Genomic DNA, 51,302 nt, shown 5'->3' on the forward strand with positions numbered 1-51,302 from the left:
CGGAACAGTAGGTGGATTCGCCTGCCGCAAGAGCGCGCGCGTCAGCGTCTCCAGATCGACAGGTGTCGACTCCAGCGAGCTAGCCATCTCAGGCATCTCGCTATACGGAACAGTAGGTGGATTCGCCTGCCGCAAGAGCGCGCGCGTCAGCGTCTCCAGATCGACAGGTGTCGACTCCAGCGAGCTAGCCATCTCAGGCACCTCGCCATCCGGAACAGTGGATGGATTCACCTGCCGCAAAAGCGCGCGCGTCAGCGTCTCCACATCAACAGGCTCTGAAGTAAGCTGATTGCCCAACAGCTCAGACGTTTTCGCTCCTGTCGGCAGAATTCGGCCCGATTCGCTCAACCGCTCCAAAATAACGTTTGGCAGTGCAGCCAGGCGGACAGTGGCATCCGATTCAGACTCCGACAGCTCGTCAGACGGCTCTTCGACGGTAACAGTGTCCTCTTCATCGGACCCGGATGGCGTCATGGCACCACCCATCAGTCCACCGAGGCCAGTCGTAACAGACAGCCCACCGGCAAGCGGCTCGCTTTGCCCCTGGATGAGCGCAAAAAACTGAGCCACCAACGCCTCATCGTCGATGGCCGCGACCTCGATCGGATCATCGCCATGCTGGACCATGAGCAATTTGATCTGATCCGCCAGTGATTGGACGAATTCACCGCTCTCGGCTGACTCCAGAATCCCGCTCTCGTCCAAGCCACCCAGAATTTGCGGCAACAGGCCCGACAGCTCGCTTGCTGTGGCATGTGTTGACATCATCAGGAGCACTCCTCGTCAGACGTCGAAAAACCGGCGTTTCGATCAGAATCAAAGGCCTTGCGCGTTGCCCACATGTCGAGTTCGTGCTGTTGTCGACGGCCATCGACGACAGAATCGAACCGGCGGCGGCGCTCGATGAGCTTTTCGAGCGAGCGACTGGCCTGATGGCGCTCCATCCAGGCCGAGCGCGCTTGATCGACCTGACTCTGGGCCGCCGATACACGCAGATCCTGCTGTTGCAAGGCGTCGCGTAATTGGTGGTGCATCAGCGAGAGTTGTTTCATCAGATTCACATCGTTGGGAACCGGCGCATTGAGATAACCGGCCTGATACTCGACGAGCTGGGTGCGTTGCTGCTCAACCCGGTTGAGTTCGGCCAGACGTCCGGCAAGTGCCACAGCGGCCTCATTTTCCTGGGCCTCGCGAATCTTCAACAGACGCTGGAAACGCTTGACACTCATCTATGCACCTCCTGGGCCAAACAAACTCACTGGCCCGTTGGCAAGCCGAGCAGCTCGAACAATTGACGACGCGAGTCCTCGAAACTGGCTTTTTCCCGCCGATCCTGACCCAGATAGGCTTCCAGGCGTGGATTCATGGCCACAGCCTCGTCGAGCTGTGCGTCTGATCCCTTACGATAGGCACCCACGGCGATCAGATCGCGATTGCGCGCATAGGTCGACATCAGATTGCGAAAACGGTAGGCCGCCTTCTGATGCTCGGGCGTGACCACGGCGCTCATGACACGCGAGACCGAGGCGCCCACGTCGATGGCCGGATAGCGCCCGGTCTCAGCGATCTCGCGCGAGAGCACGACGTGGCCGTCGAGGATGGCGCGCGCCGAGTCGACGATGGGATCGTTCTGATCGTCACCCTCGGCGAGTACCGTATAGAAGGCCGTGATCGAGCCGCCACCCTTATCGCCGTTACCCGCGCGCTCGACGAGCTGCGGCAGACGCGCGAACACCGAAGCCGAATAGCCCTTGGTCGCCGGCGGTTCACCAATGGCCATGGCGATTTCGCGCGCGCCCTGGGCAAAGCGCGTCAGCGAATCCATCAGGAGCAGCACGTTCAGCCCCCGGTCGCGGAAAGATTCAGCGATGGTGGTCGAGACCCAGGCTCCATGCTGGCGCAGCAGGGGCGACTGATCGGCAGGCACTGCGACCACCACGGTGCGACGGCGCGATTCCTCATCGAGGATGTCATAGATGAATTCGTTGACCTCGCGTCCGCGCTCACCGATGAGCCCCACCACGATGACATCAGCCGCCGTGTGGCGAGTCATCATGCCTAGCAGCACGCTCTTACCCACGCCGCTGCCGGCGAACAGCCCGATACGCTGACCACGCCCGACCGACAGCAGTCCGTTTAGCGCACGGATGCCGACATCGAGCGGTTGGGTGACAGGCACGCGACCGAGCGGATTGATCGGGCGCCCCTCGATCGGCGCCATCTCAGCGGTGCGGATGGGGCCGCCACCATCGAGCGGCTTGCCGAGCGCATCGACGACGCGCCCGAGCAGCGCCGGGCCAACCGGGATGCGTCGGGTCTGTTCCAATGGCTCGATGCGCGCACCCGGCGCCAGACCTTCGAGCTTGCCCTCAGGCATGAGGAAGGTCCGCTCGCCCTGGAAACCGACCACTTCGGCCCCCAGACGGGTGCCGTGGGCGGTATGGATTGCTGCTCGCCCGCCGACCGGCAGCCGGATGCCCTCGGCTTCGAGCGTCATGCCGACCATGCGCGACAGCCGGCCCTCGGGTTGGGGGGTGGGCACGTCCTCGATGCGCTGGCGCGAACGTGCCAAGCGTTCGCGCAGGCCATGGACGAGCTGTTGCGAGCCTTGTTGTTTCAGATCCTCGATGACGTCGCTCATGTCGGTCGCACCTCGGGTTCTGATTCAGGCTCAGGATTAAGTTCCGGTTCCGGTTCCGGTTCCGGTTCCGGTTCCGGTTCAGGTTCAGGTTCAGGTTCAGGTTCGAAGGCTGGCTCTTGCTCAACTTCGGCGACAGCCTCTTGTTCGGCTTCGGCTTCGGCTTCGGCGGTAGGCTGTGGTTCGGGTTCAGACTCAGGTTCAGACTCAGGCTCAGCTTCTAGCTCTGGCTCTGGCTCTGGCTCTGGCTCTGGCTCTGGCTCTGGATCGAATATAGGTTCAGGCTCCGGGGCGGTGACGGGTTCCTGTTCAGCGTCCGGCGACGACGGCGCGCCCGGCTCTGGCGGCTCCAGTTCACCCCAAATCGCCTCGATCCCCTGACGCAGCCGCGTCTCCAGGCTGGCATCGATACGGCTTGGACCGCTGACCAGGATGCAACCACCAGGCTCGACCTCGGGGTCAGGGATCCAGGTCAGGTTCTCGTTATGGGACTCAGCATAGGCCATGAGCAGTCCCTGGTCGCGTGGGTTGACCTGGATGCGGATCGGGTGCTTGCGCGATGGCAACTGCTGGAGCGCCTCGTGCAAGACACCCTGAATGCGTTCCGGGTCCGTCGTCAGCTCAGCCATGACCACACGCCGCGCGAGCGCCGACACCAGCGCCAGCAACTCAGGCTCCAGGGCATCGGCCGAATCAGCCAGCGGATCGGCCAAAGCACGCGCGATCCCTTCGAGCGCGGCGACCGTCTCGCGCAACCTCTGCTCCTCGGTCTCGCGCCATTCGCGCTCGCTCGCCTCACGCTCAACCTGCGCGGTCTCTGCTTCCTGATCGGCCTTCTCGCGCCCCTCGCGATAGCCGGTCTCATAGCCTTCTCGATAGCCGGCCTCGGTGCCCTCGCGCCGCGCCGCTTCTTCCAGCGCGGCGATTTCCTCGGCAGTGGGCGGCGGCGGTCCTTCTGGCTCGGCGATGTCCTCGGCGGATGGATCGAAGTCGACGTCGGGCGGCAACCAACGCTGGATGCCGGCCGCGAGACGTGAATCCGACGCCGAGATGAAGCGACTCACAGCATCGCCTCCCCACCCTTGCTGCCGAGCGCGATCTCACCACTGTCGGCCAGGCGTCGGGCCACAGCCAGGATTTCTTTCTGCGCGGTCTCGACATCGCTCACGCGCACCGGACCCTTGGTCTCCAGATCATCGCGCAGCATCTCGGCGGCACGTTTGGACATATTCTTGAAGATCTTGTCGCGAAGCTCCTCCTCGGCGCCCTTGAGCGCGAGCACCAGCGACTCGGTCGTGACCTCGCGCAGCAGGGTCTGGATACCACGATCGTCGACGTCGACCAGATTGGCGAAGACGAACATCAGCTCCTGGATGCGCTCGCTCAAATCCTCGTCGACCTGGCCGACCCCTTCCATGATCGCCGACTCGCGCGAGCCTTCCATGAAGTTGAGGATGTTGGCCGCCGTCTGCACACCGCCGATCATCGAGGACTTGGCGGTGTTCTTGCCCGAGAGCTGGCTCTCCAGGATCTCGTCGAGTTCCTGGAGCGCGGCCGGCTGCACGCCATCGAGCGTGGCGATGCGCAGAATGAGGTCGGACTGCATGCGCTCGGGCAGGTGCGAGAGCGTCTCGGCCGACTGATCGGGATCGAGGTGCGAGAGCACGATGGCGACGATCTGCGGATGCTCATGACGGATCATCTCGGCGATGGCGCGCGGGTCGAGCCACTTGAGCGCCTCCAGCCCCTTGGAGTTGCGCCCGATCAGGATGCGGTCAATGAGGCCGGCGGCCTTATCGTCACCGAGCGCCGTGCGCAGCACACTGCGCACATAGTCGTCGGCGCCGATCCCGAGTGCGGTCTGATCCTGGATCAGCTCGGAGAACTCTTTGAGCACAGCGTCGATATCGGTGCGCGTGACCCGTTCCAGCGAGGCCATGGCGCCGCCGATCTTCTGGACCTCCTTGGGCCCCATGTGACGCAGCAGCTCGGCGGCACATTCCTCGCCGAGACTCATCATGAAGATGGCCACGCGCTCGGAGCCTGTTTTTTTATCCGTTGCCATCTTCAGCCAACCATTGCTTCATCACCTGTACCACCCGCTTGGGATCCTCGCGCACCATCTCGCGTACCGCTTCCAGGTCGAGCTGCTGACGATCCTGTCCCTTCGGGCCCATGAGTGCCGCGAGACCCGAGGGCTCGTGTGTCAGCGACACGATGTCGTCGCCTTCCTCGCCCTCGCCTTCGATGCCATCCGTCAGGGCGCGAGTCTCCTCGTCCTCCTCCGGAGCCTCCGGCTCAGGCGGCTTGGGCAGGAGCTGGCTGATCGTCGGCTTGACGACGGTCAGCATCACGATCAGCGCCAGCAGCAGTCCACCGACGATCTTGGCCAGCTCCAGGAACCAGGGCTGGGTCCAGATGGGTTCCTCATCCTCGTCGGTCTGCGGCATGAAGGAGGCCGAGCGCACTTGCAGCGAATCGCCCCGCGCTTCGTTGAAACCGATGGCCTCGCGCACCAGCTCGCGCAGTGTCTCCATTTCAGCGTCCGAGCGCGGGGCGCGGACCGGCTCGCCGGCCTCGTTGACCTGATCGACATAGTCGACCACCACGGCGGCTGTGAGCCGGCGCACGCCACCGGGCGTCTCCTGAATATGTGAGATCGTCCGATCGACCTCATAGTTGCGTGTCGTCTGCTGACTGCGGCTGCTCGGCACCGTAGCATTGGCCGGCGCCTGCTGCTGACCGACCACACCGCCGGCTGGCGGCTGATTGGTCAAGGCGCCGGGAATACCGCCAGCAAGCGGGTCGGCGCCGATCCGCTCCTCCTCGTTCAATTGCTCGGAGCGGATCGCGGTCCGATCCGGATCATAGGACTCCTGGGTACGCTCGACACGCGAGAAATCCAGATCGGCCGACACCTGGACCCGCACCCGGTCGCGTCCGACGATGGGTATCAGCAGCGACTGGACGCGATCGACATAGCGCGACTCGACCCGATGGGTGTATTCGAGATGATCCAGACTGAGCCGGCTGCTCTTGTCCTCGCCATCCGAGGTCAGGAGCCGCCCGCTCTGGTCGACCACGGTGACGCGATCGGGTGTGAGTTCAGGCACGCTGGACGACACGAGATGCACGATGGCGCCGACCTGGGTGTCGGTCAAGCCCCGATTGCCCTTCAGATGCACCACGACCGAGGCGCTCGGCGGAATGCGCTCGCGCACGAACACCGAGCGCTCGGCCCGGGCGATATGCACGCGCGCCTTATCGACCGGCTCCAGGGCAGCGATGGAACGTCCCAGTTCGCCTTCGAGCGCACGTTGGAAACGCGCGCCCTCGATCAAGCGGCTGGTGCCGAACCCCGAATCCTGCTGCAAGAGTTCGAAGCCGATATCAGCCGACTTGGGCAGACCCTGACCAGCCAGTTGCAGTCGGGTCTCGGCCAGGCGTTGCTGTGGAATCTCGATCTGACCGGTCGAATTGTCTACCCGGTAGGGCACGCCCAGCTGGTCGAGTGCCGTCATCACCTCGCTGGCTTCAGCACTGTCGATCTGGCTGAAGAGCGGCGCATAGGTCGGCTTGAGGGTCCAGAACAGGATGGCCGCGACCGCCACCAATCCGCCGGCCAGGGTGCCGATGAGGGCGATCTGACGCCCGGCCGACATGTCTCTGAAGCTCTGAAGTCCGAGCGCCAGGCGCCCGCCCAGCGTATTCGGATCGGGACTCGGATTTGAATTCGGATCCAGGCTCGGATTCGGATTTTCGGCGATGGCAGTGTCCATGGCGGCGATGTCAGGTCAACTCTGGGGCGCGCCGGCCTAAACCTGCATGCTCATGACTTCTTGATAGGCCGACAGCAACCGGTTGCGCACCTGGTTGGTCGCCTCGAAGGCGATGCTCGACTTGTTCATGGCCACCATCACCTGGGGCAGGCTGACATTGTTGTCTCCCAGCTCGAAGCGTGTCTGCATGGATGACGACTCCTGCTGGATCTCGTTGACGTCGCGAACGGCATCGCGCAATTTGGAGGCGAAATCATCATCCGTCCCCTGGACGTCATTGACCTCGGCGACCGGCGCTGAACTCTCGACGCGACCCGACTGGGCGAGCGCACGCATCTGCGCCAGCACATTCTGGACCTGCATCTCGCCGCTCATGACTCTGGAATCTCCTGGTTCGTGCCTCGTGGATTCGAGGCCCGTCTCCGCGCATTCCCGAGCCAAGCGCTCGGTGGGGGACGGCCATCATAGGATGCACTTGATCCAGCAAATTCAATGCCGCTTTTCAGTCGGTCACAAGGGACCAGAAGCGACGTCTTTTTGACGCATGAGCAGAATGGAGAGCGTTGAGGGGTGTCTCACAGATCCGAGGATTCGTCGCGCGCGTCACGCTCCAGTCCAAACTTGCGCATCCGCTCGACGAGCGTCGTGCGGCGCATTCCGAGTCGGCGCGCGGCACGGGCGACGACGAAATCGTTCTGTTCGAGCGCGACCTGGATCATACGCCGCTCCAGATCATTGAGATACTCGCGCATTTCGGTGCCCTCGGGCGGGAGCAGGTCTTCGCCGAGTCCAGGCAGCCCGCCGATCGACGGTGATCCCGACTCGCCGAGCGCTGGCGGCACGATATCCAGCCCATCGGGCCGAAAACGACTCGGCAACTGCGCCAGATCGACGAGCTGATCGGGATACATGATCGAGAGCTGTTCGAGCAGATTGGCCAGCTCGCGCACATTACCCGGCCAGGGCTGCTGGCTCAGATGCGCCAGTACGCTTGGCGCAAGCTGGGCCGGCTCACCGCCCTGCTCGCGTAGATGGGATTCGAGCGTAGCGATCAGGAGTGGAATGTCGCTTTGACGTTCGCGCAGTGAAGGCAGCTCGATCGGAAAGACATTGAGCCGAAAGAACAGATCCTGGCGGAAGAGTCCGGCCTCGACCGCTTCTTCGAGATTGCGATGCGTGGCCGAAATGATGCGTGCGTTGGCCTGGATGGGTTTATTGGAGCCGACACGCTCGAAGGTACGCTCCTGAAGCACGCGCAGCAGCTTGACCTGCATCGGCAGCGGCATGTCGCCGATCTCGTCGAGAAAGAGCACACCGTCGCCGGCCAGCTCAAAGCGCCCGGCGCGTGCGGTGAAGGCGCCGGTGAAGGCGCCCTTCTCGTGTCCAAACAGTTCGCTTTCGAGCAATTCGCCTGGAATGGCCCCGCAGTTGACGGCGACGAATGGCTTGTCGGCCCGATTTGAGGCCGCATGGATGGCACGCGCGACCACCTCCTTGCCGGACCCCGTCTCACCAAGGATGAGCACGGTCGCATCGGTTCGCGCGACCTGCGCGATCAGGCGCTTGACTGTCAGCATCTGCTGATGGCGCCCGACCAGATCGACCCCGGACGGTGGCTCAGGGTTGGATTCGAGCTGAAGCCGTTGCAGGATCTGGATCACCAGTCCGGGCGTCAGCGGCGGAGCGACGACATAGGCCCGCCCATCGGCCTGAACCGCGCCGCCGTCGGCGGGCTGACAAATGAGCGGCGGCCAACCGGCGGAGCGCCGAGCAAGCACCTGCTCAAGCGCCGTGGCCGTGTCACAGACCCAAATCGCCGTTAAATCCGTGCTCACGACCGGATCGAGGCTCGTCAGTTCACACACATCACAGCCCAGGAATTCCAGGACATGCCGCGTGGCAAGACGGGCGGACTCATCGCCATACAGACCGATTCTCATCACCGAGCGCTTTCCCCTCTCTACCCTCAAGCTAGCCGCCGCACGGACGGTCGATTTGGGCGCCAGTCATCACGAACATCGTGAACCGAGTGGTCGCGATCCTAACCGCTTCGAAGACAGCGGAAAAGTCATTCAGCACCGGATGGCACACTCTTGCTAAGATGACGGGATCGACAGTTGGCCCTGGTTGAGACCATGCTCACGAGTATCCAGAACTATTATGAAAATCTGGTCCTGGAGTCCATCCAGGATAAGCTCTCCGGTCGAGATGAAGAACACGACGCTGATTTCGTGGCCGACCTCGCCTGTCTGGCGCTCAATGCGCTGCCGGCGCGCTATGTACGCCACGCCGTGGATCTGTGGTCGCATCTCGGGGATGCCGACCGCCTGGCCATGCGCCAGGAGGTCGATGACGCGGTCGAAGCCGCCCTGGCTGTCATGCGCCGCCGACGCGAGGTGCGTCCCGTCGAAAGCGACGACTACGAGCCGACCAAGACACGCCTGCCCTGGACCTAGCGACCCACGTCCGCCTCAGCCGAAGCGCGCCAAAGCCGCTTCGGCGAGCGCCGCCAGCTGCATAAACCCCTGGTAGGCACGGACATCGAGTGCGCAGTCGACCGCCCGGCGATCGGCATAGACCAGACCGACCGGTTGACCCCGGACCCATACCGAGCGTGCCATGAAGCTCTCCACCCCCGTCAAGGTCTTGACATCCACCGGTACCTGATCGATCCACTCAGCGCGATTCGCCGCATTCAACCACAGCGCGCCGGGCGTCTCGATCAGTCGCGCGAAGAGTCCGCCCGCCTCCAGCGCCAGACTGAACCGATTAAAGCTCGGCTCAAAGTCCGTGCCCACGAGCTGCTCGGCGGTCAGTCTCCCTTGCAGCGGATCGAAGGCGACATAGAGCACGCGATTCAGGCCCAAGCCGCGATGCAGACCGCGCAGCCATGCCAGGATGAGCCGCTCGCGGTCGTCGATCACGCCTGGAACCAGCGACGCACTGGCGCGGGCCAGGTCATCGGCGCGCGGCGCCAGACAGAACGCTGTATCACAGGGGCGCGCCAACATCCGCGCCTCCTCCCGCCCAGTCACCAGCGGCAAGGCATCGAGTGGCTTGCAACCATAGAGCCAGGCGCGCTCGTTGAAACGATCCAGGACACGATCGACGCGATCACAGAGCATCCCAACATCGAGTTCCAGGAGCTCAGCCACCAGACGCAGGTCGGACCACTGTCCGGGGCGACCCCAGCCCGAATAGGCATGACGGGCGATCTGAGTCGCCAACATCACGCACAGCGGGCGCAGATGGCGTGCATTGCGTCCGCGCATCGATTCACGCGCCATCTCCGGCAGGCTCCACTTGAGCGCCAGTCTATACCCCAAGGCCTCCAGGCTTTCGCTGAGCGTCACATATTCGGCCTCGTGCGGCAGCACCTGCACGCGCGCCATCATTTCCAGATACCGGTTGATGCGGGCATCACCATGCGCCAGCAGGTACAGCTCACCGAGATTATTGAGCAAGGCCGCCAGCGCGATCTCGGTCGGCACCCGATCCCGGTCGAGTTCGGCCCAATCCTGGGCCAGCAATGCGGCGAGCAACGCACGTCCACAGCTTCGCTGGTAATGGTCGAGCCGCTGGGCGTCGAGCACTGTCTCGGCCAGCGGAGCCGTGCGCTCGAGTTCGGCCAGCGTCCGGGTGCCCAGCATCTGGATGGCGTCCTCCAGCGAGGCGATCTCGCGGCTGAAGTGACGATGCTCGACCTGGTTGGCTTGCTGCAGAACGCGCAGCGCCAGCCCCGGATCGCTCATCACGACCAGCGCGATCCGACCCAGTGGCGTCGCCTCGTCAGCCAGAACCTGGGCGAGTTCGCGGCGTGTTTGCGAGCGCACCGGCAGCTCTTCGAGCCTGGCCTGCGCGATCACGCTGTCCAACCACACCGATTCCATGCCGCCTCAGCCCCCGCATTCGATCATGGACGCCCAGCGCATTGGTTGGCGCCGCTCGACGAATGCTATATTAGCGGGCACGCTAAAGGCTCGTCATGCGCTAAATTCCAGAATCCGCAACTGCTCGGGTAGCCGATCCACGTGAACTTCATTCTGGGTTCGATCATCGTCGTTGCCTCCGTCCTGGGTGGATTCGCCGCTGGTGGCGGGCATGTCATGGCGCTCTGGCAGCCCTTCGAGCTGGTCATCATCCTGGGCGCGGCCGGCGGCGGCTTCGTCATCGCCAACCCGATGAGCGTGGTTCTCAAATCGCTCAAATCGATACCGGCCCTCTTCAGCGGCCCGAAGTACAAGAAGACCCATTACATGGACGCGCTCGGCTTCATGTACGAGCTCTTCAACAAGGCGCGCAAGGAAGGACTCATGGGCATCGAGTCCGACATCGAGGAGCCTGAAAGCAGCGCGCTGTTTCAGAAATATCCGCTGATCCTCAACAACCATCACGCCATCGAGTTCATTTCCGATTACATGCGGCTCGTGGTCAGCGGCAACATGAATCCCTTCGAGCTCGAAAACCTCATGGATGTCGAGATCGAGACGCACCATCACGCCGCCGAGGAAGCCTCGCATGCCGTGCAGCAGGTCGCTGACGGTCTGCCGGCCTTCGGCATCGTCGCGGCCGTGCTTGGCATTGTGCACACCATGGCGGCGCTCGGCGGTCCCATGGAAGAGGTCGGCGGACTGGTCGCCGCGGCTCTGGTCGGAACCTTCAGCGGCATCCTGTTCTCCTATGGGTTCGTCGGCCCCATCGCCAGCTACCTGGAACGCCTGGCGGCCGATGAGACGCGCTATCTATCCTGTCTCAAGGCGTGCATCCTGGCCAATGTGCAGGGGTACAGTCCACAGGTCGCCGTCGAGTTCGGCCGCAAGACCATGCCGCCGGAACTGCGGCCCAACTTCCAGGAGTTCGAGCAGCATCTGCGAGGAACCAAATAGCGCGGGAGTCGCACGCGATGCCCATTAACGAATCCAAGCAGCCGATCATCGTCAAGAAGATCATCAAAAAGGGTGGTCATCACGGCGGAGCCTGGAAGATCGCCTTCGCCGATTTCGCCACGGCCATGATGGCCTTCTTCATGCTGCTCTGGATTCTCGGCGCGACCACCGAGGACCAGAAAGCGGCGATCTCGGACTATTTCAACAACCCCTCGGTCTTCATGGGCATCGCCACCTCGCCCTCGCAGACGCAAGGCGAAGGCACCGGCTCCAAACCCTCGCTCGTCGAGTTCGAGGGCGCGCTCGACATGGGGCCGCCGACTCCTACGGTGCAGGAATCCATGCTCGATCCCGAGCAGATCGAGGCACTGGCCCATGAGCAGGATGCGGCGCGTCTGGCTACGCTCAAAGAGATCCTGGAACGCAAGCTGGAGTTGAGCGATACGCTGGCCCCCTACAAGGATCAGCTCCTGATCGACATCGTGCCCGAGGGACTGCGCATCCAGATCGTCGACAAAGAGCACAGATCCATGTTCGACCTCGGCAGCGCCAAGCTCAAGGGCTATACCTCCGACATCCTGCGCGAGCTGGGCGCCCTGATCAATCAGGTTCCTAACCGCGTCAGTCTGACCGGACACACGGATGCACGCCCGCTCGGTGGTCTGTCCTACAGCAACTGGGAGCTGTCCACCGAACGGGCGAATGCGGCCCGCCGCGCGCTTATCGACGGCGGAATGGATCCGGACAAGGTCGGGCGCGTGGTCGGTTTCGCCTCGACCATCCCCTTTGACAAGGACAACCCAAACAACCCCATCAACCGCCGTATCAGCCTCATCGTCATGACCCGCGAAACCGACGCCGCCATTCATGAGGAGAACGCGCTGCTCGAATCCAAGGGCGAGCCGGCACCCTCGACTCAGTCAATGCCTGCGACGTCACCCGCGCCGTCAATCAATTGACGCCTCTCCCGAACCGCGCAGGACTCTAGGTTCGCGCTGCGGCAGGTGCTCGCGCGCGACACCTGGATTCAGCGCCGCGCTTCATCGTTTTGGCCCGAGTCCTGCTTGGACCTCGTCAAGGGCGCCCAGTGATCGTCTGGCGCGCATCCAACGCTCAAGCGAGGTCCATCATGTTCGAGTCGATCGCCCACGTCGTCGTCATGGCTCTGGAGCACCTGGACTCGACCCTGGTCACGGGTCTGTTCGTGTTTCTCATGTTCATGCTCTTCTCACTGGCGCTGGCCGCCACGCTCACCAAGCGCGCCGCCGCCTTCCAACAGAGCGCTCCGACACTCCTGACCACGTTCGGCATCCTCGGCACCTTTCTCGGCATCGCCATCGGCCTGCTCGACTTCGACTCCAGCCACATCGAGTACAGCATCCCGCTGCTGCTCGACGGTTTGAAGCTTGCCTTCATCACCAGCATCATCGGCATCCTGCTGGCGACCACACTCCGGCTGACGCAGGTGCTCGGGCGCGATGGACGCCGGGCGACCGGTGCACGCACGACCGAGGCGGTGATGGATGCCAGCGATCCGGCCGCGCTCTTCAGGCTCCAGGTCCAGATCGCCGATGCCCAGCTCACCGCGACCCGTCAGCTCGGCGAGCAGCTTGCGCAGATGGACGGGCGTCTGATCCAGACCCTGGAACATCAGCATGCGGCACAACTGGCGGCGTTCAGCGACTTCGCCGGCCAACTGAGCGAGCTTGGTTCGCGCCAGCTGATGGCGGCGCTCGAATCCGTGATCCGCGACTTCAACGACAAGCTCAGCGCGCAGTTCGGCGAGAACTTCCGCCATCTCGACGCCTCGGTCGGCAAGTTGCTGGCGTGGCAGGAGCAGTATCGCGAGCACATGGACGTGCTGGGGGCACAGCTCGAACTGGCCGTTGCCGGCGTCGAGCGCTCGCAGACCAGTCTCCAGACGCTGACCCAGCAGGCCAGCCAGATCACCACCCATGTCGAGGATCAGCAATCGACCATGCAGGCGCTGCGGCGCGAGACGCTCGAACTCGAATCCGCGCTCGGCGGCATCGCTGATCTGCGCGAACGCGCCAAGGAAGCCTTCCCAGCCATCGATCAGCGGATACGCACCATGCTCGAAACCATCGAGGGCGCCGTGCTCTCCGGTCTGGAGGCGCAGCAACGCATCGGTCGCATCGGCACCGCAACGTCGCCGGCACCCGCCGCCCGCTTTGGCGCCAATTCTCTGGATCTGGCGAGGGCCTCAGCATGAAAACCATCACCCTACCCTGGTCGAGCACCTCAGAGACCGAGATCCCGCCCGAGGACGAGAGCCACTGGCTGACAGTCTCCGACCTCATGGCCACGCTGATGATGATCTTTCTGTTCCTGGCCGTGCTGCACATGGTTCAGGTCGAGCGGCTGCATCAGGTCGAAACCGAGGTGCGGGTCACCGCTGCTGAATCGCGTCAAGCGATTTATCTGGCGCTCGAACGCGAGTTTCGCGATGATCTGCCGCGCTGGAACGCCGAACTGGTTGAGCGCACGCTGACGTTGCGTTTTCGCGAGCCGGATGTGCTCTTCGACCGCAATTCGGCACGGATCAAACCCGATTTCGAGGCGATCCTAAACGATTTCCTGCCGCGCTATGTCGCCCAGCTCAAGCCGTTCCGCGACGTCATCCGCGAAATCCGGCTCGAAGGCCATACATCGAGCGAATGGAACACGGGCACCGCACCGCTGGACGCCTACTTTCTCAATATGGAGCTGAGCCAGCAGCGCACGCAGGCCGTGCTGCGCTTCGCCTACGGACTCGATCAGCTCAAGGGTGAGGACTGGTTCCGGGGGCGCGTCGCGGCGGTTGGTCTGTCTTCGTCGCGACCGGTCAACGATGCCCAGGGGCACGAAGACCCCGCCGCCTCGCGTCGGGTCGAGTTCAGCGTCCTGACCGACTTTGAGGCACGGTTGCTGGAGCCGATCCGGCTCGAGGCCAAGACCGATCGTTAATCGCCACTCAACCCACGGGATCACCCGATGCCAGAACTGCCGGAAGTCGAGACCACGCTGCGCGGTATCCAGCCGCATTTGGCAGGCCGTCAGATCACAGGACTCGTCGTGCGCGAGCCGCGTTTACGCCAGCCGATCCCGCCCGAGATGCCCGAGCGGGTCGTCGGCCAGCCGATCCGCTCGCTGCGTCGGCGCGCCAAATATCTGCTGATTGAACTCGAACACGGCAGCCTGTTCATCCATCTCGGTATGTCGGGCAGTCTGCGTCTCGTCACGGCCGAGAGTGCGCCCAGACCGCACGATCATCTCGATCTGTTGCTCTCGGATGGCGGGATGCTGCGCTTTCACGACCCGCGCCGCTTCGGAACCTTTCTCTGGATTCCGCAGTCACCCGAGATCGCGCTCGTTGAGCATCCGCTGCTGTGCAAGCTGGGACCTGAGCCGCTAGGTGACGACTTCGACGGCGAACATCTCTACCGTCTGAGCCGCTCGCGTCGGCTCGCCGTCAAGTCATTCATCATGGATCAGGCGGTCGTGGTTGGCGTCGGCAACATCTATGCGAGTGAAGCACTGTTTCAAGCCTTCATCCATCCGGCGCGTCCCTGCAACGTGCTTGAGCGGTGGCATTACACTGGACTTGCCTCCGCGATCAAACTGTTGCTCGGGGCGGCCATCGAGCAGGGCGGTACCACGCTCCGCGACTTCGTCAACGAATCAGGCCAACCGGGCTATTTCGCTCAGTGGCTCAATGTCTATGGCCGCGCAGGTGAGCCGTGCCGGCTCTGCGGCAAGCCCATCGAGCAACAGCAGATCGGACAGCGGTCGAGTTTCTATTGTCCGCGTTGTCAGACTTGAGTCCGTGACTCCGGATCAGCGCCATTCATCGATACCAACTCGCGCGTTGACCGCCAGACAGGATTCGACACCTAACCGCAATCAACTGCGATATTCGGCGTTGATGCGGACATAGTCGTAGGAGAAGTCGCAGGTGAGCACCTCGGTCTCGACCGCACCGCGTCCGAGCGTGACCCGGATCAAAATCTCGGACTCAGCCATGACGGCGGCGCCAGCCTGCTCGGTGTAATCCGCCGCGCGACCGCCCGCGTCGACGATCCGCACCTCACCGAGCCAGATATCGACATCCTCGATGACCAGACCCTCGACGCCGGCCCGACCCACGGCGGCCAGAATGCGCCCCCAGTTGGGATCTGAAGCGAAAAGCGCGGTCTTGACCAGCGGCGAATGGGCAATGGTGTAGGCTACACGGCGCGCTTCGTTGTGATCGCGCGCTTGCTCGACACGCACCCTCACCAGCTTGGTCGCCCCCTCGCCGTCGCGCACGATGGCGGTCGCCAGTTCGACGCAGACCGACTCGACGGCGGCTTGCAGGGCGCTATAGTCAGCACTGTGCGTATCAACGATAGGCGCATTGCCGAGCACCCCGGTTGCAGCCAGCACACAGGCATCATTGGTCGAGGTGTCGCCGTCGATGGTGATGGCATTGAACGAGCGATCGGATGCCGACTTGAGGCAGCTGTGCAGCACCTCGGGCGCGACAGCCGCATCGGTGGCGATGAAGGCGAGCATGGTCGCCATGTCGGGACAGATCATGCCCGCGCCCTTGGCGATACCTGTGATGGTCGCTGTCCGTCCATCGATCTCGAAGGTGCGCGCGCAAAGTTTGGGCACGGTGTCCGTGGTCATGATGGCGCGCGCCGCGACCGGCCAGGCATCGGCATCGAGACGTTCGAGCAGGGCCGGCAGGGCTGCTGCCAGTCGATCGACGGGCAGCGGCTCACCGATCACGCCGGTCGAGAAGGGCAATACCTCCTCGGGCCGACAGCCTGCCGCCTCAGCGAGCGCGGCACAGCAGGTGCGTGCGTCATCCAGTCCGCGCGCGCCCGTACCGGCGTTGGCGTTACCTGAGTTGACGAGCAGATAACGCGGCGCAGTCTGGCTCAGATGATGGCGTGCGAGCGTCACAGGCGCCGCGCAAAAGGCGTTGCGGGTGAAGACGGCGGCACAACTGGAGCCGGGCGTCAGCTCCAGAGCCAGCAGATCATCGCGCCCCTGATAGCGGATGCCAGCCCCAATGGTCGCCAGGCGCACACCGGGGACGGACAGAAAAGACAGCTCGGTCTGGCTCATGTGACGTCATCGCCTCTCTAGTCGACCTTGCCGCAGCACTGCTTGTATTTTTTGCCCGATCCACAGGGACAGGGTTCATTGCGCCCGACCTTGCGCCCGTCGCGCACATAGGGGTTATGCGCCTCCTCGCCCTGACTCCGACCCCGACCACCCGCCGATTCGGGCAAACCGTCGGCACCCGCCGCACCATCCCCGAAGCCTTCGAAGGCATCATGCTTGAACTCAAAATCCCTAGGTGCCGGTTCAGGCGCGCGCTGCCCTGTGAACTCGAGTCCTTCTCCAGACTGAATTTCCAGCTTGGCCAGCGTGGTGACCACGTCCTGCTTGATGCCGTCGAGCATGGCCGAGAACATCTGGAAGGCTTCGCGCTTGTATTCCTGCTTGGGGTTCTTCTGGGCATAGCCGCGCAGATGGATGCCCTGGCGCAGATAGTCCATCGCCGCCAGATGGTCCTTCCAGTGACTGTCGAGCACCTGCAGCATGATCGCCTTCTCGACCTGGCGCATGTTGGCCGCGCCGATCAGACTCTCGCGCTCCTGGTAGCGCTGAGCGAGCGTCTCCTGGATGCGACGGCGCAGCGTCTCTTCATGCAGGTCGTGATCCTGGTCGAGCCAGTTCTGGATCGGCCAGTCGCCACCGAAGTGCGCGGCGAGCGCCTCGGAGAGTCCAGCAACGTGCCACTGTTCTTCCAGGCTCTCGGGCGGGATATAGGTGTCGATCAGCCCCTTGAGCGCATCGGCGCGCATCGCCTCGATGGTCTCGAAGATATCGAGCGCATCCATGAGATCACGGCGCTGACGATAGATGACCTTACGCTGATCGTTAGCGACATCGTCGTATTCGAGCAGTTGCTTGCGGATGTCGAAGTTGCGACCCTCGACCTTGCGCTGGGCGTTCTCGATCGCCTTGGTCACCCAGGGATGCTCGATGGCCTCGCCCTTTTGCATTCCGAGACGCTGCATCATCTTGCCGACGCGATCGGAGGCGAAGATACGCATCAGGTTGTCTTCGAGCGACAGATAGAAGCGCGAGGAACCTGGGTCGCCCTGACGACCCGAACGGCCGCGCAACTGGTTGTCGATGCGCCGCGATTCGTGACGCTCAGTGCCGACCACATGCAGACCGCCGGCGTTGATGACCTGCTCGTGACGCGCCTTCCAGGCCGCACGCAACGCCTCGCGATCGGCGTTGGGTTCAGCGTCCTCCAGTTCGGCCTCCAGATTGCCGCCGAGCACGATGTCGGTGCCGCGACCGGCCATGTTGGTGGCGATGGTCACGGCGCCCGGGCGTCCGGCCTGGGCGATGATGCCGGCCTCGCGCTCGTGCTGCTTGGCGTTGAGCACCTCGTGGGCGATCCCGGCCTTCTTGAGCAGGCCGGAGACCAGCTCGGAGGTCTCGATCGAGGCGGTGCCGACCAGCACCGGCTGACCGCGCTGCACGCAGTCCTGCACATCGGCGATGATGGCGGCGTATTTTTCGTCCGGGGTCAGATAGACCAGATCACCGCGATCGTCGCGGACCATCGGCTGATTGGTCGGGATGACAACCACTTCCAGACCATAGATCTGTTGGAACTCATAGGCTTCGGTATCCGCCGTGCCGGTCATGCCCGAGAGCTTGGGGTAGAGCCGGAACAGGTTCTGGAAGGTGATCGAGGCCATGGTCTGGTTTTCGGGCTGGATCGGCATGCCTTCTTTGGCTTCGACGGCCTGATGCAGACCTTCCGACCAGCGCCGGCCCGGCATGGTACGCCCGGTGAACTCGTCGACGATGATGACCTGACCGTCGCGCACGATGTACTCGACGTTCTTCTGGAACAGCGTGTGGGCGCGCAGCGCGGCATAGACATGATGCATGAGCACGATGTTGCCCGGATCATAGAGCCCGTCGCCCTCCTCCAGCAGCCCGCTCTCGACGAGCATCTGCTCGACCTTCTCGTGCCCCTCTTCGCTCAGATAGACCTGGCGAGTCTTTTCATCGACCGAAAAGTCGCCCGGCCCGAAGTCCGGCTGGCCTTCTTCGTTGGTGATGGGCGCCTGGCGTGTGAGCCTGGGGATGAGGGTGTCGATCTGCTTGTAGAGATCCGTGCTGCCCTCGGACGGACCCGAGATGATGAGCGGCGTGCGCGCCTCGTCGATCAGGATGGAGTCGACCTCGTCGACGATGGCGTAGAACGGATCGCGCTGGGCGCGCTGCTCTGGCGTGAACGCCATGTTGTCGCGCAGATAGTCGAAACCGTATTCGTTGTTGGTGCCGTAGGTGATGTCGGCGGCATAGGTCTCGCGCCTGGTGCACGGGCGCAGATGACGATAGCCTTGGTCGGCATTTGGTTCGAAGTCGGGGTCGAACCGATAGGAGGACATGTCCGGTCCCAACCCGCCCGAAGAGTTGATGACTCCGACCGACAGCCCCAGGAAGTGATAGAGCCTCCCCATCCAGGCCGCGTCGCGTCGCGCCAGATAGTCGTTGACCGTGACCACATGCACGCCCTTTCCGGGCAGCGCATTGAGATAAGCGGCGAGCGTGGCGACCAGGGTCTTGCCTTCACCGGTGCGCATCTCGGCGATCTTGCCGCTGTTCAGGACCATGCCGCCGACGAGCTGCACGTCGAAGTGGCGCATCCCGAGCACGCGCTTACCGGCCTCGCGCACCACGCCGAAGGCTTCGGGCAGCAGGTCGTCGAGCACCGCCCCCCCGGCCAGGCGCTCGCGGAACTCAGCGGTCTTGGCGGCGAGCGCCTGATCCGAGAGTTGGGCGAACTCGGGTTCCAGCGCGTTGATACGCGCCACGGTCTTCATCAATGATTTGACCAGCCGATCGTTGCGGCTGCCAAAGATCTTCTTGAATGGATTGAACATCGGTAAAGAGTCTTAGAGCCTGTCGCGGAAATCGGCGGATGATAACGGATTTTGCTGCAAACCGCGTCTGTGAATGCGCCCAAAGCGAACGGTCGGGCGCTTGACCGAGGATCAGACCACCTAGCGCTTCAGGTCGGCACTCGCGAGCCGCTGAGTCGGACGCGCACGCAGATAGGGCATGGGATTGACCGCCTGCCCATTTCGCAGCACCTCAAAATGGACGTGCGGACCCGTGGCGGTTCCGGTCGAACCAACGGCCGCGATCTTCTGACCCTGCCGGACCAGATCACCCTCCCGGACCAGATTGGCGCTGTTGTGGGCGTAGCGCGTCACCAGTCCATCGCGATGACGGATGTCGACCAGGTTGCCATAGCCGTTGCGTCGCCCACTGAAGACGACGAGACCATCGGCGACGGCTTGGACGGGGGCACCGCGCGGACTGGAGAAATCGACGCCCGAATGGAATTGGCGCTTATTGCGAACCGGATGGACACGGAAACCATAACCAGAGGTGATATACCCGGAACGCACCGGCCAGCCGCTGATCTGGGCGCTGGCCGACCGAGGCCTTTGGTCCAGGATCTGGTCGGTGAGTCGATCGAGTTTGCGCTCGCGATCCTGGACGAGAACCACCAGCGTCGACAACTCATCGGCCAGTTCCTTGATGGTGTAATCGCGGGCCATGGCCGTCTCAGGTCCGCCGCGTGGTGGCGCATTCACGAAATCGAACTCATCGGGATCGAGGCCGGAGATCTGGACCAGACGTTCACCGAGTGCATTGATCCGCATGAGTTCGGCACGCATTTCACCCAAACGGGCCGCAATGGCGCCAATTTCGCCAGAATCCGTTTCCGATGGGTTGACGGGCATGGATTCCATGGCGATGCTAGCGTTATCGGGCGTATTGGCCCGATCGCCGATCCAGAATCCGAATCCGGCCCCGGCGAGTGCAAAGCAGGAAACGGCTGAGAGCATAACGAAAGCTTGGCCGCGATGAGTCTTCTTGCGAGCGATGTGGGGCATGATTGATCTCTTCTACTGGTCAGGCGCGACGACCGGCCGTGGCCGATGTCGGGCATGGCCCCGAGTTCAGCCTAATCCGAAATGGTGGCGGATCAGTCTCGGGAAGCGTTGGAGAGGATTGAGTAAAAAGAGGATATTGAGATGGGACTGCGTTTTCGACACATCCGTGAGCATCTGAGCCATCACGGAGTCGCGCGTGAACAGCTCGATCTCGAACAGAGTGAACAGGCGCTCGTCGCCGAGATCCGGGCACGGCTGCCAGGAAGACTCGATCGTCATTGCCTGGACCTGAAGCTTGCCGATGGTCGATTGACGCTGTTTCTCGATTCCACGGCATGGCTGACACGCGCGCGTTTTCTATCCGGGGAGATTTTGACATCTTTGAAATCTTACCACGTCGAAGCGGTTGGATTTCAGATCAGACTGCCTGAGCACATAGCGGCCAATCAGGATGAGAAAAGCCGGCGTCCTCGGCTTTCGGAAACAGCGGCGAAACATTTGCTCGAGGCGGCGGAGCATCAGCGTGATCCGCGCCTGAGCGAGGCGTTCAGGCGACTTGCGCGACATGGCGCACGCGCCGCGCCCGAAGGGCAGGAGGATTAGAGCGCAGGAACCGGCTGGGCATAACAGATGGGCGCGACCGAGGAGTCCTCGAACACGACCTCTTCCCACGCGGTCTCGTCGGCGACGAGCGCGCGCACCAGCAGATTGTTGAGCGCATGTCCCGACTTGTGGCCCTCGAAGGCACCGATCAGGGTATGGCCCAGCAGATAGAGATCGCCGATGGCATCAAGGATCTTGTGCCGGACGAACTCGTCCTCATAGCGCAGCCCCTCCTCGTTCAGGATGCGGTACTCATCCACCACCACGGCGTTGTCCAGACTGCCGCCGAGCGCGAGATTCTGTTGACGCAGCGCCTCGATATCGCGCAGAAAACCGAACGTCCGCGCCCGACTCAGCTCACGCACGAAGGAGGCGGTCGAAAAATCGATGACTGCCTGATTCGAGCGCGATTGAAACGCCGGATGATCAAACTCGATGGAGAATGTCACCTTGAAACCGTCATAGGGGGTGAAACGCGCGAACTTGTCACCATCACGCACTTCGATCGGGCGCTTGATGCGGATGAACCGCTTGGCCTTGGGCTGCTCCTCCATGCCGGCGGATTGCAGCAGAAAGACAAAGGGCGCCGCACTGCCATCCATGATCGGCACCTCAGCGGCGGCCAGATCCACATAGGCGTTGTCGATCCCCAGACCGGCGAAGGCCGAGAGCAGGTGCTCGACGGTCGAGACCCGCACATCGCCATTGACCAGGGTTGTCGACAACCGCGTATCGCCAACATTGAATGGCGTCGCCTTGAGTGTGACAGGCTGATCCAAGTCGGTGCGACGAAAGACGATTCCCGTATCAGGCGCCGCCGGGCGCAGGGTCAGTTCGACCTTTTCGCCCGTGTGCAGGCCGACTCCGATCGCCCGGATGGCGTTTTTCAATGTGCGCTGCTTGAGCATCGATTCGGGGTCTCCCATCGCAATCCACAGCGGCTCTTTGGGGGTATTCAGCCCGCTGTTTGACTCGGATGCCGAGTTCACGTCTCGGATCCTGCTAGATACCGTCGCGCGTCCATCGAAGCAGGCGCGACGGCATCTATGTTAGGGTTTTCCCGAAATTTTTTCAAGCACAATAATGAAACACGCTAAAGCGCTTTGTTTTTACTCGCTTTATCAGTACAGGGAAACTCCGGATCAATCCGCCTGACGACGTAAGAATGCTGGAATGTCCAGATAATCCAGATCCTTCTCATCGCTCTGATCAGAAGCAGCTGGACTGCCGCCCTTGCGATAGGTGGGCGGACGACGCTCCTTCTCGCGATAGTCAGGCGTGGTCTCATCAGGGTCGCCCGTCACCAGACGCATGGCCGGTTCGCCGGCGGCACGCTTGACCTTCACACGTCGGTCGCCGAGTCCGGTGGCCACCACGGTCACGCGCAGTTCGTCCTCCAGCTGCGGATCGACGACCGTGCCCACGACCACGGTGGCATCGTCGTCGGCGAAATCACGCACGGTGTCACCCACTTCGTGGAATTCCCCGATGGTCAGGGTCGAACCGGCGGTGATGTTGACCAGGATGCCCTTGGCGCCGGCCAGATCGATGTCTTCCAGCAGCGGACTCTTGATGGCGGCCTCGGCGGCCTCGCGCGCACGATTCTCGCCACGTGCCGAACCCGTGCCCATCATGGCCACGCCCATGTTGGACATGACGGTCTTGACGTCGGCGAAGTCGACGTTGATCAGACCACGACAGGTGATGAGCTCGGCGATGCCCTGCGTGGCATTGAAGAGCACGTCGTTGGCGGCCTTGAAAGCGTCGAGCAGGCTCATGTCCTTACCGAGCACAGCCAGCAGTTTTTCGTTGGGGATGGTGATGAGCGAATCGACGTGCTGAGCCAGCTCCGAGATTCCTTCCTCGGCGATGCGTCGACGCCGGGTACCCTCAAAGGGAAAGGGCTTGGTGACCACGGCCACGGTGAGGATGCCCAGTTCCTTGGCGACCTGGGCCACGATGGGCGCCGCGCCGGTTCCCGTGCCGCCGCCCATGCCGGCGGTGATGAACACCATGTCGGCGCCTTCGAGCGCTTCCTGAATGCGGTCGCGGTCTTCGAGTGCTGCGTGCCGGCCCACGTCGGGGTCTGCACCGGCGCCGAGTCCCTTGGTGATAGCGGCGCCCAGCTGCAGAATGGTTTTAACGTTGGAGTTACGCAGCGCCTGCGCATCGGTGTTGGCGCAGATGAAGTCTACGCCCTCGATGGTCGAGGCCACCATGTGATTGACCGCATTGCTGCCACCACCACCGACACCGATGACCTTAATGACGGCATTCTGACTGTGGGTATCCATCAGTTCAAACATTGATCTACTCCCCGGCGCACGGCATGCGCCACCATAAACTTTGAATTCTGGCCCTGGACGCAAGTCCCAAGACCACCCCCGACTCGGTCGACGCGCTCGACACGCCCCGACCGACCCTCAAACGTACTCAGTTCTGATGGCGCTCAATATCAAGCCCCATCGATCAAATCAGAAATTCCCTTGAAACCAGTTGCGCAGGCGCGTCAAAAACCCCTTCAGCCCGGAACTCTCCGCAAGTTCCGGGCGACGCGCAAAGCGATGCTGACGTGCATACATCAACAGCCCCACCCCGGTGGAATGGATCGGATTGTCGACGACCTCCGACAGGCCGAGGATGCGATTGGGCACCCCCAGACGCACCGGCATGTGAAACACTTCCTCGGCCAGTTCGAGCAGGCCCCGCATTTTGGCGCTGCCGCCAGTCAGCACCACGCCGCCAGCGATCACATCCTCGAAGCCACTGCGACGCAGCTCGTTTTGCAGGAGGGTCAGCAGCTCTTCGTAGCGCGGCTCAACGACCTCGGCCAGGGTCTGGCGTGAGAGCCGCCGCGGCGGACGATCGCCGATGCTCGGCACCTCGATACTATCCCCATTGGTTTCAAGCTGCGTCAACGCATAGGCATGCTGGATCTTGATCTGCTCAGCGTGCTGGGTCGGCGTGCGCAGTGCGATGGCAATGTCGTTGGTGACCTGATTGCCCGCGATCGGAATAACCGCCGTGTGACGGATCGCACCATCGGTGAAGACCGCCAGATCCGTGGTTCCGCCGCCGATGTCGACCAAGCACACACCCAGTTCCTTCTCGTCCTCGCCGAGCACCGCATAGCTCGAACTGAGTTGCGCCAGCACCAGATCGTCGACCTCCAGACCGCAGCGACGGATGCACTTGACGATGTTCTGCGCCGCGCTCGAAGCGCCCGTGACCATGTGCACCCGCGCCTCCAGACGCACGCCGCACATCCCGATCGGCTCGCGAATCCCTTCCTGGTCGTCGATGATGAACTCCTGCGGCAGGATATGCAGAATTTTCTGATCGGTTGGAATGGCCACCGCACGCGCCGCTTCGATGACGCGATCGACGTCATTCTGATTGACTTCATGCTCCTTGATCGCGGTAATGCCGTGCGAGTTGAGACTGCGTATGTGGCTGCCGGCGATTCCAACATGGACGGAGTGGATTTCGCAATCGGCCATCAGCTCAGCCGCCTCGACCGCGCGCTGGATCGACTGCACGGTGGACTCGATGTCGACCACCACCCCCTTTTTGAGTCCGCGCGAGGGATGGGTGCCGATGCCGATGATTTCGATCTGATCGTCGTCCTTGAGTTCGCCAACCAGACAGGCGATCTTCGAGGTTCCGATATCCAGACCCACCAGCAGACTCTTGTCGTTACGTCGCGACATCCAGATTTACCCTCGATTACCCACGCGCGCCACGCGATCGGGATGCGCCCGTACGCGCGTGTCCGCATTTGGCGCCCATTTCACTGAAAACCCATTGCTATAGCGTAGATCGACCGTCAATGGCCGCCCCGCCGACTCCAACTGGGACGCACTCTTGAGATAGCGTGCCAGCCGTTCTTCCACCGAGATCGTCCCCAAACGCAGCTCGGCGCCAGACACCAACTCAATACGCCAATCGCCGCGAGGATCGACCGACAGCCGCTGAATCCCATGACCGATGCGTTCGAGCGCATCGCGCCATTTCAGATAGCGTGCCGTGACTTCGGGCGCGCGCTTGTCATCGCCCTCAAGCATGGGCAGATTGGATGGAATGGTACCGCCCTGCGGACGGAACACGACCCCATCCGCCGTCACCAACCCATCCAGGCCCCAGCGCGCGATGGGCCGGTATTCCTGAACCTGTACCCGCAAGGTATCCGGCCAGACCCGGCGCAGGCTTGCCTGCCCGACCCAGGGCAGATCCTCGGCGGCGCGTTTGAGATCGACCAGATCCGCCGTTAGGATACCGCCGTGCAGCCGCTCGGTCAGCCGATCCTGCAGGTGCTGGGAGGAGTGATGATGCATCTCACCCTCGACCTGGATGACCCGGATCGGCAACAGCGTCGGCTCCCAGCGCTGCAGCAGCCAGCCGGCCCCGCCGAGCGCCATAAAGATCAGTATCCCGAGCAGCGCGCGCAGGCGCACCCCCATCCGCGCCGGACGCGCGGTCACACGCGTTTCGGGCGTATTCACCGCCTTGTTCACTGTTCCAGACTCGTCTCGAGAATGCGCCAGACCAGATCATCGAAATCGATGCCGGCCGCGCGCGCGGCCATGGGCACCAGGCTGTGATCGGTCATGCCGGGAACCGTGTTGATTTCCAGCAGGAAGGGCTGACCGGCGGCATCGAGCATCATGTCGACCCGGCCCCAACCGCTGGCGCCGAGCACATCGAAGGCGCGCAGCGCCAGTGTGCGCAAACGCGCTTCAAGGTCGACATCGAGTCCACTCGGACAATGATAGCGGGTACTGTCGGCACTGTATTTAGCCTCATAGTCGTAAAAGACGTGCGGCGTCTCCAGCCGGATCATCGGCAAGGCTTCACGTCCGAGGATGGCACAGGTCAGCTCGGTGCCCTGAATCCAACGCTCGGCGAGCACCAGCGAATCGAATTCGGCGGCGGCGCGCCAGGCCTGCTCCAGGGCCTCGACCGACTCGACGCGCGACATGCCGATGCTCGAACCCTCGTGAACCGGCTTGATCATGAGCGGAAAGCCCAGCTCGGCCGCGGCCGCCAGATCGGTCTCGTCACGCAGTAACACGAAGTCGGCCGTCGGCAGGCCGCAGCCGGACCAGGCCAGTTTGCAGCGATACTTGTCCATGCCGAGTGCTGAGCCGAGCACCCCCGAGCCGGTATAGGGCAGGCCGAGTGTATCCAGCGCGCCCTGGATCTGACCATCCTCACCGCCGCGACCGTGCAGGATGATGAAGGCCCGGTCGAATCCGCCGTCACGCAGCCGCTCCAGGACGGTTGCATCCGGGTCGAGCGGTTCGACGTCCACGCCGAGCCGTACCAGCGCCTCATGTACCGCGTGCCCGCTTCTGAGCGAAATCTCGCGCTCAGCAGCGCGACCGCCCATCAACAGCGCCACCTTGCCAAACCGGTCGGCTGACCGGGTCGTCTCGATCATCATGGTCTCTCTCCGGCGATGCGCCGTACCTCGGGCACCAGTCGGATGCCCGTGCGACGCTCGACCGTCTCACAGATATGGTTGATCAGGCGCGTGATGTCGGTCGCCGTCGCCCCGCCCCGATTGATAATGAAATTGGCGTGTTTGTCCGAGACCTCGGCCCCGCCGATCCGTGCACCCTTGAGTCCGAGCGCATCGATCAAACGCGCGGCATGGTCTCCCGGCGGGTTGCGAAACACCGAGCCGCAGCTCGGCTGTCCGACCGGCTGGGTCGCGGCACGCTGGTCGAGCAACGCGCGGATGCGCGCCAGACTCGCGGCACCATCGCCTGGCGCCAGTTCCAGTTCAGCCGCCAGGAACCACTCACCCGCCGGCCCCTGGACCTCACGATAGCCTGGCACATAGTCGGTCGCCACGCGCTCGCGGACCTGTCCCTGTCGATCGAGTGTCCAGACACGCCGCACGAAATTCCAGGTCTCACCGCCCCAGGCCCCGGCATTCATGGCCAGAGCGCCGCCCAGGGTGCCGGGAATCCCGGCCAGAAACTCGATTCCCGTCAGGTCATGGTGCGCAGCGAAGCGAGCCAGCTTGGCGCTGGAGACGCCGGCCTCGGCGTAGAGGCAGGTCTCGCCGCGCCGCTCCAGGGCATTCAGGGTGCCCTGGGTCAGGATGACGGTCCCCGGAAACCCCGTATCGTCGACGAGCAGATTACTGCCCAGCCCGAGCCAGAGCAGCGGCTCGTCGGGGTCGAGCTGACGCATGAGCGCGATCAGGTCCTCGGCATCGGCCGGGCGATAGAGCCGGCGCGCCGGACCGCCGACACGCCAGCTCGTGTGACGCGACAGTGGCTCTTCGTAGCGCCATTCACCGCGCAGCGATTCGCCACAGCCCATCGCCAACTGACTTATGTAGGATCGTCCATCCATCTGCCCAGCCCCCATTGATCTCAGAGTCCCTGTTTGATCAGGCCCGGCAGACGTGCCGCCAGACCACCGATATCGCCCGCGCCCGACACGAGCAGGATGTCGCCGTCGTGGAGGATGTTGGCCAGCAGTCCTGGAACCACCTCCAGTCCTTGGGCGAAAATCGGGTCGAGCTCGCCACGAGTGCGGATGGCCCGGCTCAGAGCCCGTCCATCGGCCCCTGGGATCGGCATCTCGCCGGCTGGATAGACATCGCACAGCACCAGCGCATCCAGTGTCGACAGCACCTCGACGAAGTCCTCGAACTGTTCCTGGGTGCGGCTGTAGCGATGGGGTTGGAACACCAGCACCAGACGCCGTTCCGGCCAGCCCTCGCGCGCGGCGGTCAGGGTCGCGTCCAGTTCGCGCGGATGATGGCCGTAGTCATCGACGACCAAAAACGACCGCCCCAGTGGATCGCTGACCTCGTGCGCCACGAAGCGCCGACCAACGCCCTGGAAACTGTCCAGGGCGCGCACGATCGCCTGCTCGTCGACACCCAGTTCGAGCGCCACGCTGATCGCCGCCAGGGCATTGAGCACATTGTGCCGCCCCGGAAGATTGAGCGTGACCGCTAGCGGCTGTTCAAGATCGGCACTATGAACCAGAAAGGCCGTCTGCATCCCCGACTGACGGATGTCGGTGGCGCGCAGATCCGCCTCGGGGCGCGTGCCATAGGTACGCACCGAGCGTGGAACCTGAGGTGCGAGCGCGCGGACCTCGTCGTCGTCGATACAGAGCACCGCCAGCCCGTAGAAAGGCAGATGTTGCAGGAACTCCATGAAGGTCTGGCGCAGCCGGTCGAAGTCGTTGCCGTAGGTGCGCATGTGATCGGCGTCGATGTTGGTGACGATCGACACCATCGGCTGGAGATACAGAAAGGACGCATCGCTCTCGTCGGCTTCGGCCACCAGATATTTGCTGGTTCCGAGACGCGCATTGGCTCCGGCGCTGTTGAGCCGTCCGCCGATGACGAAGGTCGGGTCCAGTCCGCCCTCGGCCAGGATGCTGGCCACCAGACTGGTGGTCGTGGTCTTGCCGTGGGTGCCGGCGACCGCGACGCCATAGTGAAAGCGCATCAGCTCGGCGAGCATCTCGGCGCGGCGCACGATCGGAATTCGCCGCTCGCGCGCCTGCTGGATCTCGGGGTTGGACTCATCGATCGCGGTCGAGACCACCACGGCATCGGCTTCGCTCACCTGCTCGGCACGATGACCGATGAAGATCTCGATCCCGAGATCGCGCAGACGGTGCGTCACCTCACTGTCGCGCAGATCGGAACCGGCGACGTCATAGCCCAGATTAGCCATGAGTTCAGCGATACCGCTCATGCCGGACCCGCCGATCCCGATGAAATGCAGACGGCGCACCCGCCCCATGTGGGCCGCTGTGTGCTGAAGATGGGGACTCATGAGCGCGCCTCCGGGGCGGAGAGTTCCAGACAAGCATTGGCAATGTGGGCCGTGGCCTCGGGCTGGGCGCGTCGGCGCGCGGCCTCGGCCAGCGCCAGAAGCCTGGCGCGATCGCTGAACAGCGTGCTCAAGTGCTCGGCCAGACCCGCCGCCGTCAGATCGCGCTGGATGATCAAGCGTGCCGCACCGGCCTCGGACAGATAACGGGCGTTGCCGACCTGATGATCGTCGACCGCAAACGGATAAGGCACCAGGATCGAACCAATACCGGCTCCCGCCAATTCAGAGACGGTCAGGGCGCCGGAGCGGCAGACCACCAGATCGGCCCAGGCATAGGCCGCGGCCATGTCGCTTACAAAGGCCACGACCTCGGCCTCGACCCCAGCCTCGCCATAAGCCGCGCGCGCCAGATCCAGGGTGCGCTCACCGGCCTGATGGCGCACCAGTGGGCGTTGCTCCGGCGGCAACAGGGCCAGCGCCTGGGGGACGGTTTCGTTGAGCGCCTGAGCACCCAGCGATCCGCCTAGCACCAGCAAACGCGCCGGGCCTGAGCGACCAGCCAGCCGTTCGGCGGGCGCGGGCAGATCCAGGATGGACTGGCGCACCGGATTGCCGGTCACGACCGCACCGCGCGCGGGCGGAAAGCTTCCCGGAAAGGCTTCGAAGACGCGGGTGGCGACACGCGCCAGCCACTGATTGGTCATTCCGGGGACGAAATTCTGCTCATGGATGACGAGCGGCAGCCCGAGTGCGCGCGCCGCTAAGCCCCCAGGCCCGGAGACAAAGCCGCCCATGCCGAGGACAACCGTCGGGCGGCGTCGACGCAGGATCGCGCGCGCCTGCCCGAAGGCGCCGAGCAGCCGGAAGGGCGCTTTGAGCCACTGGGCAACGCCCTTGCCGCGCACGCCCTCGATCGCAACCCACTCCAGCTCGAAGCCGTGCTCAGGCACCAGACGCGACTCCATGCCGGCCTGAGTGCCGATCCAGAACACCTCGACCCCGCGATCACGCAGATATTCGGCGACCGCCAGCGCTGGAAAAACATGACCACCGGTGCCACCGGCCATGACGGCTAGACGCGCGACCATGACATACCTCGTTTGAGCCGCGCCTCGGATTCCACTTGACGCAGGAGAACATCGATACGGAGCAGAATGGCGATCGCCATGCAGCCGACCATCAGGCTGTTACTCCCATAGCTCATGAATGGCAGGGTCAAGCCCTTGGTCGGCAGGATGCCGACATTGACACCGATGTTGACGAAGGACTGAAGCCCGATCCAGAGTCCGATACCCTGGGCCACATAGGCTTCGAACGGGCGCTTGAGCGCCTCGGCACGCACACCGATCGACATGGCGCGCCAGGCCAGAAAGGCGAAGGCGGCGATCAGCACCAGCATCCCGGCCAGCCCCAGCTCCTCGCCGATCACCGAGGCCAGAAAGTCGGTATGCGCCTCGGGCAGGAAATACTGCTTCTGAATCCCGTTGCCCAGGCCGACGCCCAGCCACTCGCCGCGTCCGAAGGCGATGAGCGCCTGACTGAGCTGATAGCCCGAGTTGAACGGATCTTCCCAGGGATTGAGGAAGGAGATGACCCGCTCCAAACGATAGGGCGAAAAGATGACCAGCGTGACGAGCCCAGCTCCAACGATCGCGAGCAGCACGATGAAGGGCAGGAGACTGGCGCCGCCCAGAAACAGCATCCCCATCACGGTCGCCAGCATGACCGCCGTCGTGCCGAAATCAGGCTGCATCAGAATCAGCGCCGCCGCGATCCCGATCAGGATCAGCGGGCGGATGAAGCCTGACAATCGATTCAGCACCTTGTCGGCGTGGCGCACCAGATAACCGCCGACATAGAGGATCGCGAACAGCTTGACGAACTCGGAGGGCTGCACATTGAGCGGCCCAAGCGGAATCCAGCGCGTTGCGCCGTTGACGGTGCGGCCGATGCCGGGGACGAGAACCAGAATCAGCACCAGGGAGCTGCAGAGAAAGAGCCAGGTGCCATGACGCTCCCACCAGTTGGTCGGCACGCTATAGGCCATGAGACCCAGCACCAGCGCCAGACCCAGCGCAATGGCGTGCCGGATCGAATAATGGAAAGGATTCTGACAACAGGACTCGGCGATCGACATCGAGGCCGAGGTGACCATCACCCAGCCGAAGGCCAGCAGCCCGATCGCACACAGCAGCAACGGATAGTCCAGAGGCTGGACTTGGCGCACCCGGCGCGTCTGGGGCAAGGGTTTCGCACGCACGGTCGCCGTCATGGCGACAACCTCCGCACGGCTTCGGCGAAGACCTGGCCGCGATGCTCATAGTTATCGAACATGTCGAAACTGGCGCAGGCCGGCGAGAGCAGGACACAGTCGCCCGGCGCGATCCGTTCGGCGGCCAGCTCGACGGCCTCGTCCATATCAGCGGCTCGAATCAGGGGGACCGTACCGCTCAGTGCCGACTCGATCAGCGGGGCATCGCGTCCGATCAGTACCACCGCCCGCGCCGCACGTTCGACGGCCGCACGCAGTGGCGTGAAATCAGCGCCCTTGCCCTCGCCGCCGGCGATCAGCACCACACGCCCCGCTCCACCAGCCGGGATCAAACCGTCCAGGGCGGCCATGGTCGCGCCTGGATTGGTGCCCTTGGAGTCGTCGTACCAGCAGGCGCCCGCGCGCTCGGCGACGAATTCGCTGCGATGCGACAACCCTGGAAAGGCCCGCAATGCCTCGCGCGCGCTGGCCATGGGGATCGCGCTGGCATGCGCGAGCGCCAGGGCCGCGAGCGCATTGGCCAGATTGTGCCGGCCTGGAATGCGGACCTCAGCGGTCGGCAGGATCGGCTCCTCGCCCTGGCAGATCCAGGGCTGACCGTCGAGCACGCGCACACCGAAGTCCGTGCCCTCAGGCCGGCCGAGCGTGAAGCCGATCTCGCGCTCGGAGTCGCGCGGCATGGCGGCCACGATCGGATCGTCGCGATTGACCACAGCGATCCGCGCGCCCTGGTAGAGGCGCGCCTTGGTTCGCGCATAGTCGTCGAGGCTTGGGTAGCGGTCGAGATGATCGGCCGAAACATTGAGCACCACGGCGACATCCGCGCGCAGACTCGGAACGGTCTCCAACTGAAAGCTGGAGAGTTCGATCACATAGAGCTCGACATTCGGCGCGAGCAGATCGAGCACCGGCTCACCGAGATTGCCGCCGACCGCAACCCGCCGTCCGGCCAGACGCGCCATGAGTCCGACCAGGGTGGTCACGGTGCTCTTGCCGTTGGAGCCGGTGATGGCGCACAGCGGGGCCTTGATCTCGCGCGCAAAGAGTTCGATGTCGCCGACAGCCGGCACGCCGCGCGCCATCGCCTGCTGGATCAGCGGCTCAGCGATCGGCACCCCCGGACTGACGACGAGTTCTGAAGCCGCCGCGAAGACCTCCGGGTCGAAGCCACCAATGAAGACCGCAACCTCAGGACACTCGGACTGGAGCCGCTCCAGGCCGGGTGGCCGTTCACGGCTGTCGGTCACGGCCACACGCACGCCGCGCGCGCTCAAATGACGCGCGCAGGACAGCCCCGTCTTGCCCAGACCCACGATCAGCGTCTTGGGTTCGGGAGACAGCGAGCGGTCGATGGCCGTTGATGCGGATGCCATGGCGTTCACCGGATCTTCAGGCTCGCCAGACCAATGAGCACCAAGACCACGGTCATGATCCAGAAACGGACGATGACACGCGGCTCGGGCCAGCCCTGTAACTCGAAATGATGGTGCAGTGGCGCCATGCGAAAGATGCGCTTGCCGGTGAGCTTGAAGGACAGTACCTGCAACATCACCGAGATGGTTTCAGCAACGAAGACCCCGCCCATGATGAAGAGCACCAGCTCCTGACGCGCCGCGACCGCGACGACGCCGAGCGCGGCACCGAGCGCCAGCGCACCCACGTCGCCCATGAAGACCTGCGCCGGATAAGCGTTGAACCACAGGAATCCGAGTCCGGCCCCGACCAGTGCCGCGCAAAAGATCGCCAGCTCGCCGACCTCGGGCAGATAGGGAATGAGCAGATAGTTAGCGATCTGGGCATGGCCGGCTGCATAGACGAAGATGGTCAGTGCACCGGCGACCAGCACGGTCGGCATGGTGGCCAGACCATCGAGCCCATCGGTGAGATTGACCGCGTTGCTCGAACCGACAATGACGAAATAGGTCAGCAGGATGAACCAGGGACCGAGCTGGATGCTCAGGTTCTTGGCATAGGGAATCAGCAACGCAGTCTCAGCCGGCGAGCTGGCGGTCATGTAGAGCGCGACAGCCGCTCCGAAACCGAAGACGGTTTGCCAGAAGTATTTCCAGCGCGCGATCAGACCGCGCGGGTCGCGTTTGACCAGCTTCTTGTAATCGTCGACCAGACCGACGATGCCGAAGGCGAGCGTGGTCAACAGCACGATCCAGACATAGCGGTTCTCCAGATCCGACCACAGCAGGGTCGCGATGGCCACGGCCACCAGGATCAGCGCGCCGCCCATGGTCGGGGTGCCGGACTTGGATAAATGGCTCTGCGGACCGTCGTCGCGCACAGTCTGGCCGATCTTGTAGGCGCGCAGACGGCGAATCATCGGCCGTCCGACCAGGAGCGCGATGGCCAGTGCCGTCAACACTCCAAGGATGGCGCGCAGGGTCAGATAGCGGAACACCGAGAATCCCTTGTAGTATTCGGTGAGCCAGTCGGTCAGATACAGCAACATCTAGATACGGTCCTCGGCGCACAGCGCCTCAACGATGCGTTCCATCCGGGCCAGACGCGAGCCTTTCACCAGGACACGGTCGCCGGAGTTCAAATTAGCCTTGAGCCGGGCCAGGAGTGCGTCCTGATCGGCGAAATGCTCGCCACCTGTGCCAAAGGCGCGGCTGGCTTCGGCGCTCAGGGTGCCGACTGTGAGCAGATGGTCCAGTCCGGCGGTGCGTGCCTGTTCGCCGATCTCGGCATGCAGCCGTGCGGCGTCCGGTCCCAACTCGCCCAGATCACCGAGCACCAGCCAGCGCCGCCCGTCGAGTCCGGCCAGCACCGCGATGGCGGCGGCAATGGAGTCAGGATTGGCGTTGTAGCTGTCGTCGATGACCCCGACCCCGCGACAGAGCCGGGGGTAGAGCCGACCCCTGACCGGGGTCAGGCTCTCCAGACCGGCGCGAATGGCCGCGCGATCGAGACCGAGCGCCAGCGCACCCGCCGCGGCGGCCAGCGCATTGCGGACATTGTGATGACCGGCCAGAGGCAACGCGAGCGGCCAGTCTTCACCGGCAACACACGCCACGAAGCTGGTACGAAAACCAGCGGCGCCCCACTCGACCCGGATCGAATCCGAGCTAGCCGCCAGATCGGCGGCGCCATCCAGGGCGAAGGTCAGCATCCGGCGTCCTTCAGCCAGCTCGCGCCAGAGTCCCAGATACGGCGAGTCGCCGCTGACAACGAAGACACCGTCCGGCGGCAGACCGCGTGCGATCTCGCCCTTGGCGCGTGCCACGCCCTCGACACTGCCGAAGCCTTCCAGATGCGCGCGCCCGGCATTGGTGATCAGAGCCACCTCGGGGCGCGCGATTTCAGTCATGTAGCCGATCTCGCCGTGATGGTTGGCGCCCATCTCCAGCACCAGAAAATCCTCATCGCGCGCACTCAGGAGCGTCAGCGGCATGCCGATGTCGTTGTTGAGATTGCCGCGCGTGGCGCGCACCCGTCCGGCCTGGGCCAGGATGGCGGCGACCATCTCCTTGACCGTGGTCTTGCCGTTGCTGCCGGTGATGGCGATCACCCGACCGGGGACGCGATCACGCCAGGCGGCCGCCAGCCGTCCCAAACCGAGCCGGGTGTCGTCGACCACCCACTGCGGCAGATCGAACGACAGCGGCTGATCGACCATCGCCGCCACGGCCCCGGCCGCTTGCGCCGCTGCGACGTATTCATGTCCGTCGAAACGCTCACCACGCAGCGCCACGAAAAGCTGACCGGCACAGTCGGCACGCGAGTCGGTGCCGACCGACGAGAAGCGGGCATCAGCGCCGTGCAGCCTGCCGCCCGCACGCGCGATGGCTTGAGCAAGCGTCCACATCAATGCCACGCCTCCCGCTCGACACACATCAGCCCGATGACTGAATCGAATCGATCCTGACGCCTCTTCATGGCGTGGCTCCCTGAGCCTGTTGCGCGAGCATCATCGACGGCTCGGGATCATCAGGCGAGACGTTGAACAGCCGCAGCGCACCTTCCATTACTTTCTGGAAGACGGGCGCCGCGACCACGCCGCCGTAATAGGCGCCGGCCCCCGGCTCGTCGATCATGACTACCATGACGAAACGCGGCCGGTCGGCCGGCACGAATCCAGCGAAGACCGACTGATAGCGGTTGCTCGAATAACCGGCCTTGCCCGCCGATTTTTTAGCCGTGCCAGTCTTGCCGGCAGCGTGATAGCCGGCGATCATCGCCTGCCTGGCTGTGCCCTGTTCGGAGACAACGGTCTCCATCATGGCCCGCAGCCGGCGAGTCGTACTCTGACTCAGAAGACGCGCCTCCTCGGACGTGGCTGAAACCGGCGTCAGCGGATCGCGCTTGAAGAGCGTCACAGGTCGCTTCACGCCATCGGCGGCCAGCACCAGATAGGCCTGGGCCAGTTGCAGCGAAGTCACCGAAAGGCCATAACCGAACGCATGGGTGGCGTGCTCGAAGGGACGCCAGGTCGAGTAGTGCCGGAGAATGCCGCGACTCTCGCCCGGAAAACCGACGCCGGTCGAATGACCGAATCCGAGCTGGTCGTAGAGCGTCCAGAGGTCGCCATAGCTCATCAACTGGGCGATCTTCACCGAGCCGACATTGCTCGACTTGGTGATGATGCCGGTCACATCCAGGGTGCCATAGTTGTGCACATCGCGGACGACATTGCGACCGATGTTGTAGGGTGCGGTCGAAAAGCGGCTGGCCGGTGTGATGACCTTCTTTTCGAGTGCGGCAGCGACCACGAACGGCTTGAGCGTCGAACCTGGCTCAAGGACATCGGTGACGGCGCGATTGCGCCGCCGCTCGCTGCCGCCGCTGCGATCGCTGTTGGGGTTGAAGCTCGGCTGATTGACCATGGCCAGCACCTCGCCGGTGGCGACATCGAGCACCACCAGCGTTCCACCCTTGGCTTTGTGTTCGGTCACAGCGGCTTTCAGCTCGCGATAGGCCAGATACTGCAACCGACGATCCAGAGTCAGCACCAGATCATGTCCAGGATGCGGCGGACTGACTTGCTCGACCTGTTGCACCGTGCGCTTGCGCCCATCGCGAATGACGCGCTGCAGGCCAGGTTCGGCCTTGAGCACCTTGTCGTACGCCAGCTCGATGCCTTCCTGCCCCCGGTCTTCGATGTTGGTGAAGCCGATCACATGGGCAAAGACCTCGGCGCCTGGATAGAAACGACGATATTCGCTGTCGAAGTCGACGCCCTCGATCTTGTGTTGTGCGATCACCTCGCGCACCGCACGCGCTTCATCAAAGGTCACGCGCCGCTTGACGTAGAGAAAGCCCTTATCGCGGTTGGACTCGATACGATCACGCAGAAAGGCTGCATCCATCCCGAGCGCGCCGGCAAGCGCCGGAATCGCGTCGAGATGATTGATCAACTTGCGCGGCTCGGCCCAGACCGTTTCGACCGGCGTGCTCACGGCCAAGGGTTCGCCGTTGCGATCCGTGATCATGCCGCGTCGGGCGGGAATGACGGCATCGCGCAGATAGCGCGCCTCACCCTCGCGCTGCAGGAACTCGGTCTGGATGACTTGCCGATAGAAGACCCCGGACACCAGCATGACAAAGGCCAGCGACAGCAGACCAACCAGGAGACGGCGGCGCAGAACGAAATTGGGCATGCGGCGGGGTTGCGGGGCTGGCAGGGGCCGCCGGGAGCGACGATTACTGACGGTCATGAGCGCGCTCCTCGATCAAAAGTACATCACCGACCCTGGGGGCGAACATGCCGAGTTCGCGGCGGGCCTTGCGCTCGACGAGCACATGGGTCGAGAGCGCGGCCTCTTCGAGACGCAGACGATTCCATTCAACGTCGATCGCATCGCGCTGGGCGCGCAGATCTTGCAGATGCGCGAAATGGATGCGTGTCAGATATTTGGTATGCACGACACCGACGGCCGTCAGAATGACGGCCAGCATGAATCCGGCGACCGTGAGCAGTCGAACGCGCGTCATGGCAAACGCTCGGCGACACGCATGATGGCGCTGCGCGCTCTCGGATTCTGGGTCTCCTCGGCCGCTGAGGGACGCACCGACTTGCCGATGGGACGCAGGCGCCCCTGGACGTCGACTGCGCGCGCTGGAACGCCCTTGGGCAGCTCCGGTCCCTTGGACTCGCGACGGATAAAGCGCTTTACGGGACGATCTTCAAGCGAGTGGAAGCTGATGACCACCAGTCGTCCGCCGATCGCCAATCGGTCGACGACCTGATCGAGGCAGTCGTGCAGTGCCTCCAACTCGCCATTGACCTGAATACGCAGTGCCTGAAAGGTGCGCGTGGCCGGATGCTTGCCCGGCTCGCGCCTGGGTACGGCACGCGCAACCAGTTCGGCCAGCTGTGCCGTCGAGCGAATCGGACTCTGGACGCGCGTCTCGACGATGGCGCGCGCGATGCGATTGGCGAAACGCTCCTCGCCGAACTCACGCAAGACGGTCGCGATCTCGGACTGGTCGGCGCGCGCCAGCCATTGCGCGGCCGATTCACCGCTGTCGGGATCCATGCGCATGTCCAGCGGACCATCGGCCATGAAGCTGAACCCACGCTCAGGCTGATCCAACTGCGGCGAGGAAACTCCCAGATCCAGCAATAAACCGTTCAGCCGCGATTCGAGGCCCGCCTCGGCGAGCAGACGGCCGAGGTCGCCGAAAGACCCCCGGTGGATCGAGAAGCGCGAATCCTCAGCCGCAAGCGCCTGACCGACGGCAACGGCCTCGGGATCGCGATCGAGGCCGAGTAGACGACCAGACGCGCCGAGCCGCGAAAGAATGGCGCGACTGTGCCCGCCACGGCCAAAGGTGCCGTCGACATAGATTCCGTCCGGCTGCACCAGCAAGGCGGACACAGTCTCCTCCAGTAATACGGGCTTGTGCGACAAAACAGTTTTCTCCGAACCGCCGATGCAGATGGCGTTGCGCGTTCCACGTCAATGAGCCTGAATCCATCCGGAACGACCCGGACTCAGGGCGGTTCGATCGTTGAAAAATCAAAAATTCTGAGTGTGGCGTCTTGACTCACAGAGTCAGCGTGCCGAGTCCTGAGGCCATCGCCAGCTCGTTGATGGCCAAATCGTTCAGGGCCGCCTCGGTGCGCGCCTGCCAGGCCGATTCGTCCCAAATCTCGAACTTGACGCCTTGCCCCACGAAAGCGACCCGCTTATCGAGCGCGGCGAATTCGCGCAGATAGCGCGGCAGCAGAATTCGCCCCTGGGCGTCGATATCCACTTCCTGCGCGTTACCGACGTAGAGACGTTGCAAGGCGCGCGCCGTTGAATCGAGCGCGGGGAGCGCGGCGAACTGGCGTTCGATGATGATCCACTCAGGTTCTGGATAGAGCAGCAGGCAGCGGTCGCGATCCACTGTGACGACTAAACGCGAACCGGATAGTTCTTCCAGTTGCTCTCGATGCTTGGACGGAATCGCCAAACGCCCCTTGGCATCCAGGCTGACAATGGTCAGGCCACGAAACACCAGCGTCCTCCCAAGCGGCTTGCTTGCAGCGAAACGCCCCCTATTTCCCCACTCTTTCCCACTTCCCAGCCATGTTAGAGAGGGTCTAGATCAACGTCAAGAAATCCTTAGCCTTTATTCTTGAGAGTCAGCGACTTACAGAGTGAAGCTGACACAAACCCGAAGTACTGAAAAAATACTAGCGATTCAGCGCGGTGAATCCAAAAGCTCAGAAATGACATGAACAAACATCGATAAGTAAACGATGTATCAGGGTGTTTGTATCACCCTGAATCCAAAGGTCATTCGCGATGAGGTCGAGCCGACGGACAGCGGAATGCTCGAAAGAGAAGGGGTAAGGAGTCGGCCGATAAGCCGGGTTCTGTCGCGGACAGTCATTCATCTGGGACGCGCGTCACCGCGCGCCTCAAGCGACCTACCCGGGAACACGCGCGGGCCGCGCGCCGCAGCCGAGGCTGCATGTTCCCCTATTTGGTCTTGCTCCGGGTGGGGTTTACCCTGCCACTGATGTTGCCACCAGCGCGGTGCGCTCTTACCGCACCATTTCACCCTTACCGGCGCGAGCGAAGCCCGAACCGGCGGTATCTTTTCTGTGGCACTTTCCGTGGACTCGCGCCCCCCAGGCGTTACCTGGCACCCTGCCCGATGGAGCCCGGACTTTCCTCCCTTTCCAAGCGGAAAGAGCGACTGTCTGGCCAACTCCTTAGCGCGATATCTTAACAAATTACATCGGTCTCTGTCGCGCGCCATGCGCCATCTATGTACAGCCCTGCCAGCACCGCCCAAGCGGAGTGATCAACTGGACTCGGCACCGAGATTCAGCTCCAAACCCAACCGATAGAGCGCGTTCTTTTTGGCGCCTGTCAGACGGGCCGCTACGGCTGTCGCCTGACTCAGCGGCATGGCTTCACAGAGAAGGCGTAAGACCCGGATGGATTCGTTGCGCGACGCATCGGTTTCGGACTCCGGACAACCCTCGACCAAAATCACCATTTCGCCGAGACGCTGCTCTGCATCCGACTCCAGACGCATGATGAGTTCGCTGGCCGGACCGAGTAGAAAGGTCTCGAAATGCTTGGTCAACTCGCGCGCAATGACGCAACGCCGTCCATCACCCAGGACCGCTTGCAGGTCGCGCAGCGTCTCCAGTGCCCGCTTGGCGCTTTCGTAGAGGATGAGCGTCCCCGGTTCACGGGCGACCGACTCGATCCAGGCCCGGCGGCGAGACTGGGTACGGGGTGGAAAACCGAGAAAGAGGAAGCGGTCGCTCGGCAGTCCCGAGGCCGAGAGCGCACAGATGGCCGCGCTTGCCCCCGGAATGGGCACGACGTTCAAACCCCGCTCACGGGCCGCCGCGACCAGGGTATAACCCGGATCGCTGATCAGTGGCGTGCCCGCGTCCGAGACCAGGGCCAGGCGCTGTCCCGACTCCAGCGCCTCCAGCAGACGCGGTGTCAACTCGGACTCATTGTGATCATGATAGGCGATCAGCTCGGCCGAGATCCCGCAATGCGCGAGCAGACGACGTGTCTCGCGCGTATCCTCGGCGGCGATGGAATCGACCTCGGCGAGCACCTGACGCGCGCGCGCGCTGAGATCGCCGAGATTGCCGATCGGCGTGGCTACCACGTATAGTACTCCGGCCTGTCGTTGCATCTTCCGCCCTCCGGCAGACTCTGACAAAAGAATACGGACACGGAATCATGCCCAAGAATCGCGTCGACCGTACCGCTTTTTCCTTGCGCTGGCGGTTTGCGCCGCTGCTCGTCGCCTCGGTCCTGTCGGGTTGTGCCGTACAACCGATCCAGGATCCGGCCAGCCTGCTCGCCAGCGTTCCGGCGGCTGAGCTGAGCCGTGCTAACGCCCTGGAGACTCAGGGCCAGGTCGACGAGGCCGCTGCACTCTACCTGGAACTGGCGCCCCGCGCTCAAGCTCCGGCCAAGGCCGAACTCAGACTCCAGGCCGCCCAGGCCTATCTGGCCGGCGGTCGGGTCAGCCAGGCGCGCCAGACGCTCGATGCGCTCGAACCGGCTGGACTCGTCGGTGGCCAACTGGAACGATCACGCTTGCTCAAGGCCGAACTCGCCCTCGCGGCCAAACAGCCCAAGGCCGCTATCGCCGAACTCAACCGTCTGAATACGACGCTCCCCAAATCACTCAAGATCCGACGGATCGGACTGCTGGCGGCCGCCCAGCGACTCGATAATGATCCGCTGGCCTCCGCCGAGTCACTGCTCAAACTCGATGCCCTGCTCGATGGGCCGGTCCGGATGACCAATCAGGTTTCGCTGGTCGCAACGCTGGCACTGATCAGCGAGGACGACGTGCTCAAGCTCATCCGCTCGAGTCGCGGCCCGATGAAGGGCTGGGCCGAGATCGCCCAGCTCGTACAGCGCCAGAGTGCTGATCCTAAGCAACTGGAAGCGGCCTATCGTCAATGGCACCAGGGTTGGACGAGCCACCCGGCGCTTCCCGGGCTGGTACGCGCCTATACAGGAGAGGGGCCGACTGGATACGCAACCGCTCAACCGCTGACCGTGATGCTGCCCAATGGCGGGCGTTTCGCGGCCGCCGCCAAGGCGATTCGCGATGGCATCGAGGCGGCCAACCGCGCCGACACGGTCAATCAGCGCCCGTCATTGACCTTCGCCGACAGCACCAAGGCCAACCGAGTGCGCACGCTGTACGCTTCTGCCACCACGCGCGGTGCCGATTATGTGATCGGCCCGCTGGAAAAACCGGCCGTCGATGCGCTGGTCGACGCCAAGGCGTTGCAGGTCCCCACGCTCGCGCTGAACGAATCCACCGAAGCGGAACGTCGCGCCCTGAATCTGTTCCAATTCGCGCTCTCACCCGAGAACGAGGCGGCCGAGGCGGCGAACAAGGGTCTCAGTCTGGGCGCCAGGCGTGCGCTCGTCCTCCATCCAGACGATGCCTGGGGCCAGCGTCTGGCGACAGCCTTTAGCGCACAATGGCGCGCTCAAGGCGGCAGCCTGCTCGGTCAAGCCAGCTTCGATCCGGCCTGGTCGAGCTATAACAAAACACTGGACCGACTCATGGCGGCTCAGGACGCCGACCTGCTGTTCCTGGTTGCCACGGCCGAGATGGCGCGCAAGATCTATCCCCAGATCCAGGCCACCGCGAAAAACCCCCTGATCGTCATCTCGACCTCGCACGTCTATTCGGGGCGCTTCGATGCCAACGCCGACAGGGCCTTGGTCGGACTCTATTTCGTCGACATTCCCTGGATGCTCGACCTGGGCGGCGCGGGGCCACTGGCGCACCGTGCCGTCATGGGTCAGACCGCCAGCGCCGCGGGTCCGCTCGCCAGACTCTACGCCATGGGGATCGATGCCTATCGTTTGGCACCGCAGCTGTCGGAGCTGGCCGCGAACCCTGGCGCCTATGTCCCCGGCCAAACCGGCGGGCTGGCGATCGACCCGCTGGGCCGGATCACCCGTCAACTGGCGCTCGGACGCTTCACCGAGACTGGCCCGCGTTTGGCCAATGGCGCGGACCGGCCAGACGACTCGCGCGCCAAGACCACCGCGGCGGTCGGCTCTGAATGAGCGCTGAACCCCGCGGCGGCCGATTGCGCCCGGACACGCGCGCAATCGGCGAGGCCAAGGAGCGTATTGCTGAGTCCTTTCTAACCACCCAGGGTCTGACACTGGTCGCGCGCAATCATCGCTGTCGCCGCGGTGAGATCGATCTGGTGATGCGTGATGCGTCCATCCTGGTCTTCGTCGAGGTGCGCTATCGGCGCTCCGCGCGCTTCGGCACCGCCGCTGCGACCGTGGACGCGCGCAAACAACAGCGTCTGATCCTGGCGGCGCGTCATTATCTCCTCATGCACCCCACCCAACTGGCCTGCCGGTTCGATGTCGTGGCCATCGGCGCCCAGGACGACATTGAGTGGATCAAGCAGGCCTTCACGCTCTAGGCCAGCGCACGCACAGCCTCCAAACTCTATTGCCTACCGGACCCCGAATGCCTGAACTCACGGCTGGACTGCGCGCCGAGCTGGCGCGAATCGCGGGCGCTGACGCGCTACTGACCGACCCGGCTGACTGCTGGCCCTATGGCTATGACAACAGTCGCCGTCAGGCTCTGCCCCAAGCGGTTGTCTTCGCGCGCGACGAGGCTCAGGTCGCCGCGCTGGTCCGGCTCTGCGCGGAGGCTGGATTGCCGCTGATCGCCCGTGGCCTGGGCACCGGCACTACTGGCGCCACGGTGCCCGATCGCGGCGGCGTCGTGCTCTCGTTCGAACGCATGGACCGGATCCAGCGTATCGAACCCGGCGACCGATTGGCGGTGGTCGAACCGGGCGTGACCAACGCGCGGTTGCAGCAGGCCATCGCCGCCGCGGGCTTCTTCTGGCCGCCGGACCCGACCAGCGCCGCCACCTGCACCATCGGCGGCAACCTGGCCTATAACTCAGCGGGCCCGCGCGCGGTCAAGTACGGCACGCCGCGCGAGAACACCCTGGGTCTGCGCGCGGTGAGCGGCACGGGTGAGGTCTTCCACACCGGTGTCCTCACTACCAAGGGCGTGGTCGGCTATGACCTGACGCGGCTCATCATCGGCTCCGAGGGCACGCTCGCGCTCGTCACCGAGGCCACACTCAAACTCACCCCGCTCCCCGAGGCCAAGCGCACCCTGCGCGCGACCTATGCTGACATCCACAGCGCCGCGCTCGCCGTCTCGGCCATCATGGCCCAGCCGGTCACGCCCTGCGCGCTGGAGATTATGGACGGTTCGGCGATCGAGATGGTCAGCCGCTATTCCGAACTCGACCTGCCGGCGGGGGCTGGAGCGCTGTTGATGATCGAGGTCGACGGTCCGGCGGCCTGTATCCAGGAAGCCCAGCGGGCGGTCGGTGAGGCGGCGCGTGTCTCGGGTCTGCTGGAATTGCGCCTCGCTGAGACCACCGAGGAAGTGGCGGCGCTCTGGAAAACACGCAAGGCACTGTCTCCGGCCCTGCGTCACATCGCCCCGAAGAAGATCAACGAGGACGTGGTGGTGCCTGTTTCGCACATGGGCGCGTTCATCAATGGGCTGGAGCAACTCGCGCACGAAACCGGTATTCGTATCGTCAACTTCGGGCATGCCGGCAACGGCAACATCCATGTCAATCTGCTGATCGATCCGGACGACGCCGAGGAGGTCGCGCGCGCTGCGCACTGTCTGGACGCGGTCTTCACGCTGGTGCTGCGGCTAGGGGGAACGCTCTCAGGTGAGCACGGCGTGGGACTCGAAAAGCGCGATTTCGTCGACCGCGAACTCGACCCGGTCGCGCTGCGGCTCATGCACGCCATCAAGTCGCAGTTCGATCCGGCGGGCATCCTCAATCCCGGCAAGTCGCTGCCCGTCTAGCGACCCGGTCGCACCAGACCGCCCAGTCCGACGGTCTCCAGTGCATCGAGCAGCAGACGACGCACCGAGCCGGCATCCTCGCATTGCAGGGCAACCTTGAGCACCTCACGCGCCCGCGCGCGGCTGATGCTGCGGATAACCTTCTTGACCCGCAGCAGACTGCCGGCCCCCATGCTGAGGCTGTGCACGCCCATGCCCAGCAGCAAAAAGGTCGCCAGCGGGTCGCCGGCCATTTCGCCGCAGACGCTGACTTCCTTGCCGTGGAGCCGCGCGCCGGTCAGGATCTGCAAAAGCGCGCGCAGGACCGCTGGATGATATTCGTTGTAGAGCTTGGCCACATGCGGATTGTTACGATCAACCGCCAGTAGATACTGGGTGAGATCATTGGTGCCCACGGACAGAAAATCGACCCGGCGCGCCAGGGCCTCGGCTTGGTAGACGGCCGCCGGCACTTCGATCATGACCCCGACCGGCGGCATCCGCACCTGATAGCCTTCCTCCAGCAGCTCGTCATGGGCGCGCTGGATCAGGAGCAAGGCATCGTCGACCTCGCCGACGGTGCTGACCATGGGCAGCAGCAGTTGCAGGTTGTCGAGTCCGATGGCCGCGCGCAGGACCGCGCGCACCTGGGTCAGAAAAATCTCGGGATGATCGAGCGTGATGCGGATGCCGCGCCAGCCGAGGAAGGGATTGGCCTCGTGCATCGGAAAGTACGGCAACGGCTTGTCGCCGCCGATGTCGAGCGTGCGGATGGTCACCGGACGCGGCGCGAACAGCTCCAGGACATGCCGGTAGTTGCTCATCTGCGCCGCCTCGCTCGGAAAGCTGTCGCGCACGATGAAGGGCAGTTCGGTGCGGTAGAGACCGACGCCGGCCGACTCCTCGATGCCGAGCGGGCGGCTCTCGGACACCAGCCCCGTATTGAGATAGAGCGGAATCGTATAGCCATCAGTGGTATCGGCCGGCAGATGACTCAGAGCTTGCAGCTCAGAGGTCAGGGCCGCGTCATCAGCCGCGAGACGCTGGTACTCCGAACGCACGGCCGGCCCCGGCGAGACATACACGCGCCCGCGGTAGCCGTCGACCACCATTTCGCGCCCCTCGACCCGGCTGACCGGCAGATCGGACACCCCCATGGCCGCCGGAACACCCATGCCGCGCGCCAGGATGCCGACATGCGATGAACCCGAACCCGTGGTTGACACGACCCCGGCCAGCTTCTCGCGCGGCACATCGGCGATCTGCATGGCGCTGATCTCCTCACCCACCAGGATGGTGTGTGACGCATACTGGATCGGTGTCGTGTCCCGATTCTGTAAGTGCATCAGGATACAGCGCCCCAGATCGCGCACGTCCGAGGCCCGCTCGCGCAGGTAGGCATCATCCATGGCGTCGAACACCCGTGCGTGATCGGCGATGGTCTCGCGCAAGGCACCCGGCGCCCAGTTGCCGGCGCGAATCCGTGACAGCGTGCCATCGATCAGGGTGTCGCTCTCCAGCATCAGCCGCCAGGCATCGAACAGCGCCATGTCCTCGACACGCAGATGGACCTGGGTGCGGCTGGCGAAACGATCGAGGTCGCCGGCAACCTCGCGCACCGCCCGGCGAAATTCCTCGGCCTCAGCGTCCAGATCCTCGGGGCGTCGATCGGGCACGGCGTCCAGATCGGCCGGCGGATAGACCACAACCGCGTGTCCGATGCCGATGCCCGGCGAGGCGGCCAGTCCCGGCAGAAAGCGTTGCGGGATGCCGTCGTCCTGCAAGCGCACCAACTCGCCGCTGGTACGGGCAAAGGTGATGGCACCGGCCAGTTGCGAGGCCAGGGTCATGACGAAGGTGACCTCGTCCTCACCGAAGTGGCGCCGCTGGCGCTGGCGCAGCACCAGGACGCCGAGCACCTTGCGATTCTGGATGATGGGCGCGCCGAGAAAGCCGTGATACCGCTCTTCGCCGGTATCGGTGATGCATTCATAGCGCGGATGGTTGGCGGCGTCGTCGAGATTGATTGGCTCGGCGCGCTCGCTCACCTGCCCGATCAGTCCGCGCCCGAGTTCGAGCCGTACCCGTCCCACGGCATCCAGGCGCAGACCATCGGTCGCGTGCAGGATGTGGCGATGATTGTCGTAGTCGTTGAGATAGACCGAGCAGACATCCGCCCCCACGGCCTGCTTGACACGGCGCACGATGATGGAGAGCGCCTGCTCGAGATCACGGGCGTTGTTCACCTCCTGAACGATACGCCTGAGTGATTCGAGCATGCTGGGCGAGGTGATCGCGCCCTGGGAAGATGGGATCTCGGACAAATTCGTGCCTGATTGCATGCGGACCTAAGCCATTCCCTCGACCCTTTCCCGGTGGAAGGGGCTCATGGATATCCCTGACGTAACAATCTGGAGGGGCCAGCGTAGACATGGCGGCGATCCGGAACCCCCTCGGGATAGAGAGCGGGTGCCAACTCTTCGAGTGCCTGCTGGTAGACATGGCGCTTGAAATACACCACCTCGTAGAGCGGCTGCCAATAGCGCACCCAACGCCAGGCGTCGAACTCGGGCTTGTCGGTGCGATCGAGGCAGAAGGCATCCTCGTCACAATCGACACGCAGCATGAACCACACTTGCTTCTGGCCGATACAGGTCGGGCCGGGGCCACAGTAATGGCGTCGGATGTAGCGCTTGGGCAGGTGATAACGCAGCCAACCGCGCGTACAACCCAGGATGGTGACCTGCTGTTCGCGCAGACCGACTTCCTCTTCCAGCTCGCGAAACATGGCCTGTTCGGGCGTCTCATCGGGGTTGATGCCACCCTGAGGAAACTGCCAGGCGTTCTGGCCAACGCGGCGCCCCCAGAATAGGCGACGGTCCTGATTACTCAGGATAATGCCAACATTGGGTCTAAAGCCGTCGTGGTCGATCAAGGATGCGTCTCTCCTTGGCTTGTTACTGGCTCATTCTTCCATAGAGCAGTCGTTTCCGGCAAGCCAGCGAACGTATAAGCGATTTCCAATCAAGAGCTTGGTTGTCACCAAGCGCGGACACGCTGATACGGGCCGAATCGCCGGGATGTCCTCCATCTCGCTCGTCACAGGCGGTTGATCACAGCCATCCGCCCTTGAAACCCGCGCGCCAATCCCGGAGTATCACCCTCAAGGGCGCAAGATCCGCGCCAGACTCCCCTTCACTCACAGACTGGAATCAGCCGCGTGCCACTCGCTATCTTCGATCTCGACAATACACTCTTAGACGGTGACTCGGACTATCTCTGGGGATGCTATCTCGCCCAACATGGACTTGTGGACGGCGCTGAATACGCGCGCGAGAACGAGCGATTCTATCGCGAATATCAGGCCGGCACCCTGGATATCCAAGAATTTCTGCGTTTTTCGCTGCGTCCGTTGCGCGAGCACCCGCGCGAGCGTCTGGAGGCGTTGCGCGCGCGCTTCCTCGAAGAGCAGATCGAGCCGATCATGACTCCGGCCGCGCGCGCGCTCGTCGCGCGTCACCAGTCCGATGGTGACACCCTGCTCATCATCACCGCGACCAATGCCTTTGTCACGGCACCGATCGCCGAGCGCTTCGGCGTGCCGCATCTGATTGCCACCCTGCCCGCCGAACGCGACGGCGCTTATACGGGTGAGGTCGAGGGTGTGCCCTCCTTTCGTGAGGGCAAGGTCGAGCGGCTCGAACACTGGCTCGCCGAGCAGGGGTTGGATCTTGCGGGCAGTTACTTCTACAGCGACTCGCATAACGATCTGCCGCTGCTGGAGCGGGTCGAGCGACCGATTGCCGTCAATCCGGATGCTCAGTTGCGTGCCACGGCCGAGACACGCGGCTGGCCGATCCTGTCGCTACGTGACTGAGAGCGCTGCCTGCGTTCACCGACCTGTCATCCACTCCACATCAGGCCGCAACACTCGCCGCCTAAGATAGCTCTCCAGGCATTCTTCACCTGTGAGGGCATTCAATGGTCGCTTCGGCTTCCGCGTCGCTCGCCAAGCGTGGCGAGCGTCTCTATGTCGAGATCGCAACATCCGAGTCCGAGGTGCGCGAAGCTCAGGCTTTGCGCTACCAGGTCTTCGGCGAGGAAATGGGGGCTCAGCTCACGGGCGGGCCGGGCTACGACCGCGACGCATTCGACGACCATTGTCAGCATCTGCTCGTCCGCGACTCACGCACCGGGCGAGTCGTCGGCTGCACCCGTCTGCTGACCGACCAGAACGCGGCACGAGTCGGACGTTTTTACTCGGAGAGTGAATTCGCACTGGAGTCGATCACGCGTCTGGATGGACGTCTGCTGGAGGTCGGCCGTACCTGTATCGCGTCTGAGTTCCGGCAGGGATCGGCGCTTGCCGTGCTCTGGTCGGGCCTGGCCGGATTCGTCCGCATCAACGGTTTCGACTATCTCTTCGGCTGCGCCAGCGTCCCACTCGGTGAGCGGGACATCCAGGCGGCGGCCATCATGAACCGACTGCGCCGCCAAGCGATGGCGCCCGAGGATCGGCGCGTCACGCCGCACACGCCACTGCTCACGACCCAGGTCGCCGATGACGTCCTGGATGCCCCCTTGCCGCCCTTGCTGCGCGCCTATGTCCGTCTCGGTGCCAAGGCCTGCGGCGAACCCTGTCGCGATCCAGAGTTCGGCGTTGCCGACGTGCTGATGCTGCTCGACCTCAAGACGCTGAGTCCGGCCTACTCACGGCATTTTTTCGACAGACACGGCTTTTGAGCCGCGCCGAGTGGCCGTCCTATGCCTCGCTGCAATGCACCACACTCGACGCCAATGCTTCTCACGAATCGTTTTCGCGCCCAAGTCCAATGGCGCATAAAACCATGATGGCGCGAATACTTTGGCGAACCTGGCGTGTCGGCGAGCACCTCGCGACCGGCGTGCTCGTCGGTCTCTATGCCACCCTTCGCCGTCGCCGGCCACAGCGACCGACCTGGTTGCCAAGCGCTGTGCGCTGGTGGCATGGACGGCTCGTTCGGGCACTGGGTGTTCAGGTTCGTGTCGAGGGCCGATTGGAAACCAACTGTCTGTTGATCGGCAATCATATCTCCTGGCTCGACATCCCGATCCTCGGTGCGCAGGGCGAGATTCGCTTTCTCTCCAAGTCGGATGTCCGACGCTGGCCGCTGATCGGCTGGATGGCGGTACTCGCCGGAACGCGCTTCATCGAACGCGGCGCGCACCAGTCTGAGCACGTTCTCAGCCAGTTGCGCGAGGATCTGGAGTCGCGGCGCACGGTCATGATCTTCCCGGAGGGCACCACGACCGATGGGCGAACCCTCGGGCGTTTCCATCCCCGGCTCTTCGCCCTCGCCCAGTCTTCCGGCGTGCGCATCCAGCCTGTCGCCATTCGCTATCGACGTCTGGACGACCCGGCCCCGGACACGGCTGTCCCCTATATCGGCGATGACAGTCTGATTGCCAACCTCGGGCGTCTCATTCGTCATCCAGGGCTGATCGCCCAGATCCATTTTCTTCCGGCGGTGTACGCCCTGGAGGGTGAGTCACGCCGCGCACTGGCTGAGCGCGTACGCCTTGCCATTCTCGCCTCGCTCAACGCTTTGGACAGAACGTCGACAATGACCGCCAAGGACGAAGTTTCGGTGGTCGACGATGATGAAATTCCATTCCGGCTGGAGCCTGGAGCCGCCTGAATCATGTCTAGCACAACGCGGATCACGTCCCCGTCACCACTCGATCGGCTCAAGATCGCCATCGTGACCGAGACCTATCCCCCTGAGATCAACGGCGTAGCCAATACCATGCGCCATTTCGCCGAAGGGATGGCCGAGCGTGGTCATGGCATCCAACTGGTTCGACCGCGACAACCCGCCGATCCGCGACGCCCCGAAGGCACAGAAACGCTTGATCTGCATCTGGTGCCTGGTCTACCGATCCCCGGCTATCGAGGTCTGCGTTTCGGGCTCCCGGTCTATTGGCGTCTGCGCCGTCTCTGGCATCGAAGCGCGCCCGACCTGGTCTATATCGCAACCCAGGGGCCGCTCGGCCATGCCGCGCTCTCGGCGGCACGGGCGCTTGCGATCCCTACGGTCACCGGGTTTCACACCCATTTTCAGCAATATAGTCAACATTATGGTCTCGGCGCTCTGACACATCAGATCGAGGGGACGCTGAGGCACTTCCACAACCGCTCCGACACAACGCTGGTTCCGACCGCTGACTTGCGCGACAGCTTAGCGAACGAGGGCTTCGAAAACCTTCATGTCTTCGGACGTGGGGTAGATGTCACGCGATTCTCGCCAGACTGGCGTTCCGACGCACTACGTCGCTCCTGGGGATGTAGCGAGAATGATCTGGTCGCACTCTATGTCGGCCGAATCGCGGCGGAGAAGAATCTAGCCCTGGCGCTTGCTGGCTTTCGTGCCATTCAGCGCCAGTGTCCGAGCGCGCGCTTCGTGCTGGTCGGTGATGGTCCTGAACGGGCGCATTTGCAACAGGAACATCCCGATCTGATCTTTGCAGGCGCGCGCGTCGGAGACGAACTTGCCGCGCACTATGCCTCGGGCGACCTTTTCCTGTTTCCAAGTCTCACCGAGACCTTTGGCAATGTCGTCACCGAAGCCATGGCGAGTGCTCTACCTGTCATCGCCTTCGATTACGCGGCCGCGCATGCACACGTCTCATCAGGGATCAATGGTGTGACCGTACCGATCGAGGCCGGCCCTGATTTTGTTGCCGCCTGTCTCGACTGTGTTGGCGATCGGGAACGACTGCGTCGAATGGGGTTCGAAGCCAGAAGGGCCGCGCTGAAGATTGGTTGGGATCGTGTCCTGGGGCGGGTTGAGGAACAATTATTTGCGGTGATTCATAGACGACGAGTGAAAGCGGAGTCCTGTCATGCAAGCTTGGCTACAACACCTGAATGAGTTGGAAATGTCCGTCTGTCGTCTCTGGACACGTTCCGGGCAACGTTTCTGGATTCGGCGACCCTTTGCCCTGATCAGTCGCTTGGGAGATGGTGTGTTCTGGTATAGCCTCATGGCCGCCCTGCCATTGGTCTATGGATTGAACGGATTACAAGCCAGTTTGCACATGATGGCGACCGGCGGTGTGGCACTACTTCTCTACAAGTCGCTTAAAGGCCTGACGCGGCGTGCTCGCCCCTGTCATCATTCACATGACATCATGGCCTTAGTTCCGCCGCTCGACCAATATAGTTTTCCCTCCGGGCATACACTCCATGCTGTCACTTTCTCGACTGTCGCCATCTACTACATCCCCGAATTAGCTTGGATTCTGGTTCCTTTCTCGACCCTGATTGCGCTTTCGCGCATCATTCTAGGACTTCATTATCCAAGCGACGTCTTGATGGCAACCGTGATCGGTTTAGGTTTAGCGTATTTAAGCATTTCGGCGATCATGTAAACGATGATCAAGCCCAAAACCAAGACCCCCGCCACTGTGTAGTGGAGGGGGTAATGGAGGAAGAGGGCCCTGGCGGTGCCCTAGGTTCGCA

General features: G+C 63.4%; 46 protein-coding genes and 1 other RNA gene. 15 read left to right on the forward strand and 32 right to left on the reverse strand.

Annotation, left to right across the window (positions count from 1 at the left end):
* The 8 genes from GJ668_RS12865 to GJ668_RS12900 all read right to left on the reverse strand — a co-directional run.
* On the reverse strand, positions 1-768 hold a 768-nt coding region (locus tag GJ668_RS12865), incomplete at its 3' end, for a hypothetical protein (protein WP_155450552.1).
* Positions 768-1,229: a flagellar export protein FliJ gene (gene fliJ, locus GJ668_RS12870; protein WP_155450553.1), complete on the reverse strand. Its 462-nt coding sequence runs from the start codon at positions 1,227-1,229 to the stop codon at positions 768-770. The genes GJ668_RS12865 and fliJ, both read right to left, overlap by 1 nt.
* A 26-nt stretch (positions 1,230-1,255) precedes the next feature.
* Positions 1,256-2,641, reverse strand: coding sequence for a FliI/YscN family ATPase (locus GJ668_RS12875; protein WP_155450554.1), 1,386 nt, complete (start codon positions 2,639-2,641; stop codon positions 1,256-1,258).
* Positions 2,638-3,702 carry a FliH/SctL family protein gene (locus GJ668_RS12880; protein ID WP_186343087.1) on the reverse strand — a complete coding sequence of 355 codons (1,065 nt, stop codon included), beginning with the start codon at positions 3,700-3,702 and terminating at the stop codon, positions 2,638-2,640. Before GJ668_RS12880 ends, GJ668_RS12875 begins: the two co-directional genes overlap by 4 nt.
* Complete coding sequence (fliG, locus tag GJ668_RS12885) at positions 3,699-4,703, reverse strand: flagellar motor switch protein FliG (protein ID WP_155450555.1); 1,005 nt, start codon at positions 4,701-4,703, stop codon at positions 3,699-3,701. Before fliG ends, GJ668_RS12880 begins: the two co-directional genes overlap by 4 nt.
* A complete protein-coding gene (fliF, locus tag GJ668_RS12890; RefSeq protein ID WP_246194850.1) occupies positions 4,690-6,300 on the reverse strand; it encodes a flagellar basal-body MS-ring/collar protein FliF in 1,611 nt (536 codons plus the stop codon). Before fliF ends, fliG begins: the two co-directional genes overlap by 14 nt.
* A gap of 153 nt (positions 6,301-6,453) precedes the next feature.
* Positions 6,454-6,792, reverse strand: a complete 339-nt coding sequence (fliE, locus tag GJ668_RS12895; protein WP_246194847.1) for a flagellar hook-basal body complex protein FliE — start codon at positions 6,790-6,792, stop codon at positions 6,454-6,456.
* Positions 6,793-6,992: 200 nt separating this feature from the next.
* Positions 6,993-8,357, reverse strand: a complete 1,365-nt coding sequence (locus GJ668_RS12900; RefSeq protein ID WP_155450556.1) for a sigma-54 interaction domain-containing protein — start codon at positions 8,355-8,357, stop codon at positions 6,993-6,995.
* Positions 8,358-8,552: 195 nt separating this feature from the next.
* Here GJ668_RS12900 and GJ668_RS12905 point away from each other — a divergent pair, with 195 nt between their 5' ends.
* A complete protein-coding gene (locus tag GJ668_RS12905) occupies positions 8,553-8,873 on the forward strand; it encodes a late competence development ComFB family protein (protein WP_155450557.1) in 321 nt (106 codons plus the stop codon).
* A gap of 15 nt (positions 8,874-8,888) precedes the next feature.
* Here the strand turns inward: GJ668_RS12905 and GJ668_RS12910 are convergent, their stop codons facing one another.
* Positions 8,889-10,298 (reverse strand): HDOD domain-containing protein, encoded by a 1,410-nt coding sequence (locus tag GJ668_RS12910; RefSeq protein WP_343032215.1) that lies wholly within the window; start codon positions 10,296-10,298, stop codon positions 8,889-8,891.
* 150 nt (positions 10,299-10,448) lie between these two features.
* On the opposite strand from GJ668_RS12910, the gene motA reads away from it, so the two are divergent.
* From motA to mutM, 5 genes are all read left to right on the forward strand, one after another.
* On the forward strand, positions 10,449-11,303 hold the full coding sequence (gene motA, locus GJ668_RS12915) for a flagellar motor stator protein MotA (RefSeq protein WP_186343088.1): 855 nt from the start codon (positions 10,449-10,451) through the stop codon (positions 11,301-11,303).
* A gap of 17 nt (positions 11,304-11,320) precedes the next feature.
* Positions 11,321-12,262, forward strand: coding sequence for a flagellar motor protein MotB (gene motB, locus GJ668_RS12920; protein ID WP_155450559.1), 942 nt, complete (start codon positions 11,321-11,323; stop codon positions 12,260-12,262).
* A gap of 170 nt (positions 12,263-12,432) precedes the next feature.
* On the forward strand, positions 12,433-13,536 hold the full coding sequence (locus GJ668_RS12925; protein WP_155450560.1) for a hypothetical protein: 1,104 nt from the start codon (positions 12,433-12,435) through the stop codon (positions 13,534-13,536).
* Positions 13,537-13,622: 86 nt separating this feature from the next.
* On the forward strand, positions 13,623-14,270 hold the full coding sequence (locus GJ668_RS12930; protein ID WP_246194852.1) for an OmpA family protein: 648 nt from the start codon (positions 13,623-13,625) through the stop codon (positions 14,268-14,270).
* A 27-nt stretch (positions 14,271-14,297) separates the two neighbouring features.
* Positions 14,298-15,125, forward strand: a complete 828-nt coding sequence (gene mutM, locus GJ668_RS12935) for a bifunctional DNA-formamidopyrimidine glycosylase/DNA-(apurinic or apyrimidinic site) lyase (protein WP_155450562.1) — start codon at positions 14,298-14,300, stop codon at positions 15,123-15,125.
* Between the two features lie 81 nt (positions 15,126-15,206).
* Here mutM and argJ read toward each other — a convergent pair whose 3' ends face one another.
* From argJ to GJ668_RS12950, 3 genes are all read right to left on the reverse strand, one after another.
* Positions 15,207-16,418, reverse strand: coding sequence for a bifunctional glutamate N-acetyltransferase/amino-acid acetyltransferase ArgJ (gene argJ, locus GJ668_RS12940; protein ID WP_155450563.1), 1,212 nt, complete (start codon positions 16,416-16,418; stop codon positions 15,207-15,209).
* A 17-nt stretch (positions 16,419-16,435) separates the two neighbouring features.
* Positions 16,436-19,276 (reverse strand): preprotein translocase subunit SecA, encoded by a 2,841-nt coding sequence (gene secA, locus GJ668_RS12945; RefSeq protein WP_155450564.1) that lies wholly within the window; start codon positions 19,274-19,276, stop codon positions 16,436-16,438.
* Positions 19,277-19,396: 120 nt separating this feature from the next.
* Positions 19,397-20,299, reverse strand: a complete 903-nt coding sequence (locus GJ668_RS12950) for a M23 family metallopeptidase (RefSeq protein WP_155450565.1) — start codon at positions 20,297-20,299, stop codon at positions 19,397-19,399.
* A gap of 141 nt (positions 20,300-20,440) precedes the next feature.
* On the opposite strand from GJ668_RS12950, the gene GJ668_RS12955 reads away from it, so the two are divergent.
* Positions 20,441-20,902, forward strand: a complete 462-nt coding sequence (locus tag GJ668_RS12955) for a DciA family protein (protein ID WP_155450566.1) — start codon at positions 20,441-20,443, stop codon at positions 20,900-20,902.
* Here GJ668_RS12955 and lpxC read toward each other — a convergent pair.
* The 18 genes from lpxC to rsmI all read right to left on the reverse strand — a co-directional run bounded on the left by lpxC (position 20,899) and on the right by rsmI (position 40,102).
* Positions 20,899-21,810: a UDP-3-O-acyl-N-acetylglucosamine deacetylase gene (gene lpxC / locus GJ668_RS12960; RefSeq protein ID WP_155450593.1), complete on the reverse strand. Its 912-nt coding sequence runs from the start codon at positions 21,808-21,810 to the stop codon at positions 20,899-20,901. The two genes, GJ668_RS12955 and lpxC, sit on opposite strands and share 4 nt — an antisense overlap.
* Before the next feature lie 234 nt (positions 21,811-22,044).
* Complete coding sequence (ftsZ, locus tag GJ668_RS12965; RefSeq protein WP_155450567.1) at positions 22,045-23,208, reverse strand: cell division protein FtsZ; 1,164 nt, start codon at positions 23,206-23,208, stop codon at positions 22,045-22,047.
* Positions 23,209-23,376: 168 nt separating this feature from the next.
* Complete coding sequence (gene ftsA, locus GJ668_RS12970) at positions 23,377-24,612, reverse strand: cell division protein FtsA (protein ID WP_155450568.1); 1,236 nt, start codon at positions 24,610-24,612, stop codon at positions 23,377-23,379.
* Between the two features lie 6 nt (positions 24,613-24,618).
* Positions 24,619-25,416: a cell division protein FtsQ/DivIB gene (locus GJ668_RS12975; RefSeq protein WP_343032214.1), complete on the reverse strand. Its 798-nt coding sequence runs from the start codon at positions 25,414-25,416 to the stop codon at positions 24,619-24,621.
* Positions 25,413-26,345: a D-alanine--D-alanine ligase gene (locus GJ668_RS12980; RefSeq protein WP_155450569.1), complete on the reverse strand. Its 933-nt coding sequence runs from the start codon at positions 26,343-26,345 to the stop codon at positions 25,413-25,415. The genes GJ668_RS12975 and GJ668_RS12980 overlap by 4 nt, the downstream gene beginning before the upstream one ends.
* Positions 26,342-27,268 (reverse strand): UDP-N-acetylmuramate dehydrogenase, encoded by a 927-nt coding sequence (murB, locus tag GJ668_RS12985; protein WP_246194849.1) that lies wholly within the window; start codon positions 27,266-27,268, stop codon positions 26,342-26,344. Before murB ends, GJ668_RS12980 begins: the two co-directional genes overlap by 4 nt.
* A gap of 20 nt (positions 27,269-27,288) precedes the next feature.
* On the reverse strand, positions 27,289-28,716 hold the full coding sequence (gene murC / locus GJ668_RS12990) for a UDP-N-acetylmuramate--L-alanine ligase (protein WP_155450570.1): 1,428 nt from the start codon (positions 28,714-28,716) through the stop codon (positions 27,289-27,291).
* Positions 28,713-29,804, reverse strand: coding sequence for an undecaprenyldiphospho-muramoylpentapeptide beta-N-acetylglucosaminyltransferase (murG, locus tag GJ668_RS12995; RefSeq protein ID WP_155450571.1), 1,092 nt, complete (start codon positions 29,802-29,804; stop codon positions 28,713-28,715). The genes murC and murG overlap by 4 nt, the downstream gene beginning before the upstream one ends.
* Positions 29,789-30,988, reverse strand: coding sequence for a putative lipid II flippase FtsW (gene ftsW / locus GJ668_RS13000; protein WP_155450572.1), 1,200 nt, complete (start codon positions 30,986-30,988; stop codon positions 29,789-29,791). Before ftsW ends, murG begins: the two co-directional genes overlap by 16 nt.
* Complete coding sequence (gene murD / locus GJ668_RS13005; protein ID WP_155450573.1) at positions 30,985-32,361, reverse strand: UDP-N-acetylmuramoyl-L-alanine--D-glutamate ligase; 1,377 nt, start codon at positions 32,359-32,361, stop codon at positions 30,985-30,987. The genes ftsW and murD overlap by 4 nt, the downstream gene beginning before the upstream one ends.
* A gap of 5 nt (positions 32,362-32,366) precedes the next feature.
* On the reverse strand, positions 32,367-33,449 hold the full coding sequence (mraY, locus tag GJ668_RS13010; RefSeq protein WP_155450574.1) for a phospho-N-acetylmuramoyl-pentapeptide-transferase: 1,083 nt from the start codon (positions 33,447-33,449) through the stop codon (positions 32,367-32,369).
* Complete coding sequence (locus tag GJ668_RS13015; RefSeq protein WP_155450575.1) at positions 33,450-34,808, reverse strand: UDP-N-acetylmuramoyl-tripeptide--D-alanyl-D-alanine ligase; 1,359 nt, start codon at positions 34,806-34,808, stop codon at positions 33,450-33,452. It lies immediately after the preceding gene.
* 67 nt (positions 34,809-34,875) lie between these two features.
* A complete protein-coding gene (locus GJ668_RS13020; RefSeq protein ID WP_155450576.1) occupies positions 34,876-36,657 on the reverse strand; it encodes a peptidoglycan D,D-transpeptidase FtsI family protein in 1,782 nt (593 codons plus the stop codon).
* Complete coding sequence (gene ftsL / locus GJ668_RS13025) at positions 36,644-36,934, reverse strand: cell division protein FtsL (RefSeq protein ID WP_155450577.1); 291 nt, start codon at positions 36,932-36,934, stop codon at positions 36,644-36,646. The genes GJ668_RS13020 and ftsL overlap by 14 nt, the downstream gene beginning before the upstream one ends.
* Positions 36,931-37,878 carry a 16S rRNA (cytosine(1402)-N(4))-methyltransferase RsmH gene (gene rsmH / locus GJ668_RS13030; protein ID WP_425482489.1) on the reverse strand — a complete coding sequence of 316 codons (948 nt, stop codon included), beginning with the start codon at positions 37,876-37,878 and terminating at the stop codon, positions 36,931-36,933. The genes ftsL and rsmH overlap by 4 nt, the downstream gene beginning before the upstream one ends.
* A gap of 112 nt (positions 37,879-37,990) precedes the next feature.
* Positions 37,991-38,446 carry a division/cell wall cluster transcriptional repressor MraZ gene (mraZ, locus tag GJ668_RS13035; RefSeq protein WP_186343089.1) on the reverse strand — a complete coding sequence of 152 codons (456 nt, stop codon included), beginning with the start codon at positions 38,444-38,446 and terminating at the stop codon, positions 37,991-37,993.
* 334 nt (positions 38,447-38,780) lie between these two features.
* Positions 38,781-39,149: RNase P RNA component class A (rnpB, locus tag GJ668_RS13040), an RNA gene on the reverse strand.
* A 92-nt stretch (positions 39,150-39,241) separates the two neighbouring features.
* Positions 39,242-40,102, reverse strand: coding sequence for a 16S rRNA (cytidine(1402)-2'-O)-methyltransferase (rsmI, locus tag GJ668_RS13045; protein ID WP_155450580.1), 861 nt, complete (start codon positions 40,100-40,102; stop codon positions 39,242-39,244).
* 47 nt (positions 40,103-40,149) lie between these two features.
* On the opposite strand from rsmI, the gene GJ668_RS13050 reads away from it, so the two are divergent.
* From GJ668_RS13050 to GJ668_RS13060, 3 genes are read left to right on the forward strand one after another with little or no spacing between them, the layout of a single operon-like run.
* Positions 40,150-42,015 (forward strand): penicillin-binding protein activator, encoded by a 1,866-nt coding sequence (locus GJ668_RS13050; RefSeq protein ID WP_155450581.1) that lies wholly within the window; start codon positions 40,150-40,152, stop codon positions 42,013-42,015.
* Positions 42,012-42,389, forward strand: coding sequence for a YraN family protein (locus GJ668_RS13055; protein WP_155450582.1), 378 nt, complete (start codon positions 42,012-42,014; stop codon positions 42,387-42,389). The genes GJ668_RS13050 and GJ668_RS13055 overlap by 4 nt, the downstream gene beginning before the upstream one ends.
* A 47-nt stretch (positions 42,390-42,436) precedes the next feature.
* A complete protein-coding gene (locus tag GJ668_RS13060) occupies positions 42,437-43,822 on the forward strand; it encodes an FAD-binding oxidoreductase (protein WP_155450583.1) in 1,386 nt (461 codons plus the stop codon).
* Here GJ668_RS13060 and ptsP read toward each other — a convergent pair.
* Both ptsP and GJ668_RS13070 read right to left on the reverse strand, forming a co-directional pair.
* The gene (gene ptsP / locus GJ668_RS13065) at positions 43,819-46,080 is read right to left on the reverse strand and encodes a phosphoenolpyruvate--protein phosphotransferase (RefSeq protein WP_155450584.1); all 2,262 of its coding nucleotides are present in this window, start codon (positions 46,078-46,080) and stop codon (positions 43,819-43,821) included. The two genes, GJ668_RS13060 and ptsP, sit on opposite strands and share 4 nt — an antisense overlap.
* Positions 46,081-46,187: 107 nt before the next feature.
* Positions 46,188-46,736, reverse strand: coding sequence for an RNA pyrophosphohydrolase (locus tag GJ668_RS13070; protein WP_155450585.1), 549 nt, complete (start codon positions 46,734-46,736; stop codon positions 46,188-46,190).
* A 285-nt stretch (positions 46,737-47,021) separates the two neighbouring features.
* Between GJ668_RS13070 and GJ668_RS13075 the strand changes: the two genes are divergently transcribed.
* From GJ668_RS13075 to GJ668_RS13095, 5 genes are all read left to right on the forward strand, one after another.
* Complete coding sequence (locus GJ668_RS13075) at positions 47,022-47,678, forward strand: histidinol-phosphatase (protein ID WP_186343090.1); 657 nt, start codon at positions 47,022-47,024, stop codon at positions 47,676-47,678.
* Between the two features lie 104 nt (positions 47,679-47,782).
* On the forward strand, positions 47,783-48,544 hold the full coding sequence (locus GJ668_RS13080) for a GNAT family N-acetyltransferase (protein WP_155450586.1): 762 nt from the start codon (positions 47,783-47,785) through the stop codon (positions 48,542-48,544).
* A 104-nt stretch (positions 48,545-48,648) separates the two neighbouring features.
* Complete coding sequence (locus GJ668_RS13085; RefSeq protein ID WP_155450596.1) at positions 48,649-49,479, forward strand: lysophospholipid acyltransferase family protein; 831 nt, start codon at positions 48,649-48,651, stop codon at positions 49,477-49,479.
* Positions 49,480-49,482: 3 nt separating this feature from the next.
* Entirely contained in the window at positions 49,483-50,712 is a 1,230-nt protein-coding gene (locus tag GJ668_RS13090; protein WP_155450587.1) for a glycosyltransferase family 4 protein, read from the forward strand.
* Positions 50,684-51,211 (forward strand): phosphatase PAP2 family protein, encoded by a 528-nt coding sequence (locus GJ668_RS13095; protein ID WP_155450588.1) that lies wholly within the window; start codon positions 50,684-50,686, stop codon positions 51,209-51,211. The genes GJ668_RS13090 and GJ668_RS13095 overlap by 29 nt, the downstream gene beginning before the upstream one ends.
* Positions 51,212-51,302: the final 91 nt, after the last annotated feature.

It is taken from the genome of Allochromatium palmeri (assembly GCF_009720725.1).
Classification (GTDB): domain Bacteria; phylum Pseudomonadota; class Gammaproteobacteria; order Chromatiales; family Chromatiaceae; genus Thermochromatium; species Thermochromatium palmeri.

Bases quoted from the DNA above. Each gene is read 5' to 3' on its own strand.
- fliJ (WP_155450553.1), bottom strand. From the start codon at position 1,229: ATGAGTGTCAAGCGTTTCCAGCGTCTGTTGAAGATTCGCGAGGCCCAG.
- GJ668_RS12875 (WP_155450554.1), bottom strand. From the start codon at position 2,641: ATGAGCGACGTCATCGAGGATCTGAAACAACAAGGCTCGCAACAGCTC.
- fliG (WP_155450555.1), bottom strand. From the start codon at position 4,703: ATGGCAACGGATAAAAAAACAGGCTCCGAGCGCGTGGCCATCTTCATG.
- fliF (WP_246194850.1), bottom strand. From the start codon at position 6,300: ATGTCGGCCGGGCGTCAGATCGCCCTCATCGGCACCCTGGCCGGCGGA.
- fliE (WP_246194847.1), bottom strand. From the start codon at position 6,792: ATGAGCGGCGAGATGCAGGTCCAGAATGTGCTGGCGCAGATGCGTGCG.
- GJ668_RS12900 (WP_155450556.1), bottom strand. From the start codon at position 8,357: ATGAGAATCGGTCTGTATGGCGATGAGTCCGCCCGTCTTGCCACGCGG.
- GJ668_RS12905 (WP_155450557.1), top strand. From the start codon at position 8,553: ATGCTCACGAGTATCCAGAACTATTATGAAAATCTGGTCCTGGAGTCC.
- motB (WP_155450559.1), top strand. From the start codon at position 11,321: ATGCCCATTAACGAATCCAAGCAGCCGATCATCGTCAAGAAGATCATC.
- GJ668_RS12925 (WP_155450560.1), top strand. From the start codon at position 12,433: ATGTTCGAGTCGATCGCCCACGTCGTCGTCATGGCTCTGGAGCACCTG.
- GJ668_RS12930 (WP_246194852.1), top strand. From the start codon at position 13,623: ATGGCCACGCTGATGATGATCTTTCTGTTCCTGGCCGTGCTGCACATG.
- mutM (WP_155450562.1), top strand. From the start codon at position 14,298: ATGCCAGAACTGCCGGAAGTCGAGACCACGCTGCGCGGTATCCAGCCG.
- argJ (WP_155450563.1), bottom strand. From the start codon at position 16,418: ATGAGCCAGACCGAGCTGTCTTTTCTGTCCGTCCCCGGTGTGCGCCTG.
- secA (WP_155450564.1), bottom strand. From the start codon at position 19,276: ATGTTCAATCCATTCAAGAAGATCTTTGGCAGCCGCAACGATCGGCTG.
- GJ668_RS12950 (WP_155450565.1), bottom strand. From the start codon at position 20,299: ATGCCCCACATCGCTCGCAAGAAGACTCATCGCGGCCAAGCTTTCGTT.
- GJ668_RS12955 (WP_155450566.1), top strand. From the start codon at position 20,441: ATGGGACTGCGTTTTCGACACATCCGTGAGCATCTGAGCCATCACGGA.
- lpxC (WP_155450593.1), bottom strand. From the start codon at position 21,810: ATGCTCAAGCAGCGCACATTGAAAAACGCCATCCGGGCGATCGGAGTC.
- ftsZ (WP_155450567.1), bottom strand. From the start codon at position 23,208: ATGTTTGAACTGATGGATACCCACAGTCAGAATGCCGTCATTAAGGTC.
- ftsA (WP_155450568.1), bottom strand. From the start codon at position 24,612: ATGTCGCGACGTAACGACAAGAGTCTGCTGGTGGGTCTGGATATCGGA.
- GJ668_RS12980 (WP_155450569.1), bottom strand. From the start codon at position 26,345: ATGATGATCGAGACGACCCGGTCAGCCGACCGGTTTGGCAAGGTGGCG.
- murB (WP_246194849.1), bottom strand. From the start codon at position 27,268: ATGGATGGACGATCCTACATAAGTCAGTTGGCGATGGGCTGTGGCGAA.
- murC (WP_155450570.1), bottom strand. From the start codon at position 28,716: ATGAGTCCCCATCTTCAGCACACAGCGGCCCACATGGGGCGGGTGCGC.
- murG (WP_155450571.1), bottom strand. From the start codon at position 29,804: ATGGTCGCGCGTCTAGCCGTCATGGCCGGTGGCACCGGTGGTCATGTT.
- ftsW (WP_155450572.1), bottom strand. From the start codon at position 30,988: ATGACGGCGACCGTGCGTGCGAAACCCTTGCCCCAGACGCGCCGGGTG.
- murD (WP_155450573.1), bottom strand. From the start codon at position 32,361: ATGGCATCCGCATCAACGGCCATCGACCGCTCGCTGTCTCCCGAACCC.
- mraY (WP_155450574.1), bottom strand. From the start codon at position 33,449: ATGTTGCTGTATCTGACCGACTGGCTCACCGAATACTACAAGGGATTC.
- GJ668_RS13015 (WP_155450575.1), bottom strand. From the start codon at position 34,808: ATGTGGACGCTTGCTCAAGCCATCGCGCGTGCGGGCGGCAGGCTGCAC.
- GJ668_RS13020 (WP_155450576.1), bottom strand. From the start codon at position 36,657: ATGACCGTCAGTAATCGTCGCTCCCGGCGGCCCCTGCCAGCCCCGCAA.
- ftsL (WP_155450577.1), bottom strand. From the start codon at position 36,934: ATGACGCGCGTTCGACTGCTCACGGTCGCCGGATTCATGCTGGCCGTC.
- rsmI (WP_155450580.1), bottom strand. From the start codon at position 40,102: ATGCAACGACAGGCCGGAGTACTATACGTGGTAGCCACGCCGATCGGC.
- GJ668_RS13050 (WP_155450581.1), top strand. From the start codon at position 40,150: ATGCCCAAGAATCGCGTCGACCGTACCGCTTTTTCCTTGCGCTGGCGG.
- GJ668_RS13055 (WP_155450582.1), top strand. From the start codon at position 42,012: ATGAGCGCTGAACCCCGCGGCGGCCGATTGCGCCCGGACACGCGCGCA.
- GJ668_RS13060 (WP_155450583.1), top strand. From the start codon at position 42,437: ATGCCTGAACTCACGGCTGGACTGCGCGCCGAGCTGGCGCGAATCGCG.
- ptsP (WP_155450584.1), bottom strand. From the start codon at position 46,080: ATGCTCGAATCACTCAGGCGTATCGTTCAGGAGGTGAACAACGCCCGT.
- GJ668_RS13080 (WP_155450586.1), top strand. From the start codon at position 47,783: ATGGTCGCTTCGGCTTCCGCGTCGCTCGCCAAGCGTGGCGAGCGTCTC.
- GJ668_RS13085 (WP_155450596.1), top strand. From the start codon at position 48,649: ATGATGGCGCGAATACTTTGGCGAACCTGGCGTGTCGGCGAGCACCTC.
- GJ668_RS13090 (WP_155450587.1), top strand. From the start codon at position 49,483: ATGTCTAGCACAACGCGGATCACGTCCCCGTCACCACTCGATCGGCTC.
- GJ668_RS13095 (WP_155450588.1), top strand. From the start codon at position 50,684: ATGCAAGCTTGGCTACAACACCTGAATGAGTTGGAAATGTCCGTCTGT.